This is a genomic window from Clostridium sp. CTA-5, assembly GCF_054768135.1.
On record NZ_BAAAAT010000003.1, the window covers coordinates 1 to 57671 of the forward strand.

General features: G+C 26.2%; 48 protein-coding genes and 1 tRNA gene (1 of these 49 running past the window's edge). 40 read left to right on the top strand and 9 right to left on the bottom strand.

All coding sequences use genetic code 11. The annotated features are described in order from the left end of the window. The first annotated feature begins 376 nt into the window (after window positions 1-376). Window positions 377-619 carry a hypothetical protein gene (locus ACYUET_RS08080; protein WP_460278807.1) on the top strand — a complete coding sequence of 81 codons (243 nt, stop codon included), beginning with the start codon at window positions 377-379 and terminating at the stop codon, window positions 617-619. Between the two features lie 59 nt (window positions 620-678). On the opposite strand, the gene ACYUET_RS08085 is transcribed toward ACYUET_RS08080, so the two are convergent. After that, complete coding sequence (locus tag ACYUET_RS08085) at window positions 679-1272, bottom strand: sigma-70 family RNA polymerase sigma factor (RefSeq protein ID WP_460278808.1); 594 nt, start codon at window positions 1270-1272, stop codon at window positions 679-681. 868 nt (window positions 1273-2140) lie between these two features. Between ACYUET_RS08085 and ACYUET_RS08090 the strand changes: the two genes are divergently transcribed. From ACYUET_RS08090 to ACYUET_RS08100, 3 genes are all read left to right on the top strand, one after another. Beyond that, the gene (locus ACYUET_RS08090) at window positions 2141-4270 is read left to right on the top strand and encodes a DEAD/DEAH box helicase (RefSeq protein WP_460278809.1); all 2130 of its coding nucleotides are present in this window, start codon (window positions 2141-2143) and stop codon (window positions 4268-4270) included. Then, entirely contained in the window at window positions 4267-4965 is a 699-nt protein-coding gene (locus tag ACYUET_RS08095) for a DUF2290 domain-containing protein (protein WP_460278810.1), read from the top strand. The genes ACYUET_RS08090 and ACYUET_RS08095 overlap by 4 nt, the downstream gene beginning before the upstream one ends. A 242-nt stretch (window positions 4966-5207) precedes the next feature. Continuing rightward, complete coding sequence (locus tag ACYUET_RS08100; RefSeq protein ID WP_460278811.1) at window positions 5208-6923, top strand: RNA-binding domain-containing protein; 1716 nt, start codon at window positions 5208-5210, stop codon at window positions 6921-6923. A 583-nt stretch (window positions 6924-7506) separates the two neighbouring features. On the opposite strand, the gene ACYUET_RS08105 is transcribed toward ACYUET_RS08100, so the two are convergent. Both ACYUET_RS08105 and ACYUET_RS08110 read right to left on the bottom strand, forming a co-directional pair. Continuing rightward, window positions 7507-8367, bottom strand: coding sequence for a CsxC family protein (locus ACYUET_RS08105; protein ID WP_460278812.1), 861 nt, complete (start codon window positions 8365-8367; stop codon window positions 7507-7509). Between the two features lie 135 nt (window positions 8368-8502). Further along, window positions 8503-9297, bottom strand: coding sequence for a CsxC family protein (locus ACYUET_RS08110; RefSeq protein ID WP_460278813.1), 795 nt, complete (start codon window positions 9295-9297; stop codon window positions 8503-8505). A gap of 273 nt (window positions 9298-9570) precedes the next feature. Between ACYUET_RS08110 and ACYUET_RS08115 the strand changes: the two genes are divergently transcribed. The 5 genes from ACYUET_RS08115 to ACYUET_RS08135 all read left to right on the top strand — a co-directional run bounded on the left by ACYUET_RS08115 (window position 9571) and on the right by ACYUET_RS08135 (window position 14636). Next, a complete protein-coding gene (locus ACYUET_RS08115) occupies window positions 9571-10698 on the top strand; it encodes an ROK family transcriptional regulator (protein ID WP_460278814.1) in 1128 nt (375 codons plus the stop codon). A gap of 189 nt (window positions 10699-10887) precedes the next feature. Next, window positions 10888-12021 carry a PTS transporter subunit EIIC gene (locus ACYUET_RS08120; RefSeq protein WP_460278815.1) on the top strand — a complete coding sequence of 378 codons (1134 nt, stop codon included), beginning with the start codon at window positions 10888-10890 and terminating at the stop codon, window positions 12019-12021. A 145-nt stretch (window positions 12022-12166) separates the two neighbouring features. Continuing rightward, window positions 12167-13216 (top strand): NAD(P)-dependent alcohol dehydrogenase, encoded by a 1050-nt coding sequence (locus ACYUET_RS08125; protein ID WP_460278816.1) that lies wholly within the window; start codon window positions 12167-12169, stop codon window positions 13214-13216. Between the two features lie 29 nt (window positions 13217-13245). Continuing rightward, window positions 13246-13632 (top strand): VOC family protein, encoded by a 387-nt coding sequence (locus ACYUET_RS08130; protein WP_460278817.1) that lies wholly within the window; start codon window positions 13246-13248, stop codon window positions 13630-13632. A 50-nt stretch (window positions 13633-13682) separates the two neighbouring features. Beyond that, window positions 13683-14636 (top strand): carbohydrate kinase family protein, encoded by a 954-nt coding sequence (locus ACYUET_RS08135; protein WP_460278818.1) that lies wholly within the window; start codon window positions 13683-13685, stop codon window positions 14634-14636. A gap of 167 nt (window positions 14637-14803) precedes the next feature. On the opposite strand, the gene ACYUET_RS08140 is transcribed toward ACYUET_RS08135, so the two are convergent. Continuing rightward, the gene (locus tag ACYUET_RS08140) at window positions 14804-15460 is read right to left on the bottom strand and encodes an HAD family hydrolase (protein ID WP_460278819.1); all 657 of its coding nucleotides are present in this window, start codon (window positions 15458-15460) and stop codon (window positions 14804-14806) included. Window positions 15461-15773: 313 nt separating this feature from the next. On the opposite strand from ACYUET_RS08140, the gene ACYUET_RS08145 reads away from it, so the two are divergent. From ACYUET_RS08145 to ACYUET_RS08160, 4 genes are all read left to right on the top strand, one after another. Then, window positions 15774-17150, top strand: coding sequence for an NCS2 family permease (locus tag ACYUET_RS08145; RefSeq protein WP_460278820.1), 1377 nt, complete (start codon window positions 15774-15776; stop codon window positions 17148-17150). Between the two features lie 108 nt (window positions 17151-17258). Next, window positions 17259-18956, top strand: a complete 1698-nt coding sequence (gene ade / locus ACYUET_RS08150) for an adenine deaminase (RefSeq protein ID WP_460278821.1) — start codon at window positions 17259-17261, stop codon at window positions 18954-18956. A gap of 252 nt (window positions 18957-19208) precedes the next feature. Then, window positions 19209-20033: a MerR family transcriptional regulator gene (locus ACYUET_RS08155; protein WP_460278822.1), complete on the top strand. Its 825-nt coding sequence runs from the start codon at window positions 19209-19211 to the stop codon at window positions 20031-20033. A gap of 217 nt (window positions 20034-20250) precedes the next feature. After that, complete coding sequence (locus tag ACYUET_RS08160; protein ID WP_460278823.1) at window positions 20251-21546, top strand: MATE family efflux transporter; 1296 nt, start codon at window positions 20251-20253, stop codon at window positions 21544-21546. Window positions 21547-21681: 135 nt separating this feature from the next. Here the strand turns inward: ACYUET_RS08160 and ACYUET_RS08165 are convergent, their stop codons facing one another. After that, on the bottom strand, window positions 21682-22749 hold the full coding sequence (locus ACYUET_RS08165; RefSeq protein ID WP_460278824.1) for an NAD(P)H-dependent flavin oxidoreductase: 1068 nt from the start codon (window positions 22747-22749) through the stop codon (window positions 21682-21684). A gap of 180 nt (window positions 22750-22929) precedes the next feature. Between ACYUET_RS08165 and ACYUET_RS08170 the strand changes: the two genes are divergently transcribed. From ACYUET_RS08170 to ACYUET_RS08205, 8 genes are all read left to right on the top strand, one after another. Beyond that, a tRNA-Trp gene (locus tag ACYUET_RS08170) sits at window positions 22930-23004 on the top strand. 358 nt (window positions 23005-23362) lie between these two features. Beyond that, complete coding sequence (locus ACYUET_RS08175; protein WP_219777901.1) at window positions 23363-23548, top strand: alpha/beta-type small acid-soluble spore protein; 186 nt, start codon at window positions 23363-23365, stop codon at window positions 23546-23548. A gap of 156 nt (window positions 23549-23704) precedes the next feature. Beyond that, on the top strand, window positions 23705-24838 hold the full coding sequence (locus ACYUET_RS08180) for a metallophosphoesterase family protein (RefSeq protein WP_460278825.1): 1134 nt from the start codon (window positions 23705-23707) through the stop codon (window positions 24836-24838). A 10-nt stretch (window positions 24839-24848) separates the two neighbouring features. Further along, window positions 24849-27566, top strand: coding sequence for an AAA family ATPase (locus ACYUET_RS08185; protein ID WP_460279125.1), 2718 nt, complete (start codon window positions 24849-24851; stop codon window positions 27564-27566). A gap of 126 nt (window positions 27567-27692) precedes the next feature. Next, a complete protein-coding gene (locus ACYUET_RS08190) occupies window positions 27693-28598 on the top strand; it encodes a metal ABC transporter solute-binding protein, Zn/Mn family (RefSeq protein WP_460278826.1) in 906 nt (301 codons plus the stop codon). Between the two features lie 667 nt (window positions 28599-29265). After that, the gene (locus ACYUET_RS08195) at window positions 29266-31059 is read left to right on the top strand and encodes a MutS-related protein (protein WP_460278827.1); all 1794 of its coding nucleotides are present in this window, start codon (window positions 29266-29268) and stop codon (window positions 31057-31059) included. Between the two features lie 48 nt (window positions 31060-31107). After that, window positions 31108-32019: a 3'-5' exonuclease gene (locus tag ACYUET_RS08200; RefSeq protein WP_460278828.1), complete on the top strand. Its 912-nt coding sequence runs from the start codon at window positions 31108-31110 to the stop codon at window positions 32017-32019. Window positions 32020-32104: 85 nt separating this feature from the next. Continuing rightward, on the top strand, window positions 32105-32527 hold the full coding sequence (locus ACYUET_RS08205) for a CBS domain-containing protein (RefSeq protein WP_460278829.1): 423 nt from the start codon (window positions 32105-32107) through the stop codon (window positions 32525-32527). A gap of 61 nt (window positions 32528-32588) precedes the next feature. On the opposite strand, the gene ACYUET_RS08210 is transcribed toward ACYUET_RS08205, so the two are convergent. Genes ACYUET_RS08210 through ACYUET_RS08220 form a run of 3 tightly spaced genes read right to left on the bottom strand, consistent with a single transcriptional unit; the run spans window position 32589 to window position 34708 of the window. Beyond that, window positions 32589-33245, bottom strand: coding sequence for a DUF1292 domain-containing protein (locus tag ACYUET_RS08210; RefSeq protein ID WP_460278830.1), 657 nt, complete (start codon window positions 33243-33245; stop codon window positions 32589-32591). Window positions 33246-33253: 8 nt separating this feature from the next. After that, complete coding sequence (locus ACYUET_RS08215) at window positions 33254-33904, bottom strand: PspA/IM30 family protein (RefSeq protein WP_460278831.1); 651 nt, start codon at window positions 33902-33904, stop codon at window positions 33254-33256. A 24-nt stretch (window positions 33905-33928) separates the two neighbouring features. Continuing rightward, window positions 33929-34708, bottom strand: a complete 780-nt coding sequence (locus tag ACYUET_RS08220) for a hypothetical protein (protein ID WP_460278832.1) — start codon at window positions 34706-34708, stop codon at window positions 33929-33931. An 842-nt stretch (window positions 34709-35550) separates the two neighbouring features. On the opposite strand from ACYUET_RS08220, the gene rpsA reads away from it, so the two are divergent. Then, a complete protein-coding gene (gene rpsA / locus ACYUET_RS08225) occupies window positions 35551-36699 on the top strand; it encodes a 30S ribosomal protein S1 (protein WP_460278833.1) in 1149 nt (382 codons plus the stop codon). Between the two features lie 367 nt (window positions 36700-37066). Here rpsA and pyk read toward each other — a convergent pair whose 3' ends face one another. Continuing rightward, window positions 37067-38485: a pyruvate kinase gene (gene pyk / locus ACYUET_RS08230; RefSeq protein WP_460278834.1), complete on the bottom strand. Its 1419-nt coding sequence runs from the start codon at window positions 38483-38485 to the stop codon at window positions 37067-37069. 202 nt (window positions 38486-38687) lie between these two features. On the opposite strand from pyk, the gene ACYUET_RS08235 reads away from it, so the two are divergent. The 18 genes from ACYUET_RS08235 to ACYUET_RS08320 form a co-directional block, all read left to right on the top strand. Next, window positions 38688-40142: an aminoacyl-histidine dipeptidase gene (locus ACYUET_RS08235; RefSeq protein ID WP_460278835.1), complete on the top strand. Its 1455-nt coding sequence runs from the start codon at window positions 38688-38690 to the stop codon at window positions 40140-40142. A gap of 158 nt (window positions 40143-40300) precedes the next feature. Continuing rightward, a complete protein-coding gene (locus tag ACYUET_RS08240) occupies window positions 40301-40813 on the top strand; it encodes a GNAT family N-acetyltransferase (RefSeq protein ID WP_460278836.1) in 513 nt (170 codons plus the stop codon). Between the two features lie 133 nt (window positions 40814-40946). Further along, window positions 40947-41606 carry an SPOR domain-containing protein gene (locus ACYUET_RS08245; protein ID WP_460278837.1) on the top strand — a complete coding sequence of 220 codons (660 nt, stop codon included), beginning with the start codon at window positions 40947-40949 and terminating at the stop codon, window positions 41604-41606. A 238-nt stretch (window positions 41607-41844) separates the two neighbouring features. Next, the gene (locus tag ACYUET_RS08250) at window positions 41845-42411 is read left to right on the top strand and encodes a Maf-like protein (RefSeq protein WP_460278838.1); all 567 of its coding nucleotides are present in this window, start codon (window positions 41845-41847) and stop codon (window positions 42409-42411) included. 38 nt (window positions 42412-42449) lie between these two features. Further along, window positions 42450-43139: a RadC family protein gene (gene radC / locus ACYUET_RS08255; RefSeq protein WP_460278839.1), complete on the top strand. Its 690-nt coding sequence runs from the start codon at window positions 42450-42452 to the stop codon at window positions 43137-43139. A 19-nt stretch (window positions 43140-43158) separates the two neighbouring features. Continuing rightward, window positions 43159-44253 carry a rod shape-determining protein gene (locus tag ACYUET_RS08260; RefSeq protein ID WP_460278840.1) on the top strand — a complete coding sequence of 365 codons (1095 nt, stop codon included), beginning with the start codon at window positions 43159-43161 and terminating at the stop codon, window positions 44251-44253. A gap of 3 nt (window positions 44254-44256) precedes the next feature. Further along, the gene (gene mreC / locus ACYUET_RS08265) at window positions 44257-45102 is read left to right on the top strand and encodes a rod shape-determining protein MreC (RefSeq protein ID WP_460278841.1); all 846 of its coding nucleotides are present in this window, start codon (window positions 44257-44259) and stop codon (window positions 45100-45102) included. Window positions 45103-45113: 11 nt separating this feature from the next. Next, the gene (gene mreD, locus ACYUET_RS08270) at window positions 45114-45605 is read left to right on the top strand and encodes a rod shape-determining protein MreD (RefSeq protein WP_460278842.1); all 492 of its coding nucleotides are present in this window, start codon (window positions 45114-45116) and stop codon (window positions 45603-45605) included. Next, window positions 45602-48535, top strand: coding sequence for a penicillin-binding transpeptidase domain-containing protein (locus ACYUET_RS08275; protein ID WP_460278843.1), 2934 nt, complete (start codon window positions 45602-45604; stop codon window positions 48533-48535). The genes mreD and ACYUET_RS08275 overlap by 4 nt, the downstream gene beginning before the upstream one ends. A gap of 647 nt (window positions 48536-49182) precedes the next feature. After that, on the top strand, window positions 49183-49824 hold the full coding sequence (gene minC, locus ACYUET_RS08280) for a septum site-determining protein MinC (RefSeq protein ID WP_460278844.1): 642 nt from the start codon (window positions 49183-49185) through the stop codon (window positions 49822-49824). Window positions 49825-49851: 27 nt separating this feature from the next. Further along, the gene (minD, locus tag ACYUET_RS08285; protein WP_460278845.1) at window positions 49852-50649 is read left to right on the top strand and encodes a septum site-determining protein MinD; all 798 of its coding nucleotides are present in this window, start codon (window positions 49852-49854) and stop codon (window positions 50647-50649) included. Window positions 50650-50660: 11 nt separating this feature from the next. Continuing rightward, window positions 50661-50927, top strand: a complete 267-nt coding sequence (minE, locus tag ACYUET_RS08290) for a cell division topological specificity factor MinE (RefSeq protein WP_460278846.1) — start codon at window positions 50661-50663, stop codon at window positions 50925-50927. 276 nt (window positions 50928-51203) lie between these two features. Beyond that, a complete protein-coding gene (rodA, locus tag ACYUET_RS08295) occupies window positions 51204-52337 on the top strand; it encodes a rod shape-determining protein RodA (RefSeq protein ID WP_460278847.1) in 1134 nt (377 codons plus the stop codon). Between the two features lie 49 nt (window positions 52338-52386). Further along, window positions 52387-52746 (top strand): methylglyoxal synthase, encoded by a 360-nt coding sequence (mgsA, locus tag ACYUET_RS08300; protein WP_460278848.1) that lies wholly within the window; start codon window positions 52387-52389, stop codon window positions 52744-52746. A 501-nt stretch (window positions 52747-53247) separates the two neighbouring features. Further along, window positions 53248-54048 (top strand): peptidoglycan DD-metalloendopeptidase family protein, encoded by an 801-nt coding sequence (locus ACYUET_RS08305; RefSeq protein ID WP_460278849.1) that lies wholly within the window; start codon window positions 53248-53250, stop codon window positions 54046-54048. Window positions 54049-54076: 28 nt separating this feature from the next. Then, window positions 54077-54949 carry a site-2 protease family protein gene (locus ACYUET_RS08310; protein ID WP_460278850.1) on the top strand — a complete coding sequence of 291 codons (873 nt, stop codon included), beginning with the start codon at window positions 54077-54079 and terminating at the stop codon, window positions 54947-54949. 296 nt (window positions 54950-55245) lie between these two features. After that, window positions 55246-56271 carry an ABC transporter substrate-binding protein gene (locus ACYUET_RS08315; RefSeq protein ID WP_460278851.1) on the top strand — a complete coding sequence of 342 codons (1026 nt, stop codon included), beginning with the start codon at window positions 55246-55248 and terminating at the stop codon, window positions 56269-56271. Between the two features lie 171 nt (window positions 56272-56442). Continuing rightward, window positions 56443-57671, top strand: the 5' portion of a protein-coding gene (locus ACYUET_RS08320) for an ABC transporter permease (RefSeq protein WP_460278852.1). The gene runs 469 nt beyond the window's last position; 1229 of the gene's 1698 nt are visible here — the first part of the coding sequence; it begins with the start codon at window positions 56443-56445; its stop codon lies beyond the right edge, outside the window.

A 57671-nucleotide genomic window follows, 5' to 3' on the forward strand; every position in this document is an offset into this window, starting at 1 on the left:
AGATGATTACTGTATAAATAATTCCTATACTTAAAATTCCTTTTACTATAGTCTTAGCATTCATTTTTCCTAACTTTAAATTCATACAACTGTTCCTCCTTTTAGAGAATTCTATGATTGAGTATTAATAATTTTTAAAACAAGACCATTTATTAAATATATATGCTTTAGCTTCTAAAAATCTAAAAAAGAAAAGAATAAAAAAAGAAAAAAATTTTAGAAGTTTAGAATTTAAGAATTTGCTTGTATAATGCGACTTAACAAGAATTTTAATTTATAATTTTATTATTTTTATGTATTTTTAAAAATAAAACCATATATCCTATTTAACAATTGAAAATAAAATTGTTAAATAAAATTTTAGGAGTGAATAAAAATGGTTAGTGATAAAATTAAAGTTTGTTCAGAAAATAGTGAGTGCTTTGATAAAAAGCAAATAGCATTAGCAATAAGAAATGCAACATTTGAAGATCGTTTAGGTTGTTCTTTGCTTGAAGAATGTGTTATAAGAGATTGTGAAGGGTGTAGTCTTAAATTTATATGTGATGGAATTGATGAACTGTCAAAAGATTATATTGATCATACTACTACAGTAGTAACTACATTTAAATTTGATTAAGATTTTATTTTAAATTAGAGTATATTAACAAATCCAAGGTTAAAAATAAACCTTGGATTTTAATTTACATGTTCAATTTTTGGAGTAAGGTTACATATATATTTATTAATTTTTCTTAGAGCATTAGTCTTTCTATTAACAGCAGTAGAGTAGCACATATCTTTTAAATCAGAGTAAAGCTTGATTGTATTATTTTTAAAGAAAACAAAATCTATAAGTTCTTTTTCCTCTTCACTTAAATTATTAATAGCTAATCTTAAAGTTTGAAAAGCGCATTTATCACAAAGTATATCTTCTAAGTTAGAATTATCAGAGGGTAATGTATGTTCTAAATTATCACATAAGGTAAGGGCTTCATATCCTTCAGTAGAACTTCTATTTTTAGATCTTTTTATGAGATCATTTATATTATTTTTTATTCCATTGGTAGCGTAAGCAACAAATCTATGTTTTTCTAAGTTATAGGATTTTAAGCATTTAAGTAAATTTTTATAACATTCATTTTGTACATCATATAGATCATATCCATCTATAAAAGTTCTTTTTGAAAGATTTAATATAAAAGGTCTAAATTCTTCAATAAGTTTTTCTTTAGATAATTTATCTCCATCTTTAGATTTTCTAACTAAATTCTCAATATAATTATAATCCATATAACCCTCCTTGAAGTTATTAAAAGATACACTAAATAACTACATATTGTGTTTTGATAAAAAATATTTCTATATATAGTATATATGTACTTGAAACCATATATCGTATAGAAATATAAAATTAATTAAGAAGAAGTTTGATAATATTATAAACTTAGCAAAAACTATATTAGAAAGTAAGATTACTAGTGATGTAAAACAGAATCTTATATTTTATGCTATAAGAATTTTAGGAAGAGGATTACAATCAGATTATATGAGATAGTTATTATATATTAGTGAAGATGAAAATAATAATGTTCTAAATTTAGAATGAAAGAGTATAGGTTTTGATGAAAGGCGTTTGTTAGTAATGGATATTGATTAGATGATGCAAAGGTCAGAAGGATTTGAAAGTTTCACTTTTTCTACTATTAAACTATAATTTTTTTAGATAAGATATCATATAAAATGGCTCATAGAGCCATTTTATATGATAGGAAATGTTGCCTACAAGGATAATAAGTTATATTTTTTATAAAATTTTAATATTTTAATTTTCTCTTCATTAGATGGACTAGAAAGTATATTATTTCTAAGTAATAATATGTTTTTATTACAGTCAATTATAATATATACTTTTTTTTCTATAATAATTGAGGGAAAGCCTCCAGAGGCAATATCGGAATTTATTATTCTATAATTATCAGTGTATTTTAACATATCATTTTCTGATATGTTTGCATCAATAATATGAAGATATTTATACTTATCTCTAAATGCAAAATATATAATAAGTCGCCTCCTGTTTACATTTATGTTGTATAATAATATATATTATTACTATTATTAACTTATTAATTAAAAATAAACATTGAGAGGTAAATATATGGAATTAAATGCGATAACGAATGAATATTACAAAGATGATGCAGCTCAAATGCTAGTAGAATTGCTAAAAAAAGAAGAACTTGATTTACATGAAAGTATTGTATATTATAATTTTCCAATGTTTAAGGAAATAGATGAAGATATAGTTTATCCTAACATTTGTATCATTTCAAAGAAACATGGAGTTGTACTTATTATAACTGATAATTCTTACGATCGTGAGATTAATGAAGAATATATAATGATGATGGATGAAAAATTATCTCAAATATATTCTTTAATTAATGGGAAGTTTATGAAAGTTAGGGAGCTGAGAGAAAATAAGAAGTCATTAAAATTTGAGATTTCTACCGCTATATTTTTACCTAACTATAGTCGAAAAATAGATTTAGAATTAGAGAATGTATGTATTAGTAGCTTAGATGCTATAAAAAAAATATTTAATGATATTAAATTAAAAGATGTGATAGACGAAAATATAGTCAAAATGATAACTTCTATTGTAGAAGGATCTAATGGCATAGTGAAACCGGCAGAACGAAAACTAGAGAACAATGATATCATGACAAAAGGAAAGGCTTTAGTTGAACTAGAGAAAGAAATAAATAACTTAGACAAGCAACAAAAGTTTGCTGCATTAACTCAAATTAATGGTCCACAAAGAATTAGAGGGTTAGCTGGTTCAGGCAAAACAGTGATTTTGTGTATGAAAGCAGTAAATATATTAATGAAGAATCCTAATGCTAAGATATTATATACATTTTATACAAAAAGTTTATATGAACATATAAAGTTACTTATTTCAAGATTTTATAGAGTATATTTTGATAAGGAACCAAATTTTGAAGATTCAATTCATGTAAGACATGCTTGGGGAGGGAAAAATTATCCAGGTGTTTACTATGATGCCTGTAGAAATAATAGAGTAAGTCCATTAATATTCAGTCAGGCATTGGGGCCAAATAAATTTGATTATGTTTGTACAGATTTATTAGATAGGACAAATGGAAAATTACTAAAAGAATATGATTATGTTTTAATTGATGAAGCACAGGATTTTTCTCCTTCATTTTATTGGATTTGTAGAAAGATAACTAAAAATGATAACTTAGTTTGGGCATACGATCAATTGCAGAATATATTAAATGTGGAAATACAAGATACTAAAACTTTGTTTAAAAACAAGTATGGTGATGAAGGTATAGATTTAGAAAAGCTTTTAGATTGCCATCCAGAATTAAATAATGATATTGTTTTGCCTGTATGCTATAGAAATCCAAGAGAAGTATTAGTTTTAGCTCACGCAATAGGATTTGGCATTTATAATGAAAATATAATACAGATGCTAGAAAATGCTGAGCATTGGAATGACAATGGTTATGAAGTTATACAAGGCTGTTGTATTGAAGGTGAAGATACAATAATTACACGACCAGAGAAAAATAGTCCACTTTCAATTTCGCAAAAGTATAATATGAAAGAGATAATAGAATGCTACAAAGCGGATAAATTTAGTGAAGAATTAGAATGGATTGCAGAGTCTATAAGTTATAACATATCAGATGAATTATTACCACAAGATATTATGATTATTTGTATAGATGAAAAAAATATGTGGAATTATTATAATAGATTATCTTCATCATTACAAAAGTATAAAATATACTTGAATAATACATTAGAAACTTATAATAATGAATTTTTTAGAATAGGATGCGTAACATTTACTAGTGTTTATAAGGCAAAAGGTAATGAGAGTGCGTTAGTGTATGTAATAGGTTGCGATGTATTTAAGTCACAAAAAGAAAGTATAAATATGAGGAATAAATTATTCACAGCATTTACTAGATCGAAGGCATGGTTAAAAGTAACGGGTATAGGAGAAGACTTTGAATATTTAGAAAAAGAAATAAAAAGTGCAACGAATAAATTTCCTAATTTAGAATTTATTTATCCTAATAATGACGAGGTTAAGAAACATCAAAGAGATCATAGTAAATTAAATTCTGATAGAGAAGCATTAGCAAATTTGGTTCAAGAATTTGCTAAGCAAAGAGGATTGAGTCCTGAAGAAGCAATCAAACTTTTTAATGAGGGAATTAGTGAAGGAGATAATACAAAAAAATGAGTATTGAAGCCTATATAAATATAGGATATAAAAATTCAATTCAATTGCTAAAAGAATGTGATTTATATAAGAATGAAAATAAATCAAGAAAAATGACTTTTAGTAAAGAAAAAATCTCAAAAGACTTCATTTCAATTTGTCAGAAAGACAATTATAAAGAAATCTATGATGTTGCCCTTAAAAAAGGAGATTATGATATTTTATTAAAAGACAAGAGCTTTTTTCAATTTACGTATGTTAAAGATGATGATAAAATTGTGGAAATACGATATGCTTACTATAATGTTCCTTTTACAGCAGAAAGCTACGAGAATTTTTTGAAATTTAATGATTTAGATTATCGCGAAGTAGGAGAAAGTTTTTTAGATGAGTATGATCAGTATATTTCAGAAGCTGATTTGAAAAAGCAGGTAATACCCATAAGATATGATTATGATAGTGTAAGACATGATCCAATAGTGCACTCTTCATCACACATGCATTTAGGCCATAATAATGAAGTAAGGATACCTTGTGATAGAATTTTAGCTCCTGATACTTTTGTATCGTTTGTGATAAGGCATGTTTATTTTAAATATTATAAAAATGTTATTAAAGAAGAGAATTTTAAAAAAATATATTTTAATAAAGATAAGATAAGTAAAAATATTGCTGCATTAAATGAAGAAGAAAAATGTGATATATATTTATCTTAAGCACTAGTATTATTTAACTCATAATACATATTGAATTTTTAAGAATTATTATTTACTCAAAATAGTGAAATTCTTAGATAGCAAGCACGTAAAATGGTGCAAATATCTCTGAGGTTTAAAAGTTTCAAAGTATAAGTTTATTAGTTTATTGAATTATTAAAAAATTGTAGCCTAAAGTAGAAATTAAATTTAAATAGATGAAAAGTCTTTATTATTTAAAGATGAAGAAGGTGAGAAATAAAATGACGGATATAGAATTACTAGAGATATTAAAAATTGGTGAAACTGTTGACGTAGAGTGTAAAGAGGCAGAAAATAAAATCCCTAATGCATTATGGGAAAGTTATTCTGCTATGGCCAATACCAATGGTGGAATAATAATTTTAGGAATTAAGGAAAATAAAAGTAAAGGAACGTTTGAAGTTCAAGGGATAAAAAATGTTGATAAAAGAATTCAAGATTTTTGGAATACTATAAATGGAAGTAAAACGAATAGAAATTTACTAATTGATGAGGATGTACAAAAATTAACTATTGAAGATAAAGATGTTTTAGTAATAAATGTTCCAAGAGCAAGTTACAAACAACGTCCTATATTTTTAAATGAAAATCCTTATAAAGGGACTTATAAACGTAATGCTGAGGGAGATTATAAATCAACAGAAGATGAAGTTAATGCAATGATAAGAGATGCATCAGAAGAAGGTAATGATGGTGTAATACTTGAGGATTATACTATAAAAGATTTAGATGAAGATACAATAAAAAAATATAGGAATAGGTTTAGTTCGAGAGAGCCAGATCATCCTTGGAATGATCTTAGTAATGAAAAATTTGTTGAAATGCTAGGGGGAATAAAGGAAGATAGAAGAAGGAAAATTAAAGGTGTGACAGTAGCTGGAATGCTTATGTTTGGAAAAGGTCTTTATATCAGAGATTTATTTGCTAATATAAATTTAGATTTTAGAGAAGAAATTAATGTGGATTCTAACCAAAGATGGTCAGATAGATTTACTATAGATGGAACGTGGGAAAATAATCTTTATAACTTTTATTTTTCAGTAATCAATAAATTGACAAGCAATGTAAAAGTACCATTTAAATTAGAGAATTTAGAGCGTAAGGATGATACTTTAGTTCATCAAGCAATAAGAGAAGCATTTGTAAATCAAATAATACATGCTGATTTTAATATACAAGGAACATTAAAAATTATAAAAACTAAGGATAGTTTAGAGTTTACTAATCCAGGAAATTTAAAAATAGATCTTGAAAGCATATTTAAGGGTGGAAACTCTAAAAGTAGAAATCCTAGAATTCAAAAGATGTTTTCTTTAATAGGACTAGGTGAAGGTGCAGGATCAGGATTTCCTAAAATATTAGCAGCATGGAATGAACAAAATTGGAGAACACCAGAGTTAAAAGAAGAAATTAATTTAAATCAAGTTTCTTTAAAATTATGGATGATATCTATGTTGCCAGAAGAATGTTTACAAGATTTAAAAGAAATATTTAGTAAAGATTTTAATTCATTTAATAAGGATGAGGTATTAATACTTGCAACAGCCTACTTAGAGGGTACTGTAAATAATGCTCGTATTCAGTTAATGATGGATAAACATTCATATGATATAACAGGAATACTACATGATTTAGTAGAAAAGGGAACTTTGTTAGTAGATGGTTATGGAAAAGGAAAAGTATATTATTTAAATTATGAATATAATTCAAAGGTTGATTCTAATAAAATATTTATTAAAGATAAACCACTAAATAATGATCAAATAAACATTTTAGAATATATAAATCAAAATGGAAGCATTAGTAACAAAGAATGTAGAGAAACTTTCAAATTTGGAAAAACAAAAGCATTTGGATTAATTAAACAATTGGAAGAATTGGGGAAAATAAAAAAAGTCGGCAAAGGATCATTAACTAGATATACATTAGCCGATTAAAATAAATCGTTCGTTAATCGTTCGTTAATCGTTCGTTAATCGTTCGTTAATCGCCCGTTTAAGAGGTCAATTAAACGGGCGATTGTTATATAAAAAATAATTTTGTATAAATATTAACTTAAATTGAATTATTATTATAATAATAAACTTAAGTGAAATGGAATTTAGGGAAATTTTGTTAATAAAATTTCCAGATACAAATATATGGAAAACTTTAGTATTAACATATCCTAAATAATGTTATTTTATAAGGGGCAAAGTGGGGGGCAAAACATAAAAATTAATGCTTTGTGTACAAACTTAAAGTAGCATGGTTGATGGGATTCATTTAAAATAGGTTTCTTATCACGTTGTGCTACGGCTTTTTTTATTTGCAAAAATAGATTAATTATCTTACTGAATGAAAATAAGCTTTAATGAAAATAAGCTTTAATGAAAAGAGAAAGTATTAAACTATATCTATACTATCAGCTAATCTATCTAAGTTAGAAATAGCTTTTTATTTATGTTATATTTTTAAGTAATTGTTTAAGATTTTTGTTATTAATAAAATAAATGTTCCATATGTTTTATGGAACATTGTTTATTTTGAAATTAGTACATTTTGTTTTTGTAATAATTTTATTGTTAAAAATAGTACTACCTTTTCATTAATATCGTGAAATGTTTGTTCATGATTCGGTTTACACTTTTTATTTGTTGTATTTTCAAGAATATCAGATTCAAGAAATTCAGCACTAATTAATTCACAGAATACTTTTTCGTTAAAGAATTCAATTGATCTAAAATTTTGTTCTCGAATATCTCTTCCATTTAGATCTTCTTTACAAGGATTACACATTCCGATGTTAGTTTGTAATATTTCAGCTTTATCCGGATGAGTATTTGTTTTAAATTTAGGCGGAGTTTTAAATATAACTCTAGTAGTGCATTTAAAAGGAATATCAATTGTGATATGTTTTAATTTACCATTTAATACTCCTCTGAAATTATACTCATTAGTAGAATACTCTATATTCTTTCGAATAAAACCAGATAGAAATAATATTCCGGTATTAGGCTTGTCATTTTCAGAATTTTGAATAAGTTTGCACTGATTTAAATAAGCATTTTTTCTAATGTGTTTAATTTCTAATATATTATCCTCTAGTTTAAGTAAAGATTCAATAGTTATAGTTATATTACATTCTGTCAATACTACTGGGATATTTACAGTTACAGGTAAAGTAGTTGTATCTGATGTATGAGGGATGTTTTCACAAATAGGTAATGTTTCAGAAGAAACTGTTGTTTTGCAAGTCTCAATATTGCACCTATCTTTTTGATTTATATGAGTACTATTATATTTATATGAACAATATTCATTTCTCCTTCTAAGATATTCTTCATACTGCTTTCTCTTAAGTTGATTATAATATTGTCTTGAGCAGTGTATTCTTGTCATGATTTATCCTCCTATTAAAAACAGACCTAAAGCTCTCTTAGTAAGTTTTAGGTCTGTAAGATAGTACTTAATATATAATTCTGAGAGAGTAATTTATATTCAATTATCGATTAAATTACTAAATTTTAAATCTTCTTATAATCCTATAGCTGCAACTCTTACTTGTTGTTGTTGTAATACCTTTAGTGTTAAATTAACAACCAATTTTTCTGTAAGTGTTGTGAATGATTGTTCTGTAGGAAGAGTACAACTAGCAGTTGGGTTTGTGTGAATATCAACCTCAGTAACAAATGCATTGACTAATTCAGTAAAAGGTTTTTCATTGAAAAATTCTGTAAATGCGAAGCTTTGGTCACAAGGATTACGTCCAATTACTGGATCTGCACAAATATCACAACCTCTAAGTGTATCTGTGAAATATTCTAATTCGCTTGGAGTAGTGTTTTCAGCTAAAACGGGTGGTCTAATAAAAGTAATTCTAGTAGTAAAGTTAAAAGGTACTTCAACTGTACAGTGTCTTATATCTCCACAAAAATTTGGACTACCAGCAGTAGTACAAGTTTGAGTAGCATATTCAATATTTTTTCTTATAAAACCTGCTATAAATAATATTCCAGTATTAGGAGCTGCAGCTGTTGAAGAAAATGGAATAAGACGAGATTGAGTCAAAAATACATTCTTTCTGATTCTTTTAATTTCTATAGCAGCTTGATCTAATGTGATAGTAGCTTCAACAGGAATTGTTATATTTGTTTCTGCTAATACAACAGGAAGCTTAAGAAATACGGGTCCAGCTGGAATAATAGCAGGAGTCACAGCATTTTGTTCAGTTAGTGATTCTATTTGAGTAGCAACAGTTGCACAAGGCTCTTGTTGTAAACTTCCACAATCATTTGTATTTTGTATATTTAATCCTTTGTTAGTATTCACAATAAATTCCTCCATTTATCTATTTAGTAAATATTTTTATATTATTATAGTATGCAAGTATATCATTTTTGGTCCTAATTAGTATAATTTTTATAAGAAATAATCTTAATAATAGGTTTTATTTTTTTATGTTTTGATAAAATAAATTATTTATATTAAAAAATTACATAATTATATTATTATAAGGTTGTATGTTAAAATACTATTATAAATATTGTTTTAATTAAGCAAAATTTATATTAAAGTAAAAAGATATTGGAGAGAGTATTTTTTATGTTATATGAAAAAACAACTAATATAGAAGTAAGAAAATACAACAGAAATACTATTTATAGATTTATATATAATAGTGAAAAAACATCTAAACAGGAAATAGCTAAAAATTTAGGGGTTAGTTTACCAACTATTACTCAACATTTAAAAACTTTACTTGAAGAAGGATTAATTATTGAAGATGGAGAGTTTGAATCTACTGGTGGAAGAAAAGCAAAAGCAATAGTTTGTGTTAAAGACTCGAGAATTTCTGTAGGTCTTGATATTACTAAAAATCATATAAGTATAGTTTTAGTAGATTTAGGAGGCAATATTTTAAAAAATATAAGAATAGAAAAACGTTTTGAAGATACTACTGAATATTATAGAAATATTGGGGATACATTATGTGAATTCATAAAAAATAGTAAATTTAAAAATTCAAAAATTTTAGGTGTGGGGATTTCTATTCCAGGAATTATTTCTCAGAATAAAAAAGAGATAATAGAATCAAATGTTTTACATGTGAAAAATATAAAGTGTGAAGAATTAATTAAACAAGTACCATATGATTGCATTTTTTGTAATGATGCTAATGCAGCAGGAAAAGCAGAATTATGGAATGAGGATAATGGTAAGAATATAATTTATCTTTCATTAAGTAATAGTGTTGGAGGAGCAATATCTTACAATAAAAAAATGTACTTTGGAGACAATGAACGTGCTGGAGAATTTGGACATATGATAATAGTTCCAGATGGTAAGAAATGTTATTGTGGTCAGAAAGGATGCGTTGATTCATATTGTTCAGCAAAAGTTTTATCAGATAGTGCTGATGGAAATTTATTTAAGTTCTTTACTTTACTCAAAAATAATAATAAAGAACAAGTTGAAATTTGGGAAGAATATGTTGAAAAACTTTCTATTATTATTAATAATTTAAGAATGGCATTTGATTGCACTATTATATTAGGTGGATATGTAGGAGCATATTTAGATGAACACATTGATAAAATTAAAAAATGTGTATCAAGATATAATATGTTTGAAATAGATATTAATTATTTAAGAGCTTGTCATTATAAATTAGAATCTAGTGCAGTAGGAGCAGCATTATTGCATATAGAAAATTTTATAAATCAAATTTAAAAATAAAAAGTTATAAAAACATTTAAAGAAAATAGTCACTATATTTTAGTGGCTATTTTTTAGTGGCATTGAATAAAGAACAAATATTATTTTATAAAAACTTATTGACAAATTAAGAAAACGTTTCTATTATATTACTAAAGGACTTTTGCAAAACTACTTTAATAAGTTAAGTGAAGGAGTATTTAGATGAGAATTGAAAAAATAAGAAGTAGAACAATCATATCTAATAAGTATGCACTTCGAGTAAACGATTTGATACAAAAAGCTATAGACATTATATCTGGAATGTTTATACCTATTATTAACGTAATGAGTGCAGCAGGAATTTTAAAGGGGATTGTTGCCATATTAGAGGCACTGAACATATTATCAAGTAATAATGATACATATATAATTTTTAATAGTATAGCAGATGCATTTTTTTACTATATTCCTGTATTTTTAGCATTTACTTGTGCTAAAAAATTAAAAGCTAATCAATATACAGCTGTTTTTATAGCAGTTATAATGTTACATCCTAATATAACAAATTTATTCAAGGAAAAAAGCATAATTGATTTTATAGGGATTAGTGTTAATTCTGTAACTTATTCATCTAGTGTAATTCCAATAATACTAGCAATTGCACTTTTACATTATGTTGAATGCTTTTTCGATAAAATCATACCAAGTGTAGTAAAAGAATTTTTTACGCCATTATGCTCTGTTTTAGTAGTAGTCCCTATAACATTTATTGTATTTGGACCTATTGGAACTATAATTGGAAATGTTTTAGCTAATGTATACACAAATGTTTATGCGTTAAATCCAATTTTGGCAGGAGCCTGCTTAGGATTTTTAATTCAACCTATGGTTATATTTGGATTCCATTGGAGTCTTGTTCCATTAGCAATTAATAATATTGCATTAAATGGTCATGATACGATTTTGGCTTTAATGGGACCGGCAGTTTTTGGACAAGCTGGGGCAGCTTTAGCAGTATTTTTTATTACGAAAAATAAAAAGTTAAAAACCGTAGCAGCATCAGCATCAATTTCAGCTATATTTGGAGTTACAGAGCCAGCATTATTTGGTGTAAACCTTTTGTTAAAAAGACCTTTACTTTTTGTTTGTTTAGCTGGTGGAATAGGCGGTGCTATAGTTGGAGCTAGTGGTTCAAGTGCGATGTCTTTTGCATTCCCAGGAATAGGAACAATACCAGTTTTTTTAGGAATCGGATTTAAAGGTTTTCTACTTGGATGTTTAATTGCATTTATAATAAGTTTTTTATTGACAATAATATTTAAATTTAAAGACGTAGATATAGATAATCAAAATTAAATAGAAAAATACTTTATCTAAAAATTAGATAGATTATTAAATATAAAATTTATGTTTTAAGTAAAAGTTGATATTTATAGTACTTTTGTAATATCAAGACTATTTTAAAACATATGTAATATAAATTTCGAAAGGATGATTAAAAATGGATGGAAAAATGAAAGTAGCAGTAATGAATGGAATTGGAAAAATGGGATTTGAAGAAAGAGAAATACCTAAGGTATTAGATAATGAAGTCCTTGTAAAAATAGATTATGTAGGAATTTGTGGTTCAGATCTTCATTATTATGAAACAGGAAGAATTGGCGATTACATAGTTGAACCACCATTTGTATTAGGACATGAACCCGGTGGTGTTGTAGTTGAAATTGGTAAAAATGTATCAAATCTTAAAGTAGGAGATAGAGTAGCTTTAGAACCAGGAAAAACATGTGGTCATTGTGAATTTTGTAAAACAGGAAGATATAATCTTTGTCCAGATGTAATATTTTTTGCAACACCACCAGTTGGAGGAACATTCCAAGAATATGTAGCACATGAAGCAGATCTTTGTTTTAAATTACCTGATAATGTAAGTACTATGGAAGGTGCATTAATAGAACCACTTGCAGTAGGATTTCATGCAGCAAAGCAAGGGGAAGCTCATGCAGGACAAAGTGCAGTGGTATTAGGTGCTGGATGTATTGGACTTGTTACAATGCTTGCATTGAAAGCAATGGGAGTAACAGAAATATATGTTGTAGACATTATGCAAAATAGATTAGATAAAGCATTAGAATTAGGAGCAACAGCTATAATTAATGGAAAAGAAAAAGAGTCAGTAAAGGCTATTTTAGAGTTAACTAATGGTAAAGGTTGCGATTTAGCGTTTGAAACAGCAGGAACAGAAATCACTTCTCAACAATCAGTTAGTATGGTTAAGAAAGGTGCAAACATAGTATTGGTTGGATATGGAAAAAGTGGTATGATGAATATGCCAATGAGTTTAGCTTTAGATAAGGAAATTACTTTTAAAACTGTATTTAGATATAGACATATTTACCCAATGGCAATTAAGGCAGTAGAAAGTGGAGCTGTAAATTTAAAAGGCATTGTTACAAATATTTTTGATTTTGATGACATTCAAAATGCAATGGACTATAGCATAAATAATAAAGCTGAAATTGTAAAAGGAGTTGTAAAAATTTCTAAATAGTAAATGTTTTAAGAAGGAAGGTTAAGGATTTGGTTGATAATATGTTAGGAATGGCTCATATAGGTATTCCAACTAAAAATATAGAAAAAACTAAAGAATTTTATAACAGTTTAGGTTTTAAAGTTTTAATGAAAACATTTAATGAAGAAGCAAAGGAAAAAGTAGCATTTCTTCAATTAAAGGATATAGTATTAGAAACTTATGAAACATTAAATGTGGCTGAAAAATCAGGTGCAATAGATCATATAGCTATAAGCGTTGATAATATTGAAGAAGTATTTACAAAAATTAAAGGAAACGGATATTGTTTATTACATGATAGTATTCAATATTTACCTTTTTGGAAAAATGGTGTTAAGTTTTTTATGATAAAAGGTCCATCAGAAGAAAAAATAGAATTTTGCCAAAAGTTATAGTTTTTATAGAAATGGTTTAAAAAATAGTTGTTAAAAGAGAGGTAGTAATAATGTTTGATGTAGTTGCAATAGGTGAATTATTAATAGATTTTACATTTGGTGGGAAAGACGATTCAGGTAATACTATATTTTGTCAAAAGGCAGGGGGAGCTCCAGCAAATGTTTTAGCAGCAAATAGCAAGTTGGGCGGAAAAACAGCTTTTATAGGAAAAGTTGGACAAGACTCATTTGGAGAATTTTTAAAAGAAACACTTGAAAATTTAAGCATTAATATAAAAGGATTAGTAAAAACAAATAAAGTAAATACAACTTTAGCGTTTGTAAATATAGATAAAAATGGAGAACGCTCATTTAGTTTTTATAGAAATCCTGGAGCGGATATGATGCTTCAATATGAGGAAGTGAATAAGGAAATTATTGATCAATGTAATATTTTTCATTTTGGTTCTGTATCTTTAACAAAAGGACCTTCACAAGAAGCAACTTTAAAGTCTGTTGAATATGCAAAGAGAAAGGGAAAAATCATAAGTTATGATCCTAATTATAGACCTCTTTTATGGGATGATAATAAATATGCAAAAAAAATGATGTTAGAGGGATTAAAATTTGCAGATATTATTAAAGTTTCAGAGGAAGAACTAGAATTACTAACTGGTGAAACAGATTTAATACAAGGCTCAAATGAGTTAGCTAAAAATGGTGCTAGCTTAGTGCTAATTTCACTTGGAGAAAAAGGATCATTTTATAGAAAAGACAATATTTATGGATTAGTTGAACCTTATAAAGTGAAGGCAATAGATACAAATGGAGCAGGAGATTCTTTCTTTGGGGCATTACATTATAAGTTAAAGGGGAAAAGCTTATTAGATATAAAAAAAATGTCAAGAGAAGAAATTGAAGATATCATTAAGTTTGCTAATGTAGCAGGAGCTATTACAACAACAAGAAGCGGTGCAATATCAGCATTACCAGAATTAAAAGAAATCGAAAATATGATGTTATAATATAAAGATAGTTTACTCTAATAGTATTTGGTATAAATAGAATACTATTTTGAGTAAACTATTTTTTATAATATTTATATGTTGTATTAAATAATATTATATATTGAAATATAATGCCACTAAAAATAAATATAATAAAATATATAAGTTAATTTTTATGTTTACTATTATTCAAATAAAAACTTTTCAAGTTCCTCAACTTTATTGAAATAATAATCACAATTTTTCTTCATAAAGTCTATAATTAAGTTGTTTGTGTGTGACCAGCCAGCACCAACAAAATCGACGTGACAACTCTTTGCCATATCAAGGCCTGGCTTTAAATCATCAATCATTATTAAGTCAGTAGGATTAAGTTTGTACTTACGCATAATTTCTTGAAGTGGATAAGGATTGGGCTTACGTTCCTCTTCACAGCGTTCCCAACCAAAAATTATATCTGGAATAGTTCCGCAATTTTCTAAATAGTCACGATTTATATTTTTACTATAGGAATGAGAAACTACACAAACTAGTCCACCTTCTTCTTTTTGCCTTTGGATAATTCTTTCAAAACCGCTATAGAAAGATGGTATATTGTATTGTACATATTCATTCCATTTAGTAACTTGATATTTCATTTCATCATCTGTAAACTTCAAAATATCAAAGCATAAAGAATTAAAACCAGGATCAAAGCAATACATCATAAATTCATCTAGAGTTATTTCTGTGTTTGGACGAAGTTTAGATAATGTATTTTTAAATACTGGAAAGTGTATTTCAGGTGTACTTCTAACAACTGTGTCATCATGATCAAGTACTAAACATTTATATTTCAACATAGCTTGACTCCTTTTTATATTTATTATTTTTAACTTTTAATATTATATATAGCATATATTAACCTTTAGAGAAAGAGAATTTTATTAATTAATTCTTTAATATCATATATTAAAGAATTAATTAATATATATAATATAAGACTTTTTTATTGTATATAAGATTATAGAAATTTAATTATACCACGTTAATGAAGTTAATGTATTTTGTATATTCAAAAATTTTGTTCAACCATTTTTTCTAAAGTGTAATCGATTAACTAAAATGATTGATATTGGTATTATCAAATAGCAACAAATATAAGGGGTGAGGTTATTGAAAAAAACTACTGGAACTATTAATGGAAGCAATGCTTTTCTAGAAAGGTTTTTTAAACTAAGTCAAAGTAAAACAACAGTTAAAACAGAAATTATTGCAGGAATAACTACATTTTTAACTATGGCTTATATTATTGCAGTAAATCCAGATTTTTTATCACAAACGGGAATGGACAAAGGTGCTGTCTTAACAGCAACATGTTTATCTGCAGGCTTAACAACAATTTTTATGGGGGTATATGCAAATTTACCTTTTTCATTAGCTTCAGGTATGGGTCTTAATGCATTCTTTGCATTTACAGTATGTGGTGCAATGAAAGTGCCATGGCAAGTAGCATTAACAGCAGTATTTATAGAAGGTATTATATTTATTATTCTTACATTAACTAAAGTAAGAGAATTAGTTGTAAATTCTATACCGACATCTTTAAAAATAGCTGTAAGTGGAGGTATTGGATTATTTATAGCATTTATAGGATTTCAAAATTCAGGTATAGTTATAAAGGATAATGCAACATTAGTTACTTTAGGGACATTCAGGGATCCAAGGGCAATTATTTCTATCATTGGACTTGTAATAATTGGAGTATTAGTATATAAGCAAGTAAAGGGAGCAATGCTTTGGGGGATTCTAAGCTGTACAGTAATAGCATGGTGTTATGCTTTTATAATAGGACCAGAAAAAGCAGCAGAATCATATAAAATTTTCTTACCTACAGGAGTATTTGGAATACACAGTATTGGACCAATAGCTGGTAAATTAGATTTTTCAGTATTTGCAACTGCAAAAGGTGCAGCTATGATAGTATTAGTGTTACTTACCTTTTTATTTGTTGATTTTTTTGATACAGTAGGAACATTAGTTGGAGTTGCATCAAAAGCAAATATGGTAGATGAAAATGGAAATGTATTAAGAGCTAAACAAGCATTATTAGTAGATGCAGTAGGAACAACTATGGGAGCATTAATGGGAGTTTCAACAGTTACAACATATGTTGAAAGTTCTGCAGGTGTTGCAGAAGGAGGAAGAACAGGACTTACATCAATAATGTCAGGGATACTATTTTTACTTGCAGCTTTTTTTGCACCAATATTTATGGCAATTCCTAGTTGTGCAACAGCACCAGCTCTTGTTGTAGTTGGATTATTTATGATGCAAAATATAACAAAGATTGATTTCTATGATTATACTGAAGCAATACCGGCATTTTTAACAATAATATTAATGCCATTAACTTATAGTATAGCAACAGGATTAATGTTTGGTGTTGTAAGTTATGTATTATTTAATTTCTTCTGTGGAAAAAAAGAAAAGATTTCAGTTACTTTAATTATATTAGCTATTATTTTTATACTAAGGTTTATTAGTATATAAAAAAATATAAATAATTTTGTTGGCTTTAGGTACAAATTTAATCCTAAAGCCAATGCTTTATCATTAAGTATTAAAAATAGTTAAATTATATAGAAAGGATAGAAGAGAATGGATAAGTTAAAAGATAATATTGAAAGTGCTTTAAGAACTAAACAAGCAGATATCGTTTTAAAAAATGCTTCTATTATAAATGTATTTAATCAAACTATAGAAAAAGATGATATAGCTATAAATGGAGATATGATTGTTGGAATAGGAAAATATAGTGGTAAAAAAGAAATAGATTGCACTGGATGTTTTGTTTCTCCAGGATTTATAGATGCTCATGTACATATTGAGTCATCAAAAGTAATACCACAAATATTCTCTGATATATTGCTAACCAGAGGAGTTACTACATGTATAGCAGATCCTCATGAAATTGCTAATGTTTTAGGTAAAGATGGAATAAAATTTATGATTGAAGACAGTAAAAAAAGTGAAATGAGCATGTTTTTTATGATGCCATCATGTGTACCAGCATTAACAATTGAAGATAATGGAGCCGTGTTAACAGCAGAAGATTTAAGTGAGTTTATTACAAATGCCCAAGTTTTGGGTTTAGGAGAAGTTATGGATGTTTTATCTGTAGTTGGATATAGAGATAATATGATAGATAAGCTAAAACTTTTTAAGAATAAAATAATAGACGGTCATTGTCCGATGATAGATGAATACTCATTAAATGCATATATAGATTGTAATATAAAAACAGATCATGAAAGTACAACGCCAGATGAGGCTCTTGAAAAAGTTAAAAAAGGTATGTATATAATGCTTAGACAAGGTTCAGCAGCAAAGAATTTAGCGGAATTATTACCAGCTGTAAATTCTAATAATTTCCATAGATTTATTTTTTGTACTGATGACAAGGATATAGTTGATTTAATTGAAAAAGGTTCTATTGATGATAGTATAAGAATTGCTATTAATGAAGGGGTAGATCCAATAATGGCAATTACTATGGCAACTTTAAATGCAGCAGAATGTTATGGACTTAGAAAATTTGGAGCTATTGCACCAGGATATAAAGCGGATTTAGTTATTTTAGAAAACTTAGAAAATGTTGAAATTAAGAGTGTTGTGAAAAATGGAAAGATATATAAAAGAAAGGAAGAAATAATTTTTAACACAAATGTTGATTCTTCAATGAATATAGAATTTATTAAAGAGGATGTTTTTAAAATTAAGGCACTATCAAATAAAATTAATGTGATAAAAGTTATTCCTGGCTCTATTGAAACTAAAAAGGTAACAAGAGAAATTGAAATAAAAGATGGTTATGTAAAAAGTGATGTATTAGGGGATATTCAAAAGATTGGAGTATTTGAAAGGCATAAAAATACAGGCAAATATTCTATTGGATTTATAGAAGGTCTAGGTCTAAAAGGATGTTCTATAGCTCAAACAATTGCTCATGATTCTCACAATATTATAGTAGTAGGTAGTGATGATAAAGATATGGAGATAGCTGTGAATAGTGTTATAAGTATGGGGGGAGGAATGGCTATAGTATCAAAAGGTAAAATTGTAGAAGAATTAAGTTTACCAATTGCAGGCCTCATGACTTATGAAAAATCTAAATCTGTATCAGAAAAAATAAAAAGTTTAAATATTAAATGTAGTGAGTTTGGAGCTACAAAAGATATGGATATATTTTTAACTTTAGGTTTTATGTCTCTTCCTGTTATACCTGAAATAAGAATTACAGCAAGAGGAATATTTGATTTTAAAGAAAATAAATTTATAAACTTATTTTGTATTTAAAAATAAGTTTATGTTTTAAAAGAGCATTGATATTTTAGTATAGAATTTGTCAAATAAAATTTATGTGTAATAATATAAAGAGTAAAGTAGTGTATTATAAATTTTATAGTACACTATTATTTTTTAGAATTTATATATAGATTTATTAATGATAGGATTTATGTTAATTACTATTTTAAAATTAAGATATTTTTTAAAACATAGCCTAAAATTATAATAGTTAATATTGATACAATTAAAGAAAGGTATATTATGGATAAATATTTTTCAATAGGAGAGATTTCTAAATTATCTAATTTATCTGTTCAAACATTAAGACATTATGATAAATTAGGACTTTTAAAACCAAGTTTAGTTAAAGAAAATGGGTATAGATATTATTCATTAGAACAATTTTATAAGTTAGATTTTATAATATTTTATAGAAAATTAGGTTTATCACTTTTAGAAATAAAAAAAATTATGTTAAATAAAATTACTATAGAAGGCACAATGGAGTTATTACAAAACCAAGAGTATGAAATAGATAAGCAGATTAGAGAATTGCAAAAACAAAAGAATCTAATTCAAAAGAAAAACCAACACATAAAATCTATGCTTATGAAACCTTTAGGAATACCATTTTTGAATGAAAAACCTAAAAAGAAGATTGCTAGGGTAAATATGGCAAATAAAGATTTAGAAGACGCAGAAATGAGTTTTAGAAAAGTAATTAATACACTTCCTAAGCTAAATGATATTTTTAATTTAGAATTATTATATGAGATAAATTATGAAGAATTTAATAAAAAAAGAGAAGTAAAATATAATATTTATTTTAATATTATAGATAACAATATAGAAGAAGATGAAAATATTAAAATTTGTGAACTACAAGAAGGGCTATATGCATCTATCTTTTGCATTGATTATTATGAGAATTATGAAAAATATATAAAACAACTTTTAAGATTTATTAAGGAAGAAAACTTAAAAATTGATGGTCCTTTATATGAAAGTTACATAGCTTCGGAGTTTTGCGATGATAAAGAAAAAGGTTTTATGGAATTATTTATAAAGATAACTAAGGCACATTAAAAAAATAATAGACCAGTATGCTCGTCTATTTTGTGTGATACTGGGTCAGCAAATTTAGCTACTTGCTATTAACTAAATTTACTTCCTTGTCTGACGCAAAATATACAACGTCTCTTTGATATATTATTTTATTTCATGTGATTAAATAAAAGTTTTTCTTGACTCTATAATAGTTGTAGAGTATATAATTCTTCTCTGGAGGGAGGGGATTGTGTTAATGAAAAAATTTTTTAACTATGTAATACCAGCAGTAGTTGGGATGTTAGTTACATCTTTATATATTATTGTAGATGGAATGTTTGTAGGAAAAGGTGTCGGAAGTAATGCATTAGCGGCAGTAAATATAGCATTTCCACCAAATTTAATAGCTACAGCATTTGCTTTGATAATTTCTGTTGGCGGATCTACATTAGTTTCAATAAAATTAGGAGAAGGAAAAAAAGAAGAAGCAATAGATAAATTTAATGAATCTATTATAATTTTAATTATAATGGCAATAGTGCTATTTATAATAGGGATGTTCTTATCAAAACCTATAGCTTATATTTTAAGAGCTCCAGATTCTTTAATAGATGATGTATATAATTATATAAAGTTTAGTTTTATGTTTTCTATTCCGCTAGTATTAAGTCAAGGGTTAAATTGTTTTTTAAGAAACGATGGAGCACCAAAACTTGCTATGTTCGCAATGATATCAGGATCATTAACTAATATGTTATTAGACTATATATTTATTTTTATATTTAAATGGGGTGTTACTGGAGCTGCAATTGCTACAGGTCTAGGGGAACTTGTAAGTATGATGATTGCAATTATTTATTTTTTAAGTAGAAGAGGGACATTAAGATTTAAAAAATGTAAAATATCTATTAATGGAATTAAAGAAATAGCGATAACAGGATTTCCATCATTTTTGACAGAAAGTACTATAGCAGTTTTAACAATATCATTTAATTTAGTTATATTAAATAGAATTGGAGAAGAAGGTGTTGCAACTTATAGCATAATTAATTACATTATAACAGTAATAAGTATGATAACTTTTGGTATAGCTCAAGGAATGCAACCTTTATTAAGTTTTTATTATGGAGCTAAAGAGGAGAGTAAAGTTAAATATTATTATTCATTAGCTTTTAAAAGTGTAATTATAGCAACAATTGTTAATTATATTATATTTATATTGTTTGGAAAATATATAATATCATTTTTCACTTCTAATGTAGAATTAATAAATTATACTTATACAGCTCTTAATTTATTTGGTTTAGGAACCTTTTTTGCAGGAATAAACATACTTAAATCGTCTTATTTTCAATGTATAAAATTAAGCAAAGTATCAACTGTTATATGTGTGCTTAGAGGATTCTTAGGTATACAAATTTCATTACTTATATTACCTCAATTTATAGGAAATAGTGGAATTTGGCTTAGTAATTTATCAGGAGAATTACTAGTTTTCTTAGTGGTAAAAATGTTTTTTAGCGTAAAAAATAAAAGTTTAGAGTTAGTTTAGATGATAAATTATAGATATTTTATTTAAAGTGTTGAAAAGCAACTGTTAGTTATAATTAAGGACAGTAGATAGTTTTGTGTAAAACAAAATTATCTACTGTCCTTAATGAATCTTAATTATAATACAAAATTATAATTAAGCATTTTTAAGATCATTCTCTAATTCATCCATTAGTTCTTGTACAGTAACTATTTTATTAATTCTGCTTGCATTTTCACCGCAGAAAATAAGACCTTCATCAATGTTTCCTTTTACAGAATTTATTAAAGCTTTACTTATACAATATGGAGTGTTAGCAGGATCGCATGGAGTTAAACAATTATAACATTTAGTTATTTTTTCTTTACCTAAAAGAGTATTTTTAACAAATTTATTTTTAATAGCTCTACCCGGCATTCCTACAGGACTTTTTACTATTGAAATATCATCTTCTTTACAATTTACATAAGCATTTTTAAATTCTATTGATGCATCGCATTCTTCAGTAGCAACAAACCTTGTAGCCATTTGTACACCGTTCGCACCTAATTTTAAGTATTTAGCAATATCATATCCATCATAAACACCACCAGCAACTATTACTGGAATATCTTTATCATATTTTTGACTATATTTTTTTGTTTCTTCAATTATACTTACAACAATTTCATCAAAGTTTTTATTAGCCGCTTCAATTTCATCTGCTTTAAACCCAAGATGCCCACCAGCTTTAGGGCCTTCAACAACAATTAAATCTGGAGCCACATTATCATGTTTATCCCATAATTTTAAAATTACTTTAGCTGCTTTTAAAGAAGAGACAATAGGAGCAATTTTTACATTTGAACCTTTAACAAGCTTAGGTAGCATTGTTGGAAGTCCAGCTCCTGATATTATTAAATCTATACCTGAATCAATAGCAGCTTTTATATGTTCAGCATAATTATTACTTGCTACCATAGCATTTATTCCGATTATTCCATTAGGTGCTTTTGATTTTGCAATATTTATATGTCTTTTTAAAGCTTCTAAATTAGCCTTTAAAGTATCTTTTTCAAAATTAGCATCATTAAATCCTAACTGAGCTGCAGAGATAATTCCTATCCCACCAGCATTAGCAACAGCAGCAGCAAGATTTGAAGCTGATACACCAATTCCCATACCGCCTTGTATTATTGGAAGACGAGAGATTAAATTTCCTATTTTAAGTGAATTAAATTTCATTACTCACATATCCTTTCATGTAATTTTGATTATTAAATATTTTGATAATCAAAGTATTTTTTATTATATTATAATTGAAAAATTAAATCTATACAACCCTATAAAAAAAGATTATAATATTAATATATTAAATTTTTGTTGACATAATTACTATTAAGCTGATATAATAATAAATGATTTAGGGGTATGGCTCAACGGTAGAGTAGTGGTCTCCAAAACCATTGGTTCTGGGTTCAAATCCTAGTGCCCCTGCCAATAAGAAAGCTAGAATTTTTTATTCTAGCTTTTTTTATATTTAAAATTACGTTTAAAATCATTCATTTAAAAAATTTAAAACTATAATTAAAATTTTATTTAGAAAAAAATTATGGGAATAAGTGAGTTTAAATTTATTTAATAATATAATATGAAGAAAATTAAGAATGTGTATATTTTGAATTTTAGAATTAAAAGAGCGTTTAAAAGATTCTTTAAAATAATATTATAAATTGATTTATTTACCAAGAATATATTAAATAATATCGGTTAATATAATAGTGTAGTCAATAAGACTTAATTATTTAAATCTTTTTGACTATACATTTAATATACCAAAAGCCGAGGAGGGATTGTTATGTCAAATAGCGTATTAGTTCCAGAAGCAAAACAAGGGTTGTCTAGATTCAAGAACGAAGTAGCTAGAGAGCTAGGAGTACCATTCAGTGATTATAATGGTGATTTAAGTTCAAGACAATGTGGTTCCGTAGGTGGCGAAATGGTTAAAAGAATGGTAGAACAATACGAACATACAATTGAATAAGAAGATTGGTAAACTATTAAAAAAATAGTTAGCTCGTATTGAAAACCGGAGGGTGCACTACATTTTGATGTGGTGTACCCTTTGTTTTTACGTTTCTTTATAGTTATAAGAATTTATGGTAAAATGAGAACTAAAGTTCGATAAAAAGGTGATAATATGAATAAAATAAAAATTTTACATACAGCAGATTTACATTTTGATACACCATTTAGTGGAATGTCTAATAATCAAGCTTTAAAAAGTAGAGAAGAATTAAAAGAGGTTTTTGATAAAATAATTAACATTGTTTTAGAAGAAATGGTGGATATCTTATTAATTGCTGGGGATATTTTTGATAATTTATCTGTAAATAAAAGTACATTATACTTTATTAAAAATGCTTTAGAAAAAATAAGTAAAGTTAAAGTATTTATAAGTCCAGGAAATCATGATCCGTTTAATGAACGGTCATTTTATAACATTGTAGAATGGCCTAATAATGTTTATGTTTTTAATGGTGAAATGGAAAAAGTAGTGTTAGAGGATTTAAAAACAGTAGTATGGGGTGCTGCTTTTACTACTAATTATGTAAATAAATCATTATTAAAAAATATAAAAAGAGTTGAAGGATATAACAATATAATGGTTATGCATGCAGAAGTTACATCATTAAATGAAGGAAATGAATATAATCCTATTACTGAAGCAGAAATTGGTGAAAGTAATTTAGATTATATAGCACTAGGTCATAGACATAAATTTTCTGACATTAAAAAGATAAGGAATACCTATTATAGTTATAGTGGATGTCCACAAGGAAGGGGATTTGATGAATTAGAAGATAAGGGAATTGTTATTGTTGAGATTTTTAATAGACATTGTGAAGGTAAATTTATAAAGACATCTATTAGAAATTATTATGAAAAAGAAATAGATATAAGTGAATGTTTTGGTTACAAGGAAATAAGTGATAGAATAATAGCTTCTATAGAAGATGTTGATATAAAAAATAACTGTTATAAAATAATTCTAAAGGGTGAATTATCAGAAGAATTTAATTTAAATGAGGATGTACTTCAAGGAATATTAAAAAAAGACTTTTATTTTATAAAGGTAGTAGATAAGACTGAAATTAAATTAGATTTTGAAGAATTATTAAAGGGATATTCTATAAAAAGTATATTTGCAAGAAAAATGTATGAGGAATTAAAAAATGCAAAGACAGAAGATGAAAAAGAAATAATAAAATTAGCACTAAAAAAGGGTCTGCAAAGTTTATCAGGAGAAGAGGTGAAGTCTTATAATTATTAAAAAAGCTAGTATTGAAAGTTTTGCTGGAATAAAAGGCAAAATAATAGAATTTAAAAATGGATTTAATTTAATATATGGAGAAAATGAAAAAGGTAAAAGTACAATAGAAAATTTTATTAAGATATGGCTTTATGGATTTGATAATAATAGAGGGAAGCTTAATGATAGAAGAAGATATGCACCTTTAAGTGGAGAAAAAATGTCTGGTGAGCTTACAATAGAACATGATGAAAAGATATATACAATCAGGAGAAGTTTTGGATTAACTAAAAAAGAAGATATATGTGAGATAGTAGATGATATCACTGGAGATAAAATAGAATTATTTTATGATAATGAACCAGGAAAAAATTTTTTAAAAATAAATGCTTCAACATTTTCTAAAACTTTATTTATAAACCAATTAGGTGTTGCTGTAAATAAAGATAAAGAAGAAGAAATAATGGAAAAGATAACTAATATATATAATTCAGGCGAGGAAAATATATCTGTAAAAAAAGCCATTGAAATATTAGAAAAAGGTAAAAAGCAATTAATTACTAGTAGGAAATTGGGCGAATTAGATTTACTTAGAGAAAAGAGAGATTCTCTTAAAGAAGAATTATGGGAAGGGTATAAACTTGCGGAAGAAAATATAGAAAATGAAGAAGAGTTATTAAAAAAGATAGAATATAAGTCTGAAATTAAGGGACAAATTGGAAATTTAGAGTTATATAGAAAATATATTAAAAAAATTAAACTACAAAAAGATTATAAAGAAATTGTTGAATATTTAAAAAAGGGTGAAGAACTTAAAAAAAGAGAAAAAGAGATAAGTGGAGAATTAAGAACAAGTGATAAAATTTTAACTCAAGAATTTTTAGAGGAAATAAATAAGGATTATACTAGATATCTGAGTTTAAATGATATGAGAGAAGAAAAACTTCAAGAAACGTATAATTTAGAAAATCAATATAAAGAAAAAAATGAAGAGTTTAAGGAGTTTAATGTATTTAAATCTATAGAAGATGATGACATAAAAGAAAAAGTATATATTCTAAAAATGGAAAAAGAAAATTTAGAAGAAAAAATAAACAATATAAAAGATATTCAATATTCAATAGAAGAATTACAAAAAGAGTTAAACTACAGAGAAAAAGAAATAGTTAATTTAGAATGGATATCTAAAAATAGAGATAACATAGATGACGTAATAAATTCTTATAAAGATGGTTTAAAGGAATTAAAATATAAATTAGAAGGTGATACAACTAGCCAAATAAATGTATCGAGAAAAGATATTAAAAATAAGCTTATAATCATATATATATTATCAATAATAGGAATTATAACATTTATATTTTCTATTATTAAAGAAATTTTTCCATTAAGCATAGGTTTGATTTTTATATTTATAGTTCTAATTAAATTTTATTTAAAATATTCTTTAGAAATAAAAACACAAGAAAATTTAAAAAAACAAAGAGATGGAATAGAAAATTTAAAAGAAAAAGTAGATGAAGATGAAAAAAAATTAAAAGGTTATGTGCAGGAATTAAAGTGCAATAATTTTGAAGAGTTTATGAATAAGTTAAAAAAGTATGATTCTTATAAAATTTATAAAGAGAATATAATGTTAACTATTAATACAAAAAAAGAAACTTTAAATAGTATCAATTTAAATGAATTAAAAGAAAAATATAATAAAAATAATAGTGTAATACATTCTCTTTTTAATGTTTTTAGCTGTAATTCACTTGAAGATATGATTGAAAAAATAAATTTATATGAAAATTTAAAAAAGGAACTGTTACCACTAGAATATGAAATATCAAAACTTAAATCAGAAATATTAAATATAAATATTCAATTAAAAGAGCGTGAAGAAGATTTAAGACAAAAAACATCTGGAATGGGATTAGATAATATAGAAATATTGGATTTCCATATAAAATTAAAAGATTTTAGAGATAAGATTAATAAAATGCAAGAAATTAAAAACAATCTTAACAGTGTAAATGACACATATAAGGTATTGTTAAAAGATAGAGATATAAATGAAATAAAAGAAGAAATGAAAGAAATAATAAATAACAATATAAAATATTCATATGAATCTGAGGAAGAGATAGATAAAGAATTAAAAAATAAATCAGATGAATTAATAAATTTAGAAAAAGGTATAAAAGATTTAGAGCATACTATAGAAAAAAGATATTTGGGAAAAAGAGAAATATCAACTATAGAAGAAGAAGTAACTATGGTTGAAGAAAAGATATCTAAAGCTGAAAAAGAAGCGAGTGCTTTAGACTTAGCTAGTTCAAAACTACAAGAGGCTTTTTTAGAAGTAAGAAAAAATATAGCTCCACAGTTAAATAATACAGTTTTAAATAAATTCAATTATTTAAGTTCTGGAAATTATAAAGAGGTTAAAATTTCAGAAGAATACAAGTTAAAAGTTAGAAATGATATTAATTTATTTGATGTAGATATATTAAGTAATGGTGCTAAGGATCAATTATATTTATCGTTAAGATTATCATTTATTGAAATGTTGTTTAACAATAAAAGTGTTCCATTATTTTTAGATGATGCATTTGTTCAATATGATGATGAAAGAAGAACTAAAGCTTTGAAGTTATTGGTTGCAGAAAAATTCAAGCAAATATTATTTTTCACTTGTCAAAGTATAGATAAGGATATTTTGGATAAAAATAATATAAAGCACAATTTAATACAATTAAATTAAGATAAAGATCAGCTTTAAATAGATTAATTATGTTTAAAGCTGGATTTTTTATTGTAGTTTGACAAGATTATAATGATAAGGTAGAATAATTATGAAAATGCAAATCATATGCAAAAGGAGAATGGTATGGGGAAAAAGATTATTTCAGTATTATCATGTATATTAATGGGATTTTTATTAGTAGGATGTAGCCAAAAAGGATTAGCTGAAGATTCAATTAATATAGATAATCAGGATAATAAAATAAAAGTTATGGTTTCAATATATCCATTAAAAGAATTTACCAAAATTATTGGTGGAGATAATATAGAAGTTAATTGTTTAGTACCAGATAATATGGAACCACATGATTATGAACCAAAAACTAAGGATTTTGAACTTTTAATGAAGAGTGATGCGTTTATTTATAATGGATTAGGAATGGAATCATGGATAGATTCAGTAAATAACGTAATAGATGAAAAAAAAGTACTAAAAGTAAATTCAAGTGAAGGAATAGATATTAGAAAAGAAGGAGATTTAATAGATCCACATTCATGGTTAAGTTTAATACAAGTACAAAAGCAATGTGAAAATATAAAAGATGCTCTTATAAAACTAGATGAAAAAAACGCCCAAGTATATCAAGAAAACTATCAAAAGTTTAATAATGAATTAAACTCACTTTATAATGAATATTCAGGTAAATTTAATGAGTTAAAGAAAAAAGATTTTATAACTGGTCATGCAGCTTTTGGATATTTATGCAGAGACTTTGGATTATCACAAAAGTCAGTTGAAAATTTATATGGTGAAGGAGAGCCTACACCAAAACAATTAGAGGAATTAGTTAATTTTTGCAAAGATAATAACATAAAAACAATTTTTTCAGAATCTTTAGCAAGTCCTAAAGTATCAAAAACACTAGCTAGTGAAGTTGGCGCTGATGTTGTTCCAATATATACATTGGAATCAAATGAAGATGGTAAGAGTTATATAGATGCTATGAGAGAAAATTTAGAAAAAATATATAATTCTTTAAGCAAACAATAAATAATTAACTATGTTTTAAAATATTGTTGATATTATAGTTAGAATGGCGAACTAATATTGGAATTTAATTTTTAGAGTTCTTAAAGTAAATTCTTTTGTTCATGAGCTTTATCCCATAGCCTAGCATCTGTAATTTTATAACAGTTGCACGCTCATGAATAACAATTTCTAACCCTCAGATGAAAGCAAGTTTCACTGAGACTAAGAATTTTGTTTATACTATAATATCAACATTAACTAAAAATATAACCATATAAAAATTATAGATTAATTTTAAAATTAGTGAACTGTCTTAATTAGAGTAATTTATTTTATAAGACAGTTCATTTTTTATCCATATTAATACTATATATGGTAAAATTATATTGTTATTTACTTATAGTTTAAAATAATAATATTTGCTTAAATTATATATTAGTATTTAAGCAAATAATGTATATGAAATAAAGTAATAGTTCAAAAATATATTTTATAAATATATATATAAATTTGTTCACTAATATAAACTTAGAATATTTATAAATGGCATGATCCGCTAGAATAATTTGGAAATTTAGATAGAAAATTTATAATTCTAAGTCAATAGTATTAATAAAATATTTAACTATATACCACAATATAAGGATTATTATTTTTTATGTGTACAAATAAGATAAAAGGAGAGGTTATGAATACATCAAAAAAATTTTATGAAGATAAGATATCACAAAATGTTAAAACAAGTAATTTGCTTTTAAAACAAATAAATATAATATCTTGGAGTAGATTAATAATATTAATATTAATGTTATTAATAGACTATTTATTATATAAAAATGGAGAGTATACATTATTAATAGTTAGTAGTATTATATTTATTTCAGTTTTCATAGGTGTTGTTATATATCACTCTAATAAATTAGAGTCTAAGAAACGTGCAGATATTATAATTAATATTAACAAAAAAGGATTAGATAGATTATCAGGTGAATTTAAAAAGTTTAAAGATAATGGAAGTGAGTACTTAAATGAAAATAATCCTTTTATAAATGATTTGAATGTTTTTGGACAAAATTCAATTTTTCAATTTATAAATTCAACAGTAACTAAAGGTGGAAGAGAGAGATTAGTTAATATATTAAGCTTAAAAGAAGAAGTAAATAAAAAAAGTATAGTAAACAAACAATTTGCAATAAAAGAACTTGCAGATAAAGTTGAGTGGAGACAAAAATTTATACTAGAAGGATCAATGAGAAAATCTTCTGATAGAGCAATAAAAGAATTAATTGAATGGGGGAAAACAGAGAATTCAATAAAATTTATAAGTGTAATAATTAGTTATATTTTTATATTTGTAAATTTCATCTCAATCTTTTTAAGTCTAATAAATATATTACCATTATCATTTATTTTACTTGTATTCATGATTGATTTTGTTGTTATCAAAATGTTAACTAAAAATATGACTGAAGATATTAAGTTATTTAATGATATAAAAAATGATGTTAAAGAGTATAGTGAAATATTATCATTAATAGAAAATGAGACTTTCGAATCAGAATATTTAAAGAAATTAAAAGATAATTTAATCAATAATGAAGTAAATAGTAAAATTGAAATGAAGAAGATTTCCAATTTATTAGATTGGATTGGAGATAGTTCATATAATGCTATTTATTTTGTATTAAATATACTAGCATTTTCTGATGTATTTATTATGAGAAAATTGGATTTATGGAAAAATAAAAATGGTAAATATTTAGAAAAGTGGTTAGATGTTATGAATGAATTTGATGCTTTAAGTAGTATATCTAATCTTGCTTTTGATTATAAAAATTGGAGTTATCCAATAATATTAGATAATAGTTATATATATGGTGAAGATATAGCACATCCATTACTTGGAGAGAAGGCAATTAAAAATAATTTTTCAATTAAAAATTCTGAAAAGGTAGCCTTAATTACTGGATCTAATATGTCTGGTAAGAGTACTTTTTTAAGAACATTAGGATCAAATTTAGTCCTTAGTTATATAGGGGCTCCAGTTTGTGCTAAAGAGTTTAGTTGTGGAATAATGAAAATTTATACATGTATTACAACTAGGGATAATTTAGAAGAAAATATTTCTTCATTTTATGCTGAAATATTAAGGATAAAAATACTAATTGAAGCATGTAAAAAAGGAGAAAAAGTATTCTTTCTTTTAGATGAGATATTTAAAGGTACAAATTCTAAAGACAGACATACTGGTGCAATTGTATTAATTAAGCAATTAATAAAGTATGGTGGAATAGGGCTTGTTTCAACTCATGATTTAGAACTATGTGATTTAGAAAAAGAAGATAATAGAATAATAAATTATAATTTCAGAGAATTTTATAAAGATAATAAAATAAATTTTGATTATAAGTTAAGAAAAGGTAAAAGTGAAACACAAAATGCAATTCATTTAATGAAGCTTGCAGGGATAGAATTATCATAATTAGTTTTTTATAACTTATACTATTATTTGGTAAAAGAGGGATTTAAAATGGGGTATATAATAATTGATTTAGAATTTAATAATTTAAAAAACATAGTTAAATATCAAGAAAATTTTTTTAATCAATATAAAGATTTAAAACAGGTAGAATTAGAAAATGAAATTATAGAAATTGGAGCAATAAAAGTAGATAAATATATGAAATCAGTATGTGAGATGCGGGAATATATTAAGCCAACAGTATTCCCAATTATTAATCCAGTGGTTACAGATATAACTAAGATAACAATGGATGTATTAAATAAAAATGGGATTCCATTTATTGAAGGTTTAAATAAATTAAGAAGTATGTTTGAAGAGGGCGACATTATTTGTTCTTGGGCAAAGGATGATATTGTGGAACTAATAATGAATGCTAATTATCATAATTATGGTGACTTAAGTTGGATTAAAGAATATTTAGATATACAAGAATATTCAACCAAAATATTAGCACATAAAAAGGCGTTAGGCTTAAAAAATGCTTTAGAAGAATTAAAAATAAAAGTTGATGATACTAAATTACATGATGCATTAAACGATGCACAATATACATTACTTGTATTTAAACACATTTATAATTCTAGAATAGTTAAAAATTATATAGTTAAAGATATATATAGCATGCCATCTATACAAATAAGCGATTTAGATAGTATTAAAATAGATGAAAAAAAGCTAGAATTGAAATGTCCTAAATGTAAGAGTAAGATTAATTTACAAGAAGAATTTAAACTCTTGAATTGGAGATTTGCTTCAGTTGGATCATGTCCAAAATGTAGAAATAAAGTCCTGAGTGAAATAATAGTCAAAAGAACTCTTCAAGGAAATGATGTTTATAATGAAGTAAATACAATTTTAAAAGAAGAAGCTTATTTAAATTACGTTTACAAACTTGAAAAATTAAATACTTCTAAATAAAAGGTTTTCACTAAAGCATTTTTGATAAAAATATGTTAAAATACAAGTAGAGATAAATTTAATAATTACAAGAGAGGATTTAATTATGAATATAGCCTTTTTTCTTACTCCAAAAAATGAAGTGGTGTATGAAAATGAAGACACAACAATGAGACAAGTTATCGAAAAAATGGAAAGACACGGTTATACAGCTATTCCACTTATAAATAAAGAAGGAAAATATGTAGGAACTTTAACAGAAGGAGATTTATTATGGAAATTAAAAAATACTCCAGATTTAAATTTCAAAAATACTGAATCTGTAAAAGTTAGAGATATACATAGAAGAATATCTCACAAGTCTGTTTCTATTAATGCTGATATTGAAAGTTTAATATCGTTAGCAATAAGTCAAAACTTTGTATCTGTAGTTGATGATAATGGAATATTTATAGGGATCATTAAGAGAAGTGATATAATAAACTATTGTTTTAATGAAATGAAAAGAAGAGAAGTTATAAATTTATAAATAAAAAGGGGACTATCTTAAAAACATATTTATGTATTTAAGATAGTCCCTTTAAATGTTCTTAATAATCTGCAGATTGATAAGTTTCAACTATAAAATCGAATTCTTCTGCATCTGTTATTTCACCATAAGAAGTTTCTTTAATTCCAGGATAATAATATAATACTAATTTATCATCGTTATTAATAATATTTTCTAATAGTATATATTGTTTATCTAAGAAACAATCTTCCATTGTAGCTAGAACTCTATATTTTGCAGAACAACCTGTATCATTATTGGTTAAGTCTACAATAAAATTATCATGTTTTCGTACATTTACTCTTTCTTTATCACAAGAGTGTATATAGGAATTTTCTCTACAGCTTGAACATGATTTGAATTTACAATCAAAGGCACAATTTAGGCATGTACATTTAGCACATTTTTCTAAATCTTTAAATGCTTTCTGATTTTTAATTTTATAATCTTTAGCTTTACTTATAGAAGGAGCTGTTTTAAATAAACCTAAAAATCCTGTTTTTTTAACATCTAATTCAGCTGAATCTAAAAGTTTAATATAATCTTGTAATACAGAAGACTTAATATAGTATTTTCTTGATTTTAATTTATCTTCAGAAAGGAAAGGTGAAATTTCACTAATAGCATAAGCTATGTCAGTATAAATTTTCCCCCAATAGTCCTTTTCATTGTTAATAAAATCCATATCTTTATTCATAGTTTCACCTAATTATTTTTATATTTTTCTAATTCAAGATCTAAATCAACTTCATTTAATTTTTCAAATTCACTATCAAAATCATCTAAATCTTTTAACTCTTTTAATCCTTCAGCAAGAGATTCTTTTCTTTGAATTTTTCTTTCAATGCTATCTATTTGAATTGAATTATCCTTAGTTTTTACATTTGCAAGAATTTCATTTACTTTTTCAGAAGCTTGAGCATTTGAATATCTTGCAGCGGCTTCATCTCTATAATTTCGAGTTTTTGTTATTTCTTCTTCTAACTCACGTAAATTTTTCTTTAACATATCTGCTTGAGTTTTAGAATTGTTATAGCTTGCTTGTAGTGAATCATATTTTTTATCAACTTCCATTTTTCTAGATAATGCTTTTTTAGCTAAATCTTCATTACCTTTAGATAAGGCTAATTTAACTTTTTCTTCAAAATCAGTTGATTCTTTTTTTGCTGCATTCATTTTCTTTTCAATTTCATGGACATTCCCTAAAATTTGAGCGGAACTTAATTTAGCTTTACTAAGTTGATCTTCCATATCCCTTAATTTTTGATCTAAAAGTTCTATTGGATTCTCCATTTCATCTAAGGCATTGTTTACCTTAGCTTTAAACATATTTGACATTCTTGAAAAAATTCCCATAAAAATACCTCCTAAAGTATCTAATTATTTTCTATTTCTTTTTAAATATATCTTGATTACTGTAATAATTAATATAAATATTGCACCTAGTGTTAAAGCATTAAGTATTAAGCTTGAAGTAGATCCAAAATAGAATGGCCTGTAATAGTTACTACCACCAAACCAATTAAAGCCTCTAGATTGTGATGGTGAATTATATGTTTGGGGACTACTTTGTTGTGTGCTACTATTTGTATCTGATGAATCAGAATCATTTTTTGATTTATCAGTAGATGAATATGATCCACTACTAAATCCTTTTGAAGCACCATTACTAGAATTAGTAGTTTTTTCATTTGTGTTGGAAGAATTCTTGGCATTATCTTTTGTGTTAGAAAAACTTCCTGATTTAAACCCTTCAGCACTCTTATTACTAGTATTTTTTTCTGTGTTAGAAGAATTTTTAGTACTATCAGTTGTAGTAGAGGAATTTTTAGTAGTATCTTTTGTGTTAGAAAAATTTCCTGATTTAAATCCTTCAGCACTTTTATCGCTAGTATTTTTTTGGGTTGAAGTTGTACTTTTGGTAGAACTGGAAGAAGTAGAACCAGAAGAACTTTTAAAACCTCCAGATTTAAAACCACTAGAGCTTGATTTAGAAGAAGAACTTTTACTACCACTACTACTAGTTTTAGCTAACAGATTATTTGTTGATGTTTGTATAAAGGTACTGCTAGCATAAACACTTGTATTATCTTGTGCACTTATATTTGCTACTGATAATATATCTAAAGGAAAACTTGTAATAGCAAATAAAATAACCAAGAATAAAGTGAAAATATACCTTTTATTAATCTTAAAAATAGTGAGCACCCCCTAAAAGACTATGTATTTATTATATTGAAAAGCTTGTAAGTATACAATATTGAAAATGGATTAAAAATAACTAAAAACGATAAATGAATAATGATAACTCTTGAATTCTCAATAAGGCTAATGCATAGTAGTAATATTAATTATATTAAGGGTTATTAAATAACTTTTAATATAATTTTATATAAACTGTTAAAATATAGGATACTTGTATAAATCATCTTATTGCATTAAAATTATATATAAGTTCCAATAAAGTTTGTTAATATAAATATTAGAATATTTATAAATGATATGACTTGTCAAGTATAGTAAGGAACTTAGGCACATGAAATAAAATAAATAGATCAAAGAGGCGTTGTATATTTTGTGTCAGACAAGGAAGTAAATTTAATTAATAGTGGGCTATTAGCTAAATTTGCTGACGCAGTATCACACAAAATAGACGAACATACTAATTTATTATTTTTTTGAATGTGTCTTATATAGAAAATTTATGATATATATGATTCTAACTATATACTATTAGTAAAGATATAATTTTCTATATAAATTATATAAAAGATTATAAATGTAATAACTTAATTAGAACGTATATATTAATTAATTTTTGGCATTTATATTAAATACTAAATCATAAAAAGATTGAAATAAGTAATATTAGTACTTATTCAACTTTAGATAATTATTGTATACTTATAGATAACGGTTTCTAAATTTTAGATTTAGTAAAAATAAGTTTACTTTAGTATTTACTTTAAAAATGCCGTAAATAATATTAAGGAAGTGGTAATATGTCAGAAAATATAAAAGATAATATTATGAATGAATTTTTAAATGGGTATGATGTAAAAAGAATAAGTACAGGAGAAATTTTAAAAGGAAAAGTTATAGAAGTTAATGATAAAGAAGCAATTGTAAATATAAATTATGCTTTTGATGGTTTAATAACTAAGGAAGAGTTATCATTAGATGATAAAAATCCAAGTGATGTTCTTAAAGTAGATGATGAAATAGAGGTTTATGTTGTATCACCTAATGATGGTGAAGGGTATGTTAAACTTTCACTTATAAAAGCATTAGCTATCAAAGAAAGAGATGAAATAAATAAAGCATTTAAAGAAGAAAAAAACATAACAGTTTATGTTAAAGAAGAAACAAAAGGTGGATTGATTGCTTATTATGGAAACGTAAGGGTATTCATTCCGGGATCTTTAGCTTCAAAAGAAAGAATAGAATTAAATATATTAGTAGGTAAAAATTTAGAAGTTAAAATTATAGAATTAGATTTTAGAAATAACAAAGTAGTGGCTTCAAGAAAAATTATTGAAGATGAAGAGTATCAAATTAAGAAAAGTAAATTATGGAGTTCTTTAAAAGAAGGAGAAAAGAGAACTGGTATTGTAAAAAAACTAGTTAAATATGGTGCTTTTGTTGATATTGGAGGAATAGAAGGGTTAATTCATATTTCAGATTTAGCTTGGAATAAAGTGAATAAACCAGAAGACGTAGTTAAAGAAAATGATAAAGTTGAAGTATACATAGGATCTATAGATTCTAAAAAACAAAGACTATCATTAATATTAAAAGATGTGAATAAAGAACCTTGGACTGTACATCAAAATGAAATTAAAGATGGAAATATATACGAAGGAAAAGTTGTAAGACTTACTTCATTTGGAGCTTTTGTTGAAATATTTGATGGAATAGAAGGATTAGTTCATATTTCGGAAATAACAGATGATAATATTTCTAAACCATCAGATGTTTTAGAAATAAATCAAACCGTAAAAGTAAAAGTATTAAACTTTGATAAAGAAAACAAAAAGATTGCATTGAGCATAAAAGAAGCTATAGAGGGAAGTAAGGAATATCTTAACTATGTAGATAAAGAAGAAGGATTATCTTTAGGAGAATTATTTAAAGATTTTAAATTTGAATAATTATATACAATAAATATATATTGAAATAAGAATTATTCAATATATTAAAGAACTATCTAGTTTTTTTTGTTGTACATTTAAATTTGAGACATATATATAATAAAAAATAAGCTGTTTCAAAATACAAATGAATTTGTATTTGAAACAGCTTAAATAATTTAAGTTTTTATAAAATACTTACTATAATATCGATATTTAATTTATATAAGTTCCAATAAAGTTTGAGGATTAATTAACCACTATAATGAGGAACTTATATAGAAAATTTATTATATATAATCCTAAGTAGATAGTATAATATATATTGAGTTTCTATATGAATTAAATAAAAAATTATAAATGTATTAACTTAATTAGAATATATATACTAAAGTTTTTCAATTTTTAACATATTTGTACCACCGGTTTGAGTTGTAGGCATTCCAGCAGCTACAACAATATCTTCGCCTGGTAAAGCAAAGTTTAAATTAAATACAGCTCTTCTAGCCTCTGTTAAAATATCATCAGTAGTATTATACATATCACAAAGAACTGGTAATACTCCAAAATTTAATGCTAAACTTCTTCTAACTTTATCATAAGGAGTTATTGCTATAACAGGTGATTTTGGTCTATATCTTGAAATCATAGTAGCTGTAGCACCACTTTTAGTAGCAGCAACTATTGCTGAAGCATGTAATAAATTTGAAGTTCTACAAGCTGTATAACTTATTGCACCAGCATAATCAGTAAGAGATGGTTCTCTTAATCTTGCAGTTAAATGATTATAATCCAAATGTGATTCAGCTTCTTTTGCAATTTCTGACATTATAGTAGCAGCTTCAATTGGGAAGCTTCCAGATGCACTTTCTCCACTTAACATGATAGCATCTGTTCCATCAAATATAGCATTACATATATCACTAGCTTCAGCTCTAGTTGGAATAGAGTTTCTAATCATTGAATCAAGCATTTGAGTTGCAGTTACTACAACTTTACCTGCATCATTACATTTTCTTATAATCATTTTTTGAATTATAGGAACCTTTTGGATTGGAATTTCTACACCCATATCTCCTCTTGCAACCATAACACAATCAGTTGCTTTAATAATATCATCAATATTATCTACACCTTCTTGGTTTTCTATTTTTGCTATTACTTTAATATGTTTTCCGTTATTTTCTGCAAGAACCCTTTTTACATCAAGAACGTCACTAGCTTTTCTGATAAAAGAAGCAGCTATAAAATCTACTCCCATTTCACAACCAAATTTTATGTCTTCAATATCTTTTTCAGTTATTGATGGTAATTTAATAACTACATTAGGAACGTTTACACCTTTATGATTTTTGATTTGTCCGCCAACAGTTACGATACAATTAATACTTTTTCCTTCAACTCCTGTAACTTTGAATCTTAAAAGTCCATCATCAACAAGAATTTCTCCACCAACTTTTATGTCTTGATAAAGTTCTTCATAAGAAATTGAACATTTAGTTTCATCTCCTAGGATTTCTTCTCCACAAATAAAAGAAAAACCTTGTCCTTCCTTAAGCTCTACTCCATCATTTACAAAATTATGAGTTCTAATTTTAGGACCCTTAATATCTAATATCATTGCAGTAGGAGTTCCCATATCTTTTCTGATTTTTTTTATTAAGTCTATTTTTTCTTTGTGTGTTTCATGAGTACCATGAGAAAAATTTAATCTTGCAGCACTCATACCAATTTTAATAAATTTTCTTAACGTTTCTTCATTATCACTTGACGGTCCAATTGTAAAAATCATTTTAGTTTTTTGCATATTAACACCTCTTCTATAAATTTTAAATAACCTTATTATAATTATGTAATACTAAAGTAAAGAATAAAATTGATTAAATAATATAATTTAATATTTATTTTATGGTAAAATTAAAATAATATAATTTAATTTATATTTTATAATTAATTTAAATTAGTATCTATGTTAATTTTATCACATATTTAGGAAGGAAAGAACAATTATGAGAAAATTTAAACAAATTAATTGCGAAAAAGTTTTTTACTACTTTGAAGAAATATCAAAAATTCCCAGAGGATCAGGGAATGAAAAGGGTATAAGTGATTACTTATTAAGTTTCGGTAAAGGGTTAGGTTTAGAAACAATTCAAGATGAAGCATTAAATATAATAATAAAAAAACCAGCATCAGCAGGATATGAGGACGCACCAACTGTAATAATTCAAGGTCATATGGACATGGTCTGTGAAAAAAATAACGAAACTATACATGATTTTACTAAAGATCCAATAGAATTAGTTACTAAAGATGATTTCATTTATGCAAATGGAACCACTTTAGGTGCTGATGATGGTATTGCAGTAGCATATGCAATGGCATTATTAGAAGATAATACTTTAGAACATCCAGCACTTGAAATATTATTAACAACAGATGAAGAAGCAGGTATGACTGGAGCAATGGCATTAAAGCCTGATTGCTTAGATGGAAAAATTGTTTTAAATTTAGATTCAGAAGAAGAAGGAAAACTTTTAGTTAGTTGTGCAGGTGGAATTAGAACAAAATCTACTTTAACTATAGAATGGGAAGAAGCTAAAGCTGATACAAAAGAATACGAAATTACAATTAAAGGTTTAAGTGGAGGACATTCAGGTTCTGATATACATTTAGAAAGAGGTAATTCAAATAAATTAATAGGAAGAGTTTTAAAGAATTTACTTAATAGTTTAGATTTTAGAATAATTTCATTAAATGGTGGTTCTAAAAACAATGCTATACCTAGAGAAGCAATAGCAAAAGTATTAATAAACTCACAAGATGAAGAAAAATTTATTAATATAATATCAACTTTAAGAGAAGATTTTAAAAATGAATTTAGAGTAAAAGATCCTAATATTAAATTAGAGACTAAAGAATTAGGAGAAAAAGCAAAAAAAGTATTTTCTAAAGATACTACTATTAAGGTTATTAATTTACTGTATTTATATCCAAATGGAGTAAATACATTAAGTTCCGATATAGAAGGTTTAACAGAAAGTTCAACTAATATAGGTGTTCTTACAACTAAGGAAAATTGCATAGAATATGATAGTGCAGTAAGAAGTTCTGTATTTTCATTAAGAGAAGAAATTGTTGAAAAAATTAAATGTTTAACTGATTTATTTGAAGGAACTGTTTCAAATACAGCAGGATATCCTGAATGGCAATTTAAAGAAGATTCAAAAATTAGAGAAATATGTAAAGATGTTTATAAAGAATTATATGATGAGGAAGCAGAAGTTGTAGCTATTCATGCTGGAGTAGAATGTGGATTATTTAAAGAAAAATTAGGAGATTTAGATATGATAAGTTTTGGTCCTGATATATTTGATGCACATACTCCAAATGAACATATGAGTAGTTCTTCTGTAAAGAGAGTTTGGGAATACTTATTAGAAGTATTAAAGGAAATTAAATAGTAAAAAATTTAATAACAAAAAAGTATTTGGCTATGTTTTAAAGAAATATTTTTAAAACATAGCCTTTTTGATTTATTTTTAGGTTTGATAGAGGAAATATTATCTAAAATGAAGAATAACTATAATTAACACTGAATTAATAAGGAGGAACAATCAGATTGGTAAATATTGAATTTTATTATGAGGATTTTAAAATAACTAGTGTTAAAAGAGATGATATAGATAAATTAAATGAATGGATTAAATTAAATGATAATTTTAATGAAGATGTTTTTTCCTTAGATAAACAATTATTTTATAGAAGATTTTTAGAATATTATTTAACTGAAGAAGAGTTATTTCTTAAAATAGAAAAAGATAATCAAATATATGGAGTTTTTAAAGGTCGTTTTGAGTTAGAGGGAAAATCAGAATTATTTATTTGGTTGTATTTAATAGATTGTAGATTTAGAAATATGGGATTTGGAAATAAAATATTAAAAGAAATATTAAATTATTTTAAGAGTCTTTATTGTGTTGAATCTTTTAAAGTAGGAGTAAATTCAGAAAATAAAAAAGCAATTAAATTTTGGAATACAATGGGGTTTGAAAAGGTTAGAATATCAAAAAACTTTTTTGAAGATAATAAATATAATTCAACTGACTTATTAATATTAAGTAAATCAGCTTAAATTAAAAATTAAAAATACCTAACATAATTCATATAAATGTAACCTAGAGAATAATTATAATACATAAGAAATAAAGCTATATAATTAATTTTATTTAATGAATAATCTAATTATAGATTTAGGAGGTATTTATATGAGATATACAAGATATGAGTACAAAAAACATGGGAAATTAAAGTTTTTGTGTATAATATCAATAATAGCAGGAGTATCTATTGTAATTGGGTTGTATTTTAGTAGAATTGTATTTAAAGGTGATGTAAACATTAATTCTTCAAATGAATGTATTGTTACTAATAGTAATGAAAATTTTATGGCCTTGCAATTTGGTTATTATGCGAATAAAGAAAATGCTGATGCTGCAATTAACACCATACCTTCTAAATATAACAGCTATATAATTGAAAATGAAAATAAATATAGAGTTGTAATTGGGTTGTATTCAGAAGATAATGGATTAAAAAAACTAGAAGAGTTAACAACTCAAGGAATAAATGCTGTTAAAATTAATTTTAAATTTCCAAATGATACAATAGAAGAAAAAAAAGTCAGTAAGATAACTGAAGGATTTTTAATCATAAGCAATAAGTTAGAAGAGCCTGATGTTAAAAGTGTAAAAACATCTGATTATAAGACATGGTGTTCAAAAATTATTGATAGTGAATCATCTAATAATGAGGATTTAAATAATATTAAAGAATATATAAATAACTTACCAGATGAAATAGATAAAACTAATGTTAAAGTTTACTTAAAATATTTTTATGAAATTATTGAAAAGTACAAAGTGTAAGAATTATTACAATAAAATTAATTTTTTATAAAAACATTACAACTTACTTTAACGTACTTGTTTAAGGACTGGTTAAATGTTAAACTATATTGGTGTAGTGATGGTTGTCAGCTTTTGATAATCATAACTACACCTTAAGTGGTTAATGACTAATTTTAATTACTTAAGGGAAATTTATGTCTATAATTATATGAATTGGGGATAATTATTAAGGACAGTTTTTAGAGGATGTGAGTATATGAAAGTTATATTAGCTTCTGCTTCAGAAAGACGCCAAGAATTATTAACAAGACTTATAAAAGATTTTGATATAGTAGTTAGTAATTTCCATGAAAGTGAAATAATTTTTGAAGGCTCTATTGATAAATATGTTCAAGATATAGCTTTAGGAAAAGCTATTAATATTAAGAACACTATTCACGAGGATGCAATAATAATATCAGCAGATACTATAGTTACATTAGATAATAAAATATTAGGCAAACCAAGAGATGAAAAAGATGCGTTTGACATGATAAAATCTCTTCAAGGAAGGAAACATTTTGTTTATTCTGGAATTGTAGTAATTAATACAGCTTTAAATAAGACTATTAAGGAAAGCTTATATACAGAAGTAACTTTTGCATCAATGAGTGATAAGGAAATTAGAGAATACATAAAAACACGAGAACCTTTGGATAAGGCTGGAGCTTATGGAATACAAGGCATAGGTGGAACATTTATAAAAGAAATAAAAGGATGCTATTATAATGTAGTTGGTCTTCCTTTAAATAAGTTGAAAACTATGCTTGAACAAGTTAAATAAAATGGGGTGGGGTATCCAATATTAAGAGGAGGATATTTATGTATAATAATCTTAAAATTAAGGATATACCTAAAAATGAAAGACCAAAGGAAAAATTGCTATTATATGGAGCTGAAATACTAAGTAATTCAGAATTGTTAGCAATTATATTAAAAACTGGTACTAAAGGTGAAAACGTACTTGCATTAAGCACTAGACTTTTGTCAGAATTAGAAGGGCTAGATGGTGTACTGAATGCATCTTTTGATAATATAACCTCAATAAAAGGAATAAAAGAGGGCAAAGCTTCTCAAATATTAGCTTTAGCTGAACTTTTTAAAAGGTTTAAAACTTTAAAATCATTAGATAAAAAGTTTAAGATTACATCTCCTAATGATGTAGCAACATTAATTAATGGGGAGATGTCTGGATTAAAACAAGAAATATTAAAAGTTATATTTCTAAATACAAAAAATATTATTATTGGTACAAAAGATATATTTAAAGGGACTTTAAATACATCTATTGTTCATCCAAGAGAGATATTTAAGCATGCAATAAATAAAAGCAGTGCAAAAATAATCATATCTCATAATCATCCATCAGGTGATCCAACACCTAGTAAGGAAGATATAAATATTACATTAAGAATTAAAGAATGTGGTAGTATTATGGGGATTGAGTTACTTGACCATATAATAATAGGAAAAGAAAATTTTATTAGTTTAAAAGAAAAAGGATTCATATAATCGAAAGGGGAAAAATATAATGGGATTTTTTGGTTCTGGAAAAGACATGGGAATAGATTTAGGAACAGCGAATACTTTAGTTTTTGTAAAAGGTAAGGGAATAGTTTTAAGAGAACCTTCAGTTGTTGCTATGAACAATATAACTAAGAAGCCTTTAGCTGTAGGAGCTGAAGCAAAGCTTATGATAGGAAGAACACCAGGAAATATAGTTGCTATAAGACCACTAAGAGATGGTGTAATTGCAGATTTTGATGTTGCGCAAACAATGCTTAAAAAATTAATAGAAAAAGTATCAACAAAGAATGCTTTTAAAAGTCCAAGAATAATAGTTTGTTATCCTTCAGGAATTACTGAAGTAGAAAAGAGAGCTATTGAAGAAGCTACTAAACTTGCTGGTGCAAGAGATGTTATATTAATGGAAGAACCAATGGCAGCTGCAATTGGAGCAGGATTACCAGTAAGTGAACCAACTGGTAGTATGATTGTAGATATTGGTGGAGGAACAACAGAAGTTGCAATCATTTCTTTAGGTGGAATAGTAACTAGTAGATCATTAAGAGTTGCTGGTGATGAGTTAGATCAAGCAATAATTTCTTATATTAAAAAAGAATTTAACTTAATGATTGGAGAAAGAACATCAGAACAAGTTAAAATGGAAATTGGTTCAGCACATCCAGTAAAAAATAGGGTTGTTGAATTTAAGAGTGAAGACAGTGATGAAAATGAAGTTGATTCAAATAAGTCAATTAGTGTAGATGATTCAAACAATAGAACTATGGAGATAAAAGGAAGAGATATGATATCAGGTCTTCCTAAAGTTATTGAAATAACAGAAGCTCAAATAAGAGAAGCATTAAAAGAACCAGTATGTGCAATTATAGAAGCAATTAAAATAACTTTAGAAAAGACACCACCAGAATTAGCAGCAGATATAATGGAAAAAGGAATCATGTTAGCTGGTGGAGGAGCTTTATTAAAAGGATTAGATGTATTAATAAATGAAGAAACTAATATGCCTGTACATATTGCAGAGGCGCCTCTTGACTGTGTAGTTTTAGGAGCAGGAAAAGCTTTAGAAGATTTTGATAAAATTAGTAGAGACCAAAGAGGATAAAAAGTGAAGTTTCTTAAGAATAAACTGGCAGTAACTATTATAGTGCTGTCAGTTAGCTTTTTAGGGTTAATAGTTTATACAGTCAAGAGGGAAAATAAAAATATTGTTGAAAATGGTGCAAGTAATACTTTAAAGCCAGCACAAATGTTAATTTATAAAGCTACAAGTACAATAAAAGAAACATTAGATTTCTTTTTAAATTTTTCAGAAGTTAAAACTCAAAATAGAGAATTAGTAATAGAAAATGAAGAACTTAAAAGTAAATTGCTACAGTATTCTGATTTAGAACAAGAAAATGAAAGATTAAGAGATGTAGTAAATTTTTCAAAGCAAAATAATAACTATAATTATATAGGATGTGACATTATAGGTTATAGTGGAGGAAGTTTCTTAGATGGATATATAGTAAATAAAGGTGAAAATGAAGGCATTAAAAAAGGGATGATTGTAATTTCAGCCAAAGGGCTTGTAGGTCAAGTTACAACAGTAGGTAATAATTGGAGTATAATTCAATCTTTAATTAATGAAAATATAGCTGTAAGTGTTATGGTAGAAAGTACAAGAGAAAGTACAGGATACTTAAAGGGATATAAAGATAGCAAAAATAGAAATTTAGTAAAAGTATATAATCTTCCGATGGATTCTGAGATAAAAGAAGGAGATGTTATTATGACTTCGGGAGTAGGCGGAATTTATCCTAAGGAAATTAAAATTGGAGAAGTTACTTCTGTAGAGGAAGATAAAATTAAAGTAATGAAGACCGCACTTGTAAAACCATATATTGATTTTAATAAACTAGAGGAATTATTTATTGTATCTCCTAAAGATACAAGAGAAATTAAATATTAGGAGTTTTTATTATGGAAAAGTTAATAGTAATTTTAGTTTCTATAGTATTAGTAATTTTAGATAATTCTCTTGTTCCATTTTTTTCAATTAATGGTGTCTATCCAAGTTTATTATTTACATTTGCTATTGCATATTCCATTATAAATGGAAGAGAAAAAGCGGTATTTATTGGTGCAATAAGTGGCATTCTACAAGATTTATTCTTTTTTTATGGATTTGGAGTAAATTCGCTACTAAACTTGTTTTTATGTATAGCAGCAAGTTTGATAGGAGAAAATATTTTTAAAAGCAAGAGATTAATACCAGTGATTTCCACTTTGATATTAACAATATTAAAATATATAGGAATTTTTATAATATTTTATCTTTTAAAAATAAAGATGGACTTTTCAAAAAGTTTAATTATGGGAATATATAATGCAATAATAATGCTTTTATGTTATAAGTTAGTGATGAGGATTTCTAACGAAGAATATAAAAAACGTCCATGGAGGTTTAAATGATAGTAAATAAGCCAACAAAGAAAAAGAAAGTTTCACGATATAAAGTTTTAAGTATTATTATGTTTATAATCTTTGGCGCTATTACTATGAAATTAATATATCTTCAAATATTAAATTATGATAATTATAAAGAGAGAGCAAATGCTAATTCAACTAGATTTGTATCAGAAAAAGCTCCAAGAGGTAAGATATATGATCAAAATGGTAATATATTAGCTACAAATATACAAACATATACAATTACATATACTAAGACACCAGAAACTGAAAAAAATTTTTATTCAACAATGAGTGAACTTTTCAAAATTTTGAATGATAATGATGAGAGTTTTCAAGATACACTTTCATTAAAGTTAAAAGACAATGATGAAATATATTTTGATTATAAAACATCTAGTGCTGAATCTAGGAAATATGAAGAAATAAGATTTAAAAGAGATAGAGGACTAAATCAAGCGGTTGAAAATAAATTATTTAAAGGTAAAGAAGAGTTAAATGATACAGAAATTGAACAAGTAAATAATGAGTTAGTAAAAATAAGTCTAGAAGATACTTTTTATTATTTAGTAAAAAGTTATAATCTAATAGAATGTGTTGATCCTAATCCTACTAAACAACAAAAAGAATTATATAATAAAATGGACGGCAAAGAATTAACAGATATCTTATTAAAAAATGGATATTCACTAAATGACATTAGAAACTTTATTGTTATAAAGGATGCAATAAAGATGCAAAGTTTTAAAGGATATAAAGCTGTAACTATTGCAGGAAATATCAAAAAAGATACTGCTTTTATAGTTTATCAAAAACTTAATGATTTACCAGGTATAGATGTTAGTTTAGAACCAGTAAGATATTATCCAAATAAGGAGTTGGCATCATCAGTTTTAGGGTATGTATCATCAATTGATAGTTCTAAAACTGAAAAATATCAATTAAGAGGATATGATGTTTCATCGGACTTAATTGGTAAATCCGGAATAGAGTCTTCCTTTGAAGAGCAACTTAAAGGAGTTAAAGGTGGGACTACTGTTAAAGTTAATTCTCAAGGAAGAGTAACAGAAGAATTATTTAAACTTGAGACACATCCAGGAAATGATGTTCATCTTACAATAGATAATAATATACAGTATGCAGCAGAACAAAGTTTTGCCGATACATTGAAAGAATTAAGAGAAAATGGAGTTTATTCTGATGGTACAAGATTTGTAAATGCAACAAGAGGAGCTTTAATAGTTGTTGAAGTAAATACAGGAAGGATTTTAGCATTAGTTAGTTATCCTGACTATAATCCAAATATATTTACGATACCTGGAACAATAAGTGAAGAAGAACGTAAAAATTATTTTAATCCTGATTATGAAGCCTTTGCTAAAAGTGTGATACAAAAAACAGGGATAAATAAAACTGTAGATGACTTATTTCCACCAGATGAAAATGGAAATAGAGAAGATAAGTATGATTTATATCCTAAACCATTCTATAATTACGCTACAATGGGTTTAATTCCACCAGGTTCAACATTTAAACCATTAACTGCTGTAGCAGGACTTGAATCTGGAGTTGTATCCCCAACTGATATTATTGTCGATAGAGGAGTATTTAATGAACATCCAGAAACGTTCGGAAAAGGATTTGATCCAAAATGTTTAATTTATACTACTAGTGGAGGAACACACGGAAATGTAGATGTAGCTAAAGCTATACAAGTATCATGTAACTATTATTTTTATGAAGTTGCATATAGATTATATAAATATAATGGTGGAAATCTTGATGCATTAAATTCTATTGCAAAATACGCTTGGCAATTTGGATTGGGAGTTGATCCGAATTCTAATACAAAAAAGACAACAGGTATAGAAATAGAAGAAAATTTTGGTCAAACTTATAATTTCGCTTCATCTAAAGATCAAGCAATACTTTATGCTAAATTTGATTTAGTTAATTACTTAGAAGCGGGAGATTATAAGGGTATTGATAAATTTGTAAAATTTGATATACAATATTTAGAAGATGATAATGAAGTTGTAAAATCAGCCAAACAGTCTATAAAGGATAAAGTAACTGATAGCCTTAAAACAGTAGGAACTGATGAACAAAATTTGAATTTTGACGAGTTTGCTAAAGAATTAAAACCAGATATTCAAAAGATAATTAATAATTCAGATGTCTATAAAGCAAGAGTGGCTGAAGCTGAAAATAATGGTAGAAAAGTGAATTTAGAAGAGCAAGCTTCTATAGTTAGTAGAGTTATTGCAAAATATACAATAAATGATAAAGCAGTAGAAATAAAATCACCAGCACAACTTGTAAATGCTTCAATAGGTCAAGGATTAAATGTATTTACACCTATGCAATTAGCATCATATGTTTCAACACTTGCAAATGGTGGAACAAGATATAAATTACATTTGGTTGATAAAGTAACTGATAATGATGGAAATATAGTACAAGAATATAAGTCAGAAATTTTAAATAAAGTTGCTATGCAAGATAGTACAATTGCAGCAATAAGAGATGGTATGTCTAGAGTTAATAATGAAGAAGGTGGTACTGCTGCAGCAACATTTACAGGTTTTCCAATAAAAACAGCTGGTAAAACAGGAACAGCAGACTTTCAAGAGCATCAGGAGGAAATAGGAAGAAAACCTTATGCAACATATGTAAGTTATGCACCAGCTGATAATCCGCAGATAGCAGTTGTAGGTGTTGGATTTGATGGAGGGCATGGTGGAGCTATTGCACCAGCTGTAAAAGCTGTATATGAAGCTTATTTTAAAGATCAACTTATGAAAGAGCATCCAGAGTATGTAAATTCATCACAATCATTTAAGAAGTATATATTAGGTAATCCTAACAATAATGCTAAACAGGAAATTTCAAACAATCAACAAGAAAATACAAATAACAGTATAAATGATTAATTATATGTTAGATAGAGCTTTTTAACTAGTAGGTTAAAGGCTCTATTTGTTTATAATAATAGCTATGTTTTAAAATAGTATTAATATTTTTTTGATTTTTACATAAGAATTTTAAAAAGCAAATTTCAATACCAGTTCACCATTATACTAAAATATCAACATTAAATTAAAATATAGATAAAATAATAAATTATAGTACAATAATATATTTTAGATGATAAATCTTCGACAAATACAGCTAATTGATTTTGTAGATTTGTATTAAAGGAAATATACATTATATATTCAAATTATTATTTTTTTATATATCTAAAACTAATTAAAAATGTATACAAAAAATATCAGAATAATGTTATAATTTAATCTAGGTATAGTATTTACAAAAGAGAATATTTTAATATATAGAATTTATCCTATTGCTATGATTGCTGATATTATTCATTAAAAAATAAGAATATAAAAGTAATGCTATGAGTATGGATAAGAGAATTTTAAAAATTGTAATAATAAATCTTATATTTAGATTTTTAAACTTATTTTGACAAGAAATATGGCGCAGAAAATTCTTCTAAGACTCATGGGTTAGGAAGAAGAAATTATTACGACTACTTCATTTGAGCCTAAGAACCAATTGATTGGAGGTAGCAATGCATAATGATGGTGTTTTGATAAAAGGTAATAAAGAAGGCATAAACGCGACTATCTATATGGAGAAATTTAGTTGTTTTGATGAAATGTTAGAAAGTTTAATAAAGAAACTTTCAAAAGGAAAACATTTCTATAAAGGAACAACCTTAATTGTAAATATAAATTTAAGTTTAATTAATAAAAGGAATATTCAAAAACTTAAAGAGGTTCTTTTAAATGAAATAGAATTAAAAGAACTTATTTTTGAACAAATAGATCAAGAAAATGATAAACCGGTAAAAATATTCAACGGTGTATATGAAGGAAAAACTAAATTTATAAGGCGTACTATAAGAGGTGGACAATCCATAAGTTACCAAGGAAATATTGTTATAATCGGCGATATTAATAGTGGTGCTGAAGTGCATGCAGGTGGAAATGTAATTGTTTTAGGAGCAATAAGGGGATGTGTTAATGCAGGAAATACTGGAAATAAAAAATCTGTAATAGCAGCTTTTTTATTGGAACCAGAAATTTTAAAAATTGCTGATGTAATAACAATTTCACCTGATAATATAGAAAAGCCTAAATATCCTGAATTAGCAAAAATCAAAGATGGAATGATTATAGTTGAACCATATTTACCAAATAAGTATATATAATATTATAAGGTCGGAGGAGAATGTTAAATGGGAGAATCTATTGTAATAACTTCAGGTAAAGGTGGAGTTGGAAAAACAACGACTACAGCTAATATAGGGACAGCTTTAGCTGAACTAGGAAAAAGAGTAGTAGTTATTGATGGAGATACAGGGCTTAGAAATTTAGATGTATTATTAGGATTAGAAAATAGAATAGTATATACAATAGTTGATGTAATAGAAGGTAGATGTAGACTAAAACAAGCTCTTATTAAAGATAAGAGATTTCAAAATTTATGTTTATTACCTACAGCTCAAACAAAGGATAAGGATGATATAAGTCCACAAGAAATGTTAAAGATAGTAAATCAATTAAAAGAAGAATTTGATTATGTTTTAATAGATTCACCAGCAGGAATAGAACAAGGATTTGAAAATGCTGTTATAGGTGCAGATAGTGCAGTTGTAGTTGTAAATCCAGAAATAACATCAGTTAGAGATGCTGATAGAGTTATTGGTAAATTGGATGCAAAAGGGTTAGAAGATCATAAGTTAATAATAAACAGATTAAATTATCAAATGACTAAAAATGGTGATATGCTTGACATAAGTGATATTATAGAAACTTTATCAGTTGAGTTATTAGGGGTAGTGCCAGATGATAAAAATATAACTGTTTCTACAAATAAGGGAGAGCCTATAGTTTTAGAAGAAGGATCTTTTTCTGGAAAGGCTTTTAAAAATATAGCAAAAAGAATTACTGGTGAAAAGGTTGAGATTATGACTTTGCATCAAGAGCAAGAAGGATTTTTTACATCATTAATCAAGCTATTTAAGCGTAAATAGGAGGCAGAGAGATGGGTTTTTTTAAGGGGTTAAGCAGTAAACCAACACCTAAAGAGGTTGCAAAAGATAGATTGAAACTTATTCTTATACATGATAGAGGAGAAATTCCTACGGATACATTAGAGAAAATAAGAAAAGAGATACTAAGTGTAATATCTAAATATATAGAAATACAAGTAGATGATGTTGAAATATCAGTAAACAAAAGCGATGATATGGAAGGCGAAAAGTCCTCTGCATTAATTGCGAATATTCCTATTAAGAGTATAAAGAGATAAAATTTAATAAAAATATTAAGAATTTATTATAATTTCCTGAATGAATAGATTTTTATAAAGAAAGGTAAGATAATATAATATGTGCTATAAAGCACATTCAAAAAAATAATAAATCAGTGTACATGTATATTTTTATAGATATTTGACAGTAGGTTTATATAATAGCTAATTATTAACTGATTTTATATACTTGTCAGTAATAAAAATATACAGTATATATTTGAACTATTATTTTCTATCATGTGCCGAAAATCTCTATGTATTTGGGGTGATAAATTGTTTAGAAACTTTAAAATAGATTTAAGACTAATAAAAGAAATTGATAAGGTAATGTTAATTTCAATGATGCTTTTAATTTTGGATGGGGTCTTAAATATATATCTATGTACAAAAGGTAATTATGGATTGTCATTTGCTAAGCAACAATTTTCTTGGTTTATATTATCTATGATAGCACTATACTTTCTTGTAGCAATAGATTATACAATAATTTTTAATTATGTTCCAATTTTTTATTGGGGATCTGTAGTTCTTCTTTTATTAGCTAAAATACCTGGTATTGGTGTTGTTGTTAATGGTGCTAGAGGATGGATTAGAATTGGTGGATTCCAATTACAACCTGCAGAACTTGCAAAACTTGGGATAATACTTATGTTAGCTAAAAAGCTAGATGAAATGGATGGAGACATAAATAATGTTAAAAACTTTTTTATATTAGCTTTATATGCAGCAATTCCAGTTGTATTTATAGTAACACAACCTGATATGGGAATGACTATGGTTTGTTTCTTTATAGTATTAGGAATATTTTATACTGCTGGATTAGATATAAGAATTATTGGTGGAGGCCTTATATCATTAGTATTAGCAATAATAATAGTGTGGAATTCAGGTATTATTGCATCGTATCAAAAACAAAGATTCACAGCTTTTTTAAATCCAGAAGCTGCTGATGCAACATCTGGTTATCATTTGACTCAATCTTTGATAGGTATAGGTTCAGGTGGAATACTTGGTAGTAGACCATCACTAAAACTTGAAGGAACTACAGGATATGCTGCTCAAAATGTTCCAGAAGTCCAAACTGATTTCATATTTGCAGCTATAGCAGAACAATGGGGATTAATAGGTGCATTAATTTTATTAACGCTTTATGGATTTTTAATTTATAAAATGATTACTATTGCAAGAACTTCAAAAGATATTTTTGGATCTGTTATATGTGTTGGTATAACTTCATATTTTTTATTTGCTATATTACAGAATATAGGGATGACAGTAGGATTATTACCAATTACGGGAATAACATTACCTTTAATAAGTTATGGAGGAAGTTCATTATTAACTACTGTTATGTCACTTGCTTTGGTTTTAAATGTTGGAATGAGAAGGAAAAAGATATATTTTTAATATATTATTAATTAGAAATAAAAAATAATATTTTAAGGGGTATGGGGATATGAGAATAGCATTGATAGCACATGATAAGAAAAAACAAGATATGATAGAATTTGCTAAATTACATAAAGAGATTTTAAGCAAATATGAATTGTTAGCAACTGGTACAACAGGAAAATTAGTTTCTGAGGCAACAGGATTGCAAGTCAAAAGATACTTGTCAGGACCATATGGTGGTGATCAACAATTAGGAGGGCGTATTGCAGAAGGTACGATTAATTTAGTTATATTTTTTAGAGATCCTCTTACAGCACAACCACATGAACCAGATGTATCAGCATTACTAAGAGTATGTGATGTACACAATGTGCCTGTAGTTACTAATTTAGCTACTGCTAATCTTATAATTAAAGAATTCTAATTTGAAAATATTGACTGTTGCAAAATACAACAGTCTTTTATTATATTCTTTATTGTGAAAAATCATATGCTATGCGTGTAGTGAATGAATAGTTATACTAGTTAAAATAAACTAATAAATGTATTGAACTATATTTTTAGCTATTTAGGAATAGTGCAACTCATCATTTTACAGGTTGTTATGATTATATAGTAATATATAAGAAAAGTGGATTCGTTATGAATCCACTTTTTCTATATAAAGTTATTGTACGGAAAAATATTATAAACTTATAGGATACTAATTATTATTACCAGTAAAGAAAAGTTTATTACAGTTTATTTATGAATTAGTTAGCGTATAATATAATATTTTAAATTTTATGCAATTATAGAGAGTATTTTAATGAAAATAAAACTTATAATAAACCTTCATAATTAGTATTATATGTAAATATAATCTAATAAAGAGTTACTTTTTTTGTTTGTATTATTAAATCTATCTAAATAAAAGGAGGTCGTTATGAGTGATTATAGATCAGAGTATGAGAAGTATTATAAAAACATTATGAAACAAGGTAAAAATACTAATGTTAAGACGTATCTTCCTTCAAAAACTAAAAATACTTCTCTAAATAATATATATGGGAGTAGGGGTAATGAAGTTAAAAGTAAAAGTACAACTTTAACAACAAAATTTATAAGACAATTAATAGCATCACTAATGTTACTTATATTAATATTTTCATTTAAAGTAATACCGCTTTCAAAAGCAAAACAATTATATATAATATCAAAAAATATGATAAATCAAAATATCAATTATAGTAATGTTATTCAAACTATTAATACTTTAAAAAGTTTAAACGTTAAAGAAAAGGCAGAGGAATACATGAATGTATTTAAAACAAAAACTAAAGAAATAGGTGAAACAAGTGTAAAAGAGAAAATAAAAGATAAATATTGTTTGCCAGTGCTTGCTTCTTATATGAAATTGCAAGGGGATATTAAAGGTGTTTTGATACAAGGTCAAGAAGGACAACAAGTAGTTTGCAGTATGGATGGTGTTGTAAGAAAAATTTCTAACGATGAAGGGTGTCAAAATATTTTAATAGACCATGGTAATGGAATTGAGACATATTATGGAATGCTTAAAAACTCAAATATGGCAGAGGGGGATCAAGTAAAAAAAGGGGAGTACTTAGGTGACTGTAATAAAATTTCAGGAAGTGGAAAAAGTGGAGTAATATTTAAATTTATTTATATGGGAAAGGAGCAGGATCCTACAGAATATTTAGATTTTTCTAATCTTCAAAATGTATAGTGCCATAGTAATGACATAGGAGTTGAACATGAAAAAATGGTATAAAATTTTTATAATAGAACTTTTAATATTACTTGCTATTTTAGATTTTAAAAGTACAATTTTTATTAGCTTTTTTTGGATAATATTACACGAACTAGCTCATATTTTAGTGGCAAACAAGTTAGGATGTAAGTTTTATAATTTTAATCTTAGCATATTAGGAGCAAATGCTGAATTAAGTGATATTGATGATTTATCAGAAAAAAATAAATTAATATTATATTTATCTGGACCTTGCTTTAATTTATTTATGGCGGTAATTTTATGCTTTTTTTATGAAAAATTTGATTTACTTTTTATAAAAAATAGTATAGATATTAATTTAAGTTTAGGTGTTTTTAATTTATTACCTGCATATCCTTTAGATGGTGCTCGAATATATGAAATACTATTATCAAAAAAATTTTTATATAAAGAGTGTAAAAAGATAACAGAAATTTGTAGTTTATGTATTTCTATTGGATTATTTATAGTATTTATCATAATGTTATTTTTACATAAAGTAAATATAAGCCTGTTTTTATCATCAATTTTAATGACATATGCTACACTTTTAGAAAAAGAAAAGACTATGTATATAATTATGAGCGATCTTATTAAGAAGGTAAGAAGGCTAGAGAAATATGGATACATAGAAAACAAAAGTATTTCAGTATATTATAAAAAAGGCTTAGTTAATGTACTTACTTTAGTAGATAAAAATAAATTTAATACATTCTATGTTCTTAATGATGATATGGAAGTATTAGATATACTTCATGAAGATGAGCTTATAAAAGCATTAAAAGAACATGGAAATATTACTTTAGAGGAATATGTTATAGGAAAAAATAGAATTAAAAAAATATATAAAAATTAGAAATAAGGTTTATATATTATTGTATAAAGAACTTTAAATTTTTGCTATGTTTTAAAATATTATCAACGTTTACTTAAAATATAGTCTAAATTTTAGATTAAGTAATAAAGTAAAAATGAAATTTATAATTCTATTTATAGTAAAGTTTCTACCTTAAGTATAATAAGGTAGAAGCTTTTTCCATATTAACAACGAAATTTTTACATGTAGGTTAGAAATATTTACTTATATTCGAAAGGGGTAAATGTTTACAATATAATAAAATTATAAGAGAAAATTCTGAGGGGGAATAATTAATGAATAAGAAGAAACTACTAGCACTTTCAATGGCAACCTTAATGATGGCATCCATATTTGCAGGATGTGGGAAATCAAATGATACAGCTAAAGAACCAGAAAAATTAACTATTTATTGTGGATTAATGGAAGACCACATGGTTAAAGTTGTAGAAGAGTTTAAAAATGAAACTGGAATTAATGCTGAAGCTGTTAGAATGTCTTCTGGTGAAATTCTTGGAAGATTAAGAGCTGAAAAAGATAATCCTAAGGCGACAGTATGGTATGGTGGACCAGCAGATGCATTTGTACAAGCAAATGAAGATGGATTATTAGAAAATTATGTTTCAGAAAATGCAAAAGATATTCCAGATAAATATAAAGATAAAAATGGAGCATGGACAGGAATTTATGTTGGCTATTTAGGATTTGCTTCAAATAAAAAATTATTAGCTGAAAAAGGTATAGAAGCTCCAAAGAGTTGGGAAGATTTATTAAAACCTGAATTTAAAGGACAAGTATCAATTGCTAATCCAGGATCATCAGGAACCGCTTATACAGCACTTGCAACAATAGTTCAACTTAAAGGAGAAGAAGAAGGACTTAAGTACATGAAGAAACTTAATGATAATATTAAGTCTTATGAAAAATCAGGAACAGCTCCAGCAAGACTTGCAGGTCAAGGAGAAGTAATGGTCGGAGTTTCATTCTTACATGATGGAATTAAATATAGAGAAGAAGGTATGAAAGATATTGTTTTAACAGGACCTAGCGAAGGTACAGGATATGAGATTGGAGCAACTGCAATAATAAAAGGTGGTCCAGATCAAGAAGCTGCTAAGAAATTTACTGATTTTGTTTTAAGTAAAAAAGGACAAGAAATTGGTCAAACTGTTGGATCATATCAATTCTTAACTAATGAAACTGCTAAAGCACCTGAACTTTCAAATGAAATTAAAGATACAAAATTAATAGATTATGATTTAGATTGGGCAGGAAAAGTAAGAAGTGAACTTGTAGAAAAATGGAACAACGCAATTAAATAATAAATATGTTTTAAAGTGGTGTTGATATTGTAGTATAAAGCAAATTCTAATGTCAGTTAGTCATTATACTACAGTATCAATATTCATTTAAGATATAGAAAATAATAGGAACTGTTAAAGAGATATTGAGACAAGGTCATTTTTATAACAATTAATATGAGGTGATATATAGTGAAAGTTAGTAATTGTAAAATGAAAGCACGACATGATTTAGATAATATGAAGAAGATAGTTAGAGATCCCATATTGCTAACAACTATAATATTTTTAATAATTACATTAGCGATATTTATACTTTATCCTTTATATTCTGTATTAAAAGTTAGTTTTATTGAAAATGGAGGATTTTCACTTAGTGCATATAAACAAACATTAAAAGATATAGAATTTAGAGCGGCATTAACCAATACTTTACTTTTAGGTGTCACTGTAGGAGTACTATCAACATTAATAGGATTTATTTTTGCTTATGCAGATGCATACTTAAAATCTCATTTCAAAAAGCTTTTCAAAGTTGTATCTATATTACCAATAGTTTCTCCACCATTCGTTTTAGCTTTATCAGCTATAATGTTATTTGGTCAATTTGGTCTTATAACTAGACAACTATTAGGAATTACAGACGCCAACATATATGGTTTTAAGGGTATTGTAATGGTTCAAACTATGACATTTTTCCCAGTTGCATATCTTTTATTAATTGGTTTATTAAAGAAAATAGACCCGTCTTTAGAAGAAGCTGCAAGAAGTATGGGATCATCTAGATGGAAGACGTTCACAACAGTAACAGTACCATTAATGCTACCAGGTCTTGCAAATGCATTTTTACTTACATTTATTGAAGTTGTTGCAGACTTTTCAAATCCTATGGTTATAGGAGGAAACTTTTCTACTTTAGCTACTAAAATTTATATGCAAGCTATAGGTAATTATGATATGAGAGGTGGAGCTGCAATAGCAGTAGTATTATTAACATTATCAATATTACTTTTTGTAGTAGAAAAATTTTGGATAGAAAAGAAGTCATATGTTACAGTTACCGGAAAGGCTTCAAGAGAAAGAGAGTTAATAACAGAGAAGAAAATTGTTTGGCCAATTGATATAGTATGTTTATTAATTGCAGTATTTGTAATTTCATTTTATATATTAGTACCATTAGGTGGAATATTTAAAGTAATGGGAATAGATTATACATTTACATTAGATCATTTTAAATATGTATTTAATCTAGGTATAAAACCATTAAAAGACACTACATTATTATCAATTTATGCAACTCCAATAACAGGAGTACTTGGTATGATTATTGCCTTTTTAATAGTAAGAAAGAAGTTTATAGGAAGAAGTTTTATAGAATTTACGTCACTTTTAGCGATGGCAGTGCCAGGAACAGTATTAGG

Bases quoted from the DNA above. Each gene is read 5' to 3' on its own strand.
- ACYUET_RS08080 (WP_460278807.1), top strand. From the start codon at position 377: ATGGTTAGTGATAAAATTAAAGTTTGTTCAGAAAATAGTGAGTGCTTT.
- ACYUET_RS08085 (WP_460278808.1), bottom strand. From the start codon at position 1,272: ATGGATTATAATTATATTGAGAATTTAGTTAGAAAATCTAAAGATGGA.
- ACYUET_RS08090 (WP_460278809.1), top strand. From the start codon at position 2,141: ATGGAATTAAATGCGATAACGAATGAATATTACAAAGATGATGCAGCT.
- ACYUET_RS08095 (WP_460278810.1), top strand. From the start codon at position 4,267: ATGAGTATTGAAGCCTATATAAATATAGGATATAAAAATTCAATTCAA.
- ACYUET_RS08100 (WP_460278811.1), top strand. From the start codon at position 5,208: ATGACGGATATAGAATTACTAGAGATATTAAAAATTGGTGAAACTGTT.
- ACYUET_RS08105 (WP_460278812.1), bottom strand. From the start codon at position 8,367: ATGACAAGAATACACTGCTCAAGACAATATTATAATCAACTTAAGAGA.
- ACYUET_RS08115 (WP_460278814.1), top strand. From the start codon at position 9,571: ATGTTATATGAAAAAACAACTAATATAGAAGTAAGAAAATACAACAGA.
- ACYUET_RS08120 (WP_460278815.1), top strand. From the start codon at position 10,888: ATGAGAATTGAAAAAATAAGAAGTAGAACAATCATATCTAATAAGTAT.
- ACYUET_RS08125 (WP_460278816.1), top strand. From the start codon at position 12,167: ATGGATGGAAAAATGAAAGTAGCAGTAATGAATGGAATTGGAAAAATG.
- ACYUET_RS08135 (WP_460278818.1), top strand. From the start codon at position 13,683: ATGTTTGATGTAGTTGCAATAGGTGAATTATTAATAGATTTTACATTT.
- ACYUET_RS08140 (WP_460278819.1), bottom strand. From the start codon at position 15,460: ATGTTGAAATATAAATGTTTAGTACTTGATCATGATGACACAGTTGTT.
- ade (WP_460278821.1), top strand. From the start codon at position 17,259: ATGGATAAGTTAAAAGATAATATTGAAAGTGCTTTAAGAACTAAACAA.
- ACYUET_RS08155 (WP_460278822.1), top strand. From the start codon at position 19,209: ATGGATAAATATTTTTCAATAGGAGAGATTTCTAAATTATCTAATTTA.
- ACYUET_RS08160 (WP_460278823.1), top strand. From the start codon at position 20,251: ATGAAAAAATTTTTTAACTATGTAATACCAGCAGTAGTTGGGATGTTA.
- ACYUET_RS08165 (WP_460278824.1), bottom strand. From the start codon at position 22,749: ATGAAATTTAATTCACTTAAAATAGGAAATTTAATCTCTCGTCTTCCA.
- ACYUET_RS08175 (WP_219777901.1), top strand. From the start codon at position 23,363: ATGTCAAATAGCGTATTAGTTCCAGAAGCAAAACAAGGGTTGTCTAGA.
- ACYUET_RS08180 (WP_460278825.1), top strand. From the start codon at position 23,705: ATGAATAAAATAAAAATTTTACATACAGCAGATTTACATTTTGATACA.
- ACYUET_RS08190 (WP_460278826.1), top strand. From the start codon at position 27,693: ATGGGGAAAAAGATTATTTCAGTATTATCATGTATATTAATGGGATTT.
- ACYUET_RS08195 (WP_460278827.1), top strand. From the start codon at position 29,266: ATGAATACATCAAAAAAATTTTATGAAGATAAGATATCACAAAATGTT.
- ACYUET_RS08200 (WP_460278828.1), top strand. From the start codon at position 31,108: ATGGGGTATATAATAATTGATTTAGAATTTAATAATTTAAAAAACATA.
- ACYUET_RS08205 (WP_460278829.1), top strand. From the start codon at position 32,105: ATGAATATAGCCTTTTTTCTTACTCCAAAAAATGAAGTGGTGTATGAA.
- ACYUET_RS08210 (WP_460278830.1), bottom strand. From the start codon at position 33,245: ATGAATAAAGATATGGATTTTATTAACAATGAAAAGGACTATTGGGGG.
- ACYUET_RS08215 (WP_460278831.1), bottom strand. From the start codon at position 33,904: ATGGGAATTTTTTCAAGAATGTCAAATATGTTTAAAGCTAAGGTAAAC.
- rpsA (WP_460278833.1), top strand. From the start codon at position 35,551: ATGTCAGAAAATATAAAAGATAATATTATGAATGAATTTTTAAATGGG.
- pyk (WP_460278834.1), bottom strand. From the start codon at position 38,485: ATGCAAAAAACTAAAATGATTTTTACAATTGGACCGTCAAGTGATAAT.
- ACYUET_RS08235 (WP_460278835.1), top strand. From the start codon at position 38,688: ATGAGAAAATTTAAACAAATTAATTGCGAAAAAGTTTTTTACTACTTT.
- ACYUET_RS08245 (WP_460278837.1), top strand. From the start codon at position 40,947: ATGAGATATACAAGATATGAGTACAAAAAACATGGGAAATTAAAGTTT.
- ACYUET_RS08250 (WP_460278838.1), top strand. From the start codon at position 41,845: ATGAAAGTTATATTAGCTTCTGCTTCAGAAAGACGCCAAGAATTATTA.
- radC (WP_460278839.1), top strand. From the start codon at position 42,450: ATGTATAATAATCTTAAAATTAAGGATATACCTAAAAATGAAAGACCA.
- ACYUET_RS08260 (WP_460278840.1), top strand. From the start codon at position 43,159: ATGGGATTTTTTGGTTCTGGAAAAGACATGGGAATAGATTTAGGAACA.
- mreD (WP_460278842.1), top strand. From the start codon at position 45,114: ATGGAAAAGTTAATAGTAATTTTAGTTTCTATAGTATTAGTAATTTTA.
- ACYUET_RS08275 (WP_460278843.1), top strand. From the start codon at position 45,602: ATGATAGTAAATAAGCCAACAAAGAAAAAGAAAGTTTCACGATATAAA.
- minC (WP_460278844.1), top strand. From the start codon at position 49,183: ATGCATAATGATGGTGTTTTGATAAAAGGTAATAAAGAAGGCATAAAC.
- minD (WP_460278845.1), top strand. From the start codon at position 49,852: ATGGGAGAATCTATTGTAATAACTTCAGGTAAAGGTGGAGTTGGAAAA.
- minE (WP_460278846.1), top strand. From the start codon at position 50,661: ATGGGTTTTTTTAAGGGGTTAAGCAGTAAACCAACACCTAAAGAGGTT.
- mgsA (WP_460278848.1), top strand. From the start codon at position 52,387: ATGAGAATAGCATTGATAGCACATGATAAGAAAAAACAAGATATGATA.
- ACYUET_RS08305 (WP_460278849.1), top strand. From the start codon at position 53,248: ATGAGTGATTATAGATCAGAGTATGAGAAGTATTATAAAAACATTATG.
- ACYUET_RS08310 (WP_460278850.1), top strand. From the start codon at position 54,077: ATGAAAAAATGGTATAAAATTTTTATAATAGAACTTTTAATATTACTT.
- ACYUET_RS08315 (WP_460278851.1), top strand. From the start codon at position 55,246: ATGAATAAGAAGAAACTACTAGCACTTTCAATGGCAACCTTAATGATG.